A 42,755-nucleotide genomic window follows, 5' to 3' on the forward strand; every position below is an offset into this window, starting at 1 on the left:
TCCGATTCCATCCCGAACTCGGTTGTGAAACTTCGCCGTGGCCAAGATACTTGTCGGGTTGCCGACCGGGACAATAGCTCGATGCCAGGATTATTCTTTCCTACCCCTCAATCTCACCAGATTGGGGGGTTTGGTTTTATCTAAGCTATGGTCTGAATTAACACAAAAGGTTGCACGATTAGTGTATTAAAAAGGTTATCGGGATGGGAATTCCAATCGCTTAATTGCTCCTGTGTCGGTTTTTCCAGTAGTTTTTCCCCGATCCAATTCTGCACTTGAGCAACCTGATCACCAGCGATCGCTTCTGCCACTTCGATTAAATTGAGGGAATCGGAAACCAGGATCAGCGCATCCCTTTGAGCATGGGGGATCAAGTCACTCCACTCCACTTCGGCTAATTCCTCTAATAACTGATCGTGAATACTACCCATACTGTCAATCCTTGCGAAAAAGCTCGCTCAATAACGAATTAGCTCCTCTTTCTAGCATACAGGCAAAGGGACAGCCGATTTCCTTCCATCTATAGTAATTGTAGCGGTTCTCACACCCGTGTGTGACAGTTAAACCTTTGCTGATTAAGCTTTTCAACATCGATAATGTACCTCTTACGAACAGGAAACGCTATATCACTGTTTACTGATCACTGAAAAAGCTGACGGCTGACGGCTCAGATGTGTAATTAATTGTGCTTAGAACCTTATGACCGAAACGATTTGCGCCCCTGGGAAAGGCAGTGCTTCTCCTTCTCTGCTGCCCCAAGAGAGTCCTTCCACAGAGTCAATGCCACTGGCGGCTTGACACCTCTCCTGAACGGTTACAAAATTACTACCGGACTTGACAATTAAATAATTAAATTTTGTTTAACTAAGTATTTTTACTTAGGGTAAGCCGCTAGAATAAAAATGGGAGCGGTAAAAATAAAAAACAGTAAGCAGTCTTTATTGAGTTTAGGTAAAGTAGACCCAGAGGAGGGATAGGGTAATCGCATAAAAAGACCTCTTGACAGATACAGCTTGGCCTCGACCATTGACCATGCAAACGTTTCAGACTTTTGCTTTGTAACGAAACAGTCATAAACCTGACGTAAGCAATACTAAAGCAAATAGGTTCTTCGGTTTGTGTTATGCAATGGAGGGGGGTTATAAAGGATAAAACCCTTACATAGAAAGACATTGCTTCGATTTTTGCCAATTGTTTTCTATCTAGAACGAGCTAATCAATTGAGTCTTTTGCCAGATAAGGATTTAGTCGATTTATGCCCCCCTATCGAACCATACCAAGTAACGAAGAACCAGCAAATATTCAATCAAAAGCCAAAACCCTGTATCAGCAAGACTTTTTGCCATTCTCAATTGTCAGGTTATGTTGAAGTGCGTGCGATTGCTTTGTAATTAGTTTTATGTTAAAAGAACTTCAGAAATCAGTTGTAGAGGAAAAAATGCTTGATCTGTCTGTAGAGTCAAAATCTCAAGGCGAAGGCGAAATTTTTCAGGACATTTCTACTTTTGTAGATATTTTGAACCATAGAGCATTGCAGCAAGCCGAGCAAACAGCTTATATCTTTTTGGCTAATGGAGAAACAGAAACCGCCAGACTGACTTATCAGCAATTAGAGCAAAAAGCAAAAGCTTTGGCGGCTCAACTTCAGTTACAAATGTTTCCGGGAGAAAGAGCTTTATTGCTCTATCCATCGGAGGAAGAATTTATCATTGCTTTCTTTGCCTGTTTATATGCGGGTGTTATTGCCGTTCCCGTTTATCCTCCCCGACGTAATCAAAAGCTCTCTCGACTACAAGCAATAACTAAAGATGCTCAAGCCAAACTGGCCTTAACTACTACATCCTTATTAAGTACTATTGAGGAAAAATTTTCGAGTGACCCTGAGTTAGTAACAGTACCTTGCCTAGCTACTAATAACATCCCGGATAAGCAAGCAGAAAACTGGCAAAAACCGAATCTTTCTTTAGAGGACATAGCTTTCCTACAATATACTTCTGGTTCCACAGGTATGCCTAAGGGAGTTATGGTTAGTCATAAAAATTTACTTCATAATGAAAAACTGATTGCTTCTGCCTTTGGACATACAAGCGAAACTATTGGTGTAGGATGGTTGCCACTATTCCATGATATGGGACTAATTGGTAACGTATTACAACCAGTATACGTCGGATTTCCTTGTGTGATTATGCCTCCAGAAGCATTTATCCAAAAACCGCTCCGATGGTTACAGGCTATTTCTCGCTACAACGCTACCAGTAGTGGCGGTCCTAATTTTGCTTACGAATTATGTGCTGATAAAATTAAACCTCAAGAGCGAGAAAATCTGGATTTAAGTTGTTGGGATGTAGCTTTTACTGGGGCCGAACCTGTTCGAGCGGCTACCTTAGAAAAATTTGCTAATACTTTCGCTGATTATGGTTTTAAGAGAGAGGCATTTTATCCTTGTTATGGGATGGCTGAAACTACTCTATTTGTATCGGGGGGAATTAAAAGCCAATCTCCTGTGATTGCAGCAGTTGATAAATTAGCTCTTTTAGAAAATAGTGCCGTTACTATTAACTCTCAACACCCGAATGCTCAATTATTAGTTGGTTGTGGTCACGCTTGGTTATCAGAAAAAATTGTAATTGTGAATCCTGAATCTTTAACTGAATGTCGAGATGGGGAAATAGGAGAAATTTGGGTATCTAGTGATAGTGTAGCTCAGGGTTATTGGAATCGAACCGAACAGACAGCAGAAACTTTCAAAGCTTATTTAGCTGATACCCAGGTTGGGCCATTTCTGCGGACAGGAGATTTAGGATTTTTACTGGCTGGTGAGTTATTTATCACAGGAAGACTCAAGGATTTAATTATTGTTCAGGGACGTAATCATTATCCTCAAGATATTGAATCCACCGTCGAAAAAAGTCACCCGGGATTGCGGCAAGGGTGTGGAGCAGTATTTTCAGTGGAAATTGCTGGTCAAGAAAGGCTAGTAGTTGTTCAAGAAGTCGAACGAAGCTATCTGCGTAAATTAGACTCACCAGCGGTAATTGAGCAAATTATTCGCTCTGTTGCCGAAGAACATCAACTAGATGTTTATGCTGTGGTACTGCTGAAAACAGCAAGTATTCCCAAGACATCTAGTGGCAAGATTCAACGTCAAGCTTGCCGAGCTAGTTTTCTAGCAGGAACTCTTAATGTGATTGGGGATTGGAGTAAAAATCCTGAACATAAGAATGGATTTAAGCAGCTTAAATCAGATATTAACTCTCTGCTAAAACAAGTCAAAAGTTATCAGGTTGTTGAAGAATTCTCTGAGGTCAGTCAGAATCAAATTGTGTCCGATACTCAAGAAGCAATTGAAGAGTGGCTAATTAAAAAAGTTGCAGAGAGCTTGCAAATAGCACCAGAAAAAATAGATATTCAACAAGACTTAGCAAGTTATGGACTGAGTTCTTTAGCGGCAGTAAGTCTTTCGGGAGAGCTTGAGCAATGGCTCGGGAAAAGTGTATCTCCTATGCTGGTTTATGAATATCCTAGCATTCATGCAGTTGCTCACTATTTAGCCCTAAATGGATTAAGTTCTGAAGCTCTAGCTACAACTTCATCCACAGTCGCTCAAAAAACCTCATCACAACCTCAAAATGAGCCGATCGCTATTATCGGTATTGGCTGTCGTTTTCCTCAAGCTAAATCTCCAGACGCATTCTGGCAACTATTACGCCAAGGAGGGGATGCAATAACAGAATTATCTTCTCAAAGATGGAATCATCAAGAACTGGGCAATTTAAACCCCATAAATGGTGGATTTTTAGATAATGTTTATGATTTTGATCCTCAATTTTTTGGCATCTCACCTCGGGAAGCAGTGGAAATGGATCCCCAGCAAAGACTTCTCTTAGAAGTTAGTTGGGAAGCTCTCGAAAATGCTTGTATTGCCCCCGAAACTTTAGCAGGGAGTCAAACAGGTGTATTTGTTGGCATCAGTAGTGATGATCATGCTCGCTTGTTATCTAAAGATAATGAGTCTATAGGCACTTACTATGGCACGGGTAACGCTTTTTGTGTGGCGGCTAATCGTTTATCTTATTTTCTAGATTTCCATGGGCCTAGTTTAGCTATAGATACGGCCTGTTCTTCCTCGTTAGTTGCTGTCCACGAAGCTTGTAAGAGCTTAACAGATGGGGAATGTCATCTCGCATTAGCAGCTGGGGTAAATTTGCTGCTATCTCCCCAATTAACTATTAATTTCTCAAAAGCAGGGATGTTAGCCGCTGATGGTCGCTGTAAAACCTTTGATGAAAGTGCTAATGGCTATGTAAGGGGCGAAGGTTGTGGGGTGGTTATCCTCAAACGCCTAGAGAAGGCTATTCAAGATGGCGATCGCATTTATGCAATTATTCGCGGTTCAGCAGTTAATCAAGATGGTCACAGTAATGGACTAACTGCACCCAATAAACAAGCTCAACAAGCTGTTATTAAAAAAGCCTTAGCCAAAGCTCAGGTAAGCGCCAAAGATATTAGCTACGTGGAAGCTCATGGTACAGGTACATCTTTAGGGGATCCGATTGAGCTTAATGCTCTCAAAGAAGTATTAATGGAGGAGCGTCAATTAGATCAGCCCTGTTGGATCGGCTCTGTAAAAACTAATATTGGTCATCTCGAAGCAGCCGCAGGAATTGCCGCACTGATTAAAGTTTGCCTCGCTTTACAAAATCGTGAAATTCCTCCTCACCTTCATTTGCAAAAACTCAATCCTTATATTTCTCTAGAAGGAACTTCCTTATCTATTCCTACTCAATTACAGCCTTGGAAAAAGGGTAAAAAAGGGCGATTAGCTGGGGTATCTTCTTTTGGTTTTGGTGGCACTAATGCTCATGTTATTTTAGAAGAATTTGTTCCAGAAACCTTGGAGCAAGAGCAAAATAAACCATCTCTTGCTATCTTGACTATTACCGCTAAAACTAAGTCATCTTTGCGAGAATTAGTATCAAGTTATCACAATTATCTTCAAGCAAATCCGCAAATCAACTTACAAGACTTTTGCTTTAGTGCTGATGTGGGGCGCTCGCATTTTCATCATTGTTTAGCTATTCAAACTGAGTCTTTAACTCAATTACAATCCCAGTTAGAGGCTATTATTGAGGGCAAAGAAGCTGGGGGAATTTTGACCGGTGAACTATCGCACCAGAAGCACCAGAAAATTGCGTTTCTTTTTACAGGTCAGGGGTCACAATATATCAATATGGCCCGGGAACTTTATGAGACTCAACCTACTTTCCGTAGAACCCTTGAACACTGTCAAGAGATTCTTAGTATCTATTTAGACAAACCTTTGCTATCTATTCTCTATCCTCAAGAGGGAGAGAACTCACCCATAGATGAAACAGCTTACACCCAACCCGCCTTATTTGCCATAGAATACGCACTCGCTCAATTATGGAAATCTTGGGGTATTGAACCTAGTGCAGTTATGGGTCATAGTGTAGGAGAATATGTGGCCGCTTGCATTGCCGGGGTGTTCAGTCTTGAAGATGGGTTAAAACTCATCGCTTATCGAGGTCGTTTAATGCAAGCATTACCTTCTAACGGTAAAATGGTAGCAGTTACTGCCGACGAAGAAACTGTCAGACGTGCCATTATTTCTTATGAAAAACAGGTTTCTATCGCTGCTATTAATGGGCCATCTAGCATTGTTATTTCTGGGGACAGTCAAACCGTTGATGCAGTAGTCGCTAATTTAGATACCGAATGGGTGAAGACAAAAACCTTACAAGTGTCTCATGCTTTTCACTCACCTTTGATGGAGCCAATATTGGCCGAGTTTGCCAAAATTGCCCGAGAAATCACCTACTCAAAACCAAATATTAGCTTAATTTCTAATGTCACTGGTAAAATAGCGACAGCCGAAATAGCTACGCCTTCTTATTGGGTGAATCATATTCGCCAGACCGTAGAGTTTGCCGCAGGAATGAATACACTAGCGAGCCACGGTTATGAGGTTTATCTAGAAATTGGTCCCCAACCCATTTTAATAGGAATGGGAAGTCATTGTATTCCAGAAGGCAAGGGAGTATGGTTGCCAAGTTTGCGATCTAGAAAATCAGATTGGCAACAAATGTTACAAAGTTTGGCAGAATTATATGTTAGAGGAACACCTGTAAATTGGACTGGATTTTCAAAAGATTATTCCTATCATCGTTTGAGTCTGCCAACTTATAAATTTAGCCGACAATTGTATTGCCATGGCAGTATATTGTCCGACTGCTCCACTACAAGAGTTGAGTCAACCAATGGTAAAGGACATATTTCTCACAACAATCCTCAGGGTACTCAGCAATTTGAGTTATACTCTAGCAATGGCAATGGACATCTTCATCCTTTAATAGGAAAACGGTTACATTTGCCACTAAAACCAATTATCTTTGAATCTCAAATCAGTCAAGATTGTCCCAATTATATTCAACACCATCAGATTCAAGCAACCACTATTTTCCCTGCTACTGCTTACTTAGAAATGGCTCTTGTCGCCGGGATCAATGTTTTTAAATCCGACTCAATCAGCCTAGAAGATGTGAAGATTGAGCATCCCTTATTTTTCGAGGGTAATCAAGTCAAAGACATCGAGTTAATTCTGACTCCTCAAGATTCCCAGACTTATACCTTTGAAATCTTTAGTCTTAATCCTGTTGGCGATTCTTGGACACTTCATACTTTGGGTAAAATTATCAAAGTAACAGATATTACTCAACCCAGTCCAGTCAACTTAGAAAACTTATCAATTGATTCTCTTGAATCCGTAAATGTTGAAGATTATTATCAACAATTACAACAACGAGGAATGGACTACGGAGCAAGTTTTCAAGCCATTACAGACCTGTGGCAGTATGAAGGAATGGCTCTCGGACAGATTCAGTTACCAGAACCCTTAGTTAATGAAGCTTGTAACTACAAATTACATCCCGTTTTACTGGATGCTAGTTTACAAGTATTAGGGGCGGCTTTATCAAGAGAAGACTCTGGCGATGCTTACCTACCTGTGGGTTTAAAGCAATATCAAGTCTATGGTTCTGTACCCCTTCATCTATGGAGTAGAGTTAAGTTAAATCAAGACTCTTCTGAGCCTTCCCAAACCATCACCGCAGATGTGGACTTATTTGATGACAGTGGGGTACTGCTTGCCGAAATTCAAGGATTATCAGTTAAGCGTATTAGTTCTCAAAAACTGGGGCAAGTTGTGCAAAAAGAGGAGACAGAAAACTGGTTATATGAAATAGTCTGGCGACCACAAAACCGTGATTTGAACTTACCTTTAACCGGAGCAGAAAATCTTGGCACTTGGTTACTGTTTACCAAGGGTGATGGAATGGGTTCATCTTTAGCTAATCAACTAACACAATTAGGTGAATACTGTATTCTCGTTTCTGTTGGCTCTCACTATCAAAAGCTAAACCCAGAAAGTTATACAGTTAATCCTCTTGTTACTGATGATTTTACCAAACTTTTCCAAGAGAGCTTAGAAAATAAACCTCCCTTAAAAGGAATAGTTCATTTATGGAGTTGTGAGAATAATTCATCTACAGATTTATCTCTAGAGGCCTTACAAAAGGCGCAAGAAATAGGCTGTGGTAGTGTCTTGTCTCTAGTTCAAGCTTTAACTCAAAAACGAGGTACAAATTTACCCCGTCTGTGGTTAGTTACTCAAGGTGCACAAACTTTAGAACCCTCAGACACATCCTTAGCTATTGAACAAGCGCCTTTATGGGGACTTGGCCGAACGATCGCCCTAGAACATCCAGAATTACAATGTGTATGTGTGGATCTAGAAGCATCACCCAATGCTAACCAATCCCTACTTGTAGCGGAAATATTAGCTCCTGACAGCGAAAATCAGGTGATTTATCGTCAAGAAATCCGTCATGTTTCTCGACTGGTGCGACATAGTGCCCACAGCACAAGTCAACAAGAGAAAATACGCCCTGATAGCAGCTATCTAATTACTGGGGGTTTAGGAGCATTAGGATTAAAAATAGCTGATTGGATGGTTTCTCAAGGTGCTAAATATTTAGTTCTCACTGGACGAAGTGAACCAAATACAGAAGCTATCACATTGATTGAACAATGGAAACAGGCAGGAACTGAGGTAGTTATCATCAAGGCTGATGTTTCTAAACAAGAGGATGTTCAAAAATTATTCCAGAAAATGACAGTATCCTTACCCGTTATGCGTGGAATTGTTCATGCAGCAGGAGTGTTAGATGATGGACTCTTATCACAACTAGATTGGCCACGTTTTACCCGTGTTATGGCTCCCAAAATAACAGGAACATGGAATCTACATTGTTTTAGTTGGGATCTACCTTTAGATTTCTTTGTCTGTTTCTCGTCCATAGCCTCATTAATGGGTTCACCGGGTCAAGGTAACTATGCCGCAGCTAATGCGTTCATGGATGCTCTAGCTCACTATCGCCGGAGTTTAGGACTACCCGGACTAAGTATTAACTGGGGTCCATGGTCTGGAGTGGGTATGGCAGCCAATTTAGACAATCGCTTTTTTGCTCAAGGCATTAATCCCATCAGAATTGAGCAAGGGTTACAGATATTCGGTGAATTAATTCAAGAAAATATAGCTCAAATTGGGGTTTTATCCGTTGATTGGCCACAATTTATAGCATCTTATCCCTTTAATATTCCTCTATTGACTCAAATTGCCCAAGATGTAGGAGGATATGATGGATTATCAGCTACTCAGTCGCCAATTCTGTCTCAGTGGCAAGAGTCTTCCAGTGATTCGAGGATTTTGCTTTTACTTGCTTACATTCAAGGTTTAGTTGCTAAGAGTATAGGGACAGATGCTGCTCAAATTCATCTAGATCAGCCCCTAAAAACAATTGGTTTTGACTCCCTAATGACTGTTGAAATGAAAACTAAGCTAAGTGTTGATTTGGGAGTTGATATTCCTCTAACTAAATTTCCTGAAGATGTTACTGTTACCACTCTAGCCATTTTCGTGAATGAACAATTAATAGAGAAAGTCTCCATTTCTCCTGACCCTGTAATCAATCAAGTTGATGAAGAGCAAATTTCTGAGGAGTTGTTAGCTCAACTAAACCAGTTAACGGATCAGGAACTTGATGTTCTTTTAAGTTCTATATCATCTAATTAAGGAGATTCGAAAATGACTAATACTAGCCAAACTCTAGCTAATCTTTCCTCTCAGCAAAAACTTCAACTCATTGAAAAATTGCGACAACAAAAGGAAAAAGCTAATTCAGCCCCAGTTACTTTAGTTGATTTTTCTAACTTTGATCAACAGCCAGCTTACCAGCAAATGAAGCAGCAATTGATGCAACTTGAAGCAATTGGTTTACAAAACCCTTACTTCAAAATTCATCAAGGAGTAGCTCGCAATATTACTCAAATTGGTGAGCAAGAATTGATTAATTATTCAACCTATAACTATCTGGGAATGTCAGGAGATCCCAAGGTTTCTCAAGCAGCCAAAGATGCTATTGATCGTTATGGAACTTCTGTTTCAGCTAGTCGTGTAGCATCAGGGGAAAAACCCATCCACCGAGAATTAGAACAGGAAATTGCTAATTTACTGGGAGTAGAAGATGCGATCGTTTATGTGGGAGGACACTCTACTAATGTTATTACTATTAGTCATCTTTTCGGACGCAATGATCTGATTGTTTATGACGCACTGAGTCACAATAGCGTTGTTCAGGGTTGTCTTTATTCAGGAGCAAATTTGTTCTCTTTTGCTCACAATGATGGGCAAGCTCTCGAACAAATTCTTAAAGACAAACGTTCCAGCTATGAAAAAGCTTTGATTATCATTGAAGGAGTCTATAGCATGGATGGTGATATTGCCAACTTACCTAAGTTTATTGAACTTAAGAAACGTTATAAGACGGCTTTAATGATTGATGAAGCTCACTCTATTGGTGTACTTGGAAAGTCAGGACATGGTATTGGAGAATATTTCGGAGTTAACCCTACAGATGTAGATTTATGGATGGGAACTTTAAGTAAATCTTTCGCTAGTTGTGGTGGATATATTGCCGGCAACCATGCTTTGATTGAGTATCTCAAATATACTGCTCCCGGTTTTGTCTATAGTGTTGGCATTTCCCCGCCTAATGCCGCTGCTGCCTTAGCTGCCATTCGATTATTAAATGTAGAACCTGAGCGTGTAGAACGTTTGCATCAACGGGCAAAACTGTTTCTCCAGTTAGCCAAAGAAAGGGGACTTAATACAGGATTAAGCGATGATTCTGCTGTTATTCCCGTGATTGTTGGCAATTCTTTGCAATGTATTCAACTGTCTCAAGCTCTTTTTTCGAGAGGTATTAATGTTCAACCGGTAATTTATCCGGCTGTCTCTGAACAAACAGCAAGATTACGTTTTTTCATTAGTTGTACCCATAGCGAAGAGCAAATTCGTTTTACGGTTGAAACGGTTGCTGATGAATTAAAAAAAATTCACAACAGTTTATAGGTTGTGATTTCTGCTTAATCTAAATATCTTAGTTTTCTCAATTCAGAGGTAAAAAAATGACTGCGCTTTTAAAAATGCCAAGACTTTTCTATCAAGTTGCTAAAGTCAAACTTAGCCAAGTTAAATCTAATCAGACTGCTGATTATGACAAGGCAGCTATTTCTTACGATGATTACTACTCTCAATATCTTGGTAGTAGTGCTTTAGAACTATGGAAAAAATTACCTGTTAAAGAAGGACAATGTATTCTTGATTTAGCTTGTGGAACAGGGTTTTTTACGAGCAAATTAGCTACAAAAGTTGGTCAAGAAGGTAAAATTACGGCGGTTGATCTTTCTACTGGAATGCTTCAAAAAAATAAAGAGAAAGCATTGAATAAGAATCTCACTAACATTGATTTTATTCAATCAGATGCTCTGGCATTTTTAGCCAATCTGTCTAGTGGATCTTTTGATGGTTTAGTTTGTGGATGGGGAATTTGTTACATGAATCATTCTAAGTTGAGTAAAGAGATAGAAAGAGTATTAAAACCGGGAGGTTTTTTAGGAATCATTGAAAATCGGGCTTGTTCTCTCAAAGACGTTTCCGATCTTTTTACCCAAGTTTTGATGGATTATCCCCAAGCTATGACCAAGAATATCGATCTTCATCTTCCTAAGGATAAAGATTACTTGATTAAGGCTTTTTGTAAGAATAATCTTGAGCAACAAGAGGCATGGAATGGAGAAGTTATAATTCCTTGTACTAATGGAGAGCAAGTAGCTGATTATATGTTGAAATCTGGAGCATCAGCCGGTTTTATCAATGCGTTACGACCGGATTTAGTATCTGAAGTTTTTCAGACTTTTATTCAGTATGCTGAACAGCGATTTGAGTCTCAAAATCCTGTTTTAGTCAAACATGATTTCTGTGCCTTATTAGCTCTCAAGAATTAAATCAACCTAGCCAGATAGATATAGCATCAATATCTGGCTTTTTTTAGCTTTTTGCCCAGGAGATTTTAACTTATGATAAGTTGGTATTATCTGATCATTGCTATTTTATTTGAAACAGCAGGGACAACCTGCATGAAATTATCGAATGGATTCACTAATCTTCTACCATCTGCCCTAATTTTAGTCTGTTATGTTGCCAGTTTGTCTATCTTTACAGTCGCCCTGAGAGGTATTAATTTGAATATTGCTTATGCTGTGTGGTCAGGACTGGGAACGGCTCTAGTTGCAGTGTTAGGATTTTTGATCTTTAAAGAAAATCTAAGTCCTCTAAAAATTGTGTCAATTATTTGGATTATTATCGGAGTAGTTGGTTTAAACCTTAATATGAAACTTCATTAAACATTAATTAAGGGATGTATGTAAAATGGGAAAAAACAATGATAACTATCCTCTAAATAAACAGGTATTACCTAAACAATACTCTAATTTTTTGTACGGACTACGAGGTCTAGCTGCTTTATTTGTCTTAGTAAGCCATATATGGTATCAAATTTGGCCAGCAGATGCAGAACCTTTAGGGTATTATGAACGTCCAACAGGATTAATATTGTTTCTAACCAGTTGGCTGTACTATGGACATTTTGCTGTTGTTATTTTTATTCTCCTTTCTGGATTTTGCCTAATGTTACCTGTTATTCAAGGAGATGGAACTTTGCCGGGAGGAACGGTGGAATTTCTCAAAAAGCGTTCCCACAGGATTTTACCACCTTATTATTTTGCCCTTTTATTTTCTCTATTCCTGATCGATATTTTTATCGGGACAAAAACCGGCTCTCAATGGGATATTAGTATTCCCGTGACTCGATTAGGAGTAATTGCCGATTTGTTAATGCTTCAAGATTTTATTGCCCCTGTCCAAGTTAATTATGTGTTTTGGTCTTTAGCTGTAATTTGGCAACTTTATCTTTGTTTTCCCCTAATTATCCTTAGTTGGCAACGCTTGGGAAGTTTGGGAACAACAATTGCTGTAGGTTTTTTATCCTACACAATTATCTTACTTCTTGAGGCGGCTCATGTCGAAGATGTGCCTCCCCAATATATCGGTTTATTTTTCGATTTTACTTTAGGAGTCTTAGCTGCAACTCTTGTGTTTTCTCAAGACAGTTTATGGATCAAAATACGTGAGTATTTTCCTAGTCAAATTATCGCCGTAATTTGTGGATTATTAATTATCGGCTTGTGTTATTTGTGGGGATTTGATAAAGTTGAACAAAACTTAGCATTTTTGGATAACTTATGTGCGTTTGCTACTCTATCTATACTGGTTGCAGGAGCAAGTCTGAAACCAAATTTTATCAAAGATATACTCTGTTTCAAACCTCTTGTTTTTGCGGGAACTTTTTCCTATAGTCTGTATTTAATTCATGCCCCTCTTTTACAACTGATTTGGCAGTATTTTCTCCATCCATTAGGATTGGATAAGGCTTCAGAATTTTTCGGGCTATTGGTAATTGCTCCACCCCTGATTATTGGGTTTTCCTTAATCTTTTTTCGGTTCTTTGAACGTCCTTTTTTAAATCGTCGCTCACGGTCAGTGAATAACGACAAAAGAAATAGCTATGAAACTTAATTTATGCTCAAAATCTTTTCCTTCTTGGCACTGGATTTTAGCTATCGCTGTTATTACTACGACTATCACCAGTGTGGGTATAGTTTATCAAGTTTTGCCTCTCAGATGGAATAATTCACATCCCTCTGAATCAAAAGCAACAATACTCCCTATTACAAAAGTAGCTGCTTTGGGAAGATTAGAACCCGAAAGTGAGGTTATCCGTCTTGATGTTCCTTTGCCTTTAAATGGCGATCGTGTAGAACAATTATTAGTTAAAGAAGGGTCGAAAGTATCAGTTGGACAAATAATAGCAATTTTAGATTCCCGTAACCGCTTACAATCAGTAGTTAAACAAAATCAAGAACAGTTAAAAGTAGCTCAAGCACGTTTATCTCAAGTTAAAGCAGGGGCAAAGGTTGGAGAGATTAATGCTCAAAAAGCGACGGTAGAAAAGGCTAAAGCTGATTTAGAGGGACAAACTAGGGAACAAAAGGCAACTATAGCCAAATTACAAGCACAGTTACAGGGAGAAACAGCCACACAAAAGGCGACAATTTCTCGGTTAGAAGCAGAACTAGAAAATGCTAAAACTGAATGTCAACGTTATCAAACGTTATATCAAGATGGAGTCGTATCTAGTTCTGATTATGATAGTAAATGTCTCAATCAAAAAACCCTGCAAGAGAGTCTAAAAGAAGCTCAAGCTAATCTTCAACGTATTCTCGCTACTTATCAAGAACAAATCGCCGAAGCTCAAGCTAGCTTAGAGCGTACTAAAGCAACAGGAATACAGCAAATTCAACAAGCAGAAGCTACCCTTAATCAAGTGGCTGAAGTTCGTCCAGTTGATATACAAATTGCTCAAGCGGAAGTTGATAACGCTTTGGCTAATTTACAACAAGCAGAAACCAACTTAAATCAAGTTTATATCAAGAGTCCTATTAACGGACAAATTCTCAAAATTCACGCGCGAGTTGGTGAAAAAGTTGGTGATTCTGGATTAGTAGAACTGGCAGAAAATAATAACATGGTAGCCGTAGCAGAGGTGTATCAAACTGATATTGATAAAGTGAAACTGGGACAACAAGCTGTCATTACTAGCCAAGCTTTTTCGGGTAAATTAAAGGGTACTGTCTCACAAATTGGTTTACAGGTCGATAGGCAAAATGTCTTTAGTAGTCAGCCGGGAGAAAATATGGATCGCCGAGTTATAGAAGTCAAAATCCGCCTCAATTCCCAAGATAGTAAGCGAGTAGCTGGCTTAACTAATTTGCAAGTACAAGTAGAAATAAAAGTAAAAAATCCCAATTCTTAACCCCTTAATCTTAAGTCAATATATGCTCAAACAACTGTTCCGTAAAACTCCCTTAGCATGGCATCAGCTAATGAAGAAAAAAATTCGTCTTTTCGTCGCAATAGCAGGAATTGCCTTTGCTGATATTCTGATGTTTTTCCAACTAGGAATGTTAGATGCTTTGTTTGATGGATCCGCAAAATCTTATCAACTTTTACAAGGGGATCTAGTCTTAGTTAACTCTCAGTTTCAAACCCTATACATAGTTAAACAATTTCCCAGAGAGCGATTATTTCAAACCCTCGCCTATGAACAAGTTGAATCAGTGTTGCCTATCTATATGGGTTTTGCTCAATGGCGTAATCCTCAAACTGAGATTAATCGTACTATTTTAGTTTGGGGCATTGATCCAGTTAACCCACCTTTATCCTTAGTAGAACTTGAGGAAAATCAAACAAAATTAAAACTACTTAATCGGGTATTATTTGACCAAAGTTCTCGACCAGAATACGGACCAATTACTGATTTATTCAAACAGCAAGAAAATCTAGAAATCCAAGTTAATGATAAAACTGTAGAGGTAGTTGGTTTATTTAATATAGGAGCTTCCTTTGTAACTGACGGGAATGTCATTACCAGTGATTCAACTTTTCTTAACCTTTTTCCTGATAATAAACCTGAGCAAATATCTATGGGTCTTATTAAATTAAAACCGGGAGTAAATGTTCAAGAAATTCAAGCAAAAATTACAGCAAATTTACCCAAAGATGTAAAACTACTTACTCCATCTCAATTGGCACAAAATGAAATTCATTATTGGAGCGCTCAAGGAATCGGCTTCATTTTTAGTTTAGGGGTGATAGTAGGATTTATTGTTGGTATTGTGATTGTTTATCAAATTCTTTATTCTGATGTGTCAGATCATCTACCAGAATACGCTACTATGAAAGCTATGGGTTACAGCGATCGCTACTTACTTGGTGTCTTAATGCAAGCTGCCTTATTATTAGCTATTTTGGGTTATATCTCCGGCTTTTTCCTGTCTTTAGGACTCTATCAAGTTGGTTCAAGTGCTACTCAATTACCAATTATGATGAAACTTGGACGCGCTGTAATGGTATTAATATTGACAATTACTATGTGTGCTGTTTCTGGCGCGATCGCCATGAATAAACTGCGTTCTGCTGACCCAGCGGATATTTTTTAGTTTCGAGGATAGTTACAACTATGGAAATGCTGCAAATTGAATCTGTAACTTCATTAGAACCTGTTATATCTATCAATTCTCTTAACCACTATTTTGGCGAAGGAAAACTGCGTAAACAGGTATTATTTGATATTACTCTTAATATTAATCTAGGAGAAATTGTCATCTTAACAGGTCCTTCCGGCTCCGGCAAAACTACCCTACTAACTCTGATGGGGGGGTTACGTTCCGCTCAAGAAGGGAGTCTCAAAATTTTGGGACAACAAATATATGGAGCAAGCAAAAACCAATTAACCCAGCTTCGTAAACAACTTGGCTATATTTTTCAAGCACATAATTTAATGAGTTTTCTGACTGCTAAACAAAATGTTCGCTTATCTCTGGAACTTCATGAAGAATTTCTTCAGGAAGATTTAGACATCAAAGCACAAGCGATCTTAGAAACAGTTGGCTTAGGAAACCGAGTCGATTATTACCCAGAAAATTTGTCTGGGGGACAGAAACAACGAGTGGCGATCGCTCGCGCCCTCGTCAGTCATCCCAAATTAGTCCTCGCTGATGAACCGACCGCGGCCTTAGATAAACAATCCGGGCGCAATGTGGTGGAAATCATGCAGAAATTGGCAAAAGAACAAGGTTGCACGATTTTACTTGTCACCCACGATAACCGGATTTTCGACATCGCCGATCGCATTGTCAATATGGAGGATGGTCGTTTAGGGGATTAACTGCCCAAAAATTACTTGCCAAAAATCGGCCTTTCATGTTAGACTAAAGTAATGTCATCTTGGAGAGGTGGCAGAGTGGTCGAATGCGGCAGATTGCTAATCTGTTGTACGAATCGTAAGACCGTACCGAGGGTTCGAATCCCTCCCTCTCCGTATTTTTTGGGTAGGTTCGATGACTGCTCGCCAGGATTATTTCTGCTCCGTATATGGTCCGGTTGCCTCTTGGCGTTTCGGCAGCTCTCTGGGCATTGATCCGATTGGTTTAGTTTCCACCTGTTCCTTTAACTGTGCCTACTGTCAGTTAGGAGAAATTGAGCAAAAAACCGAGCAACGAAGAATTTTTATCACCAGCGAACAAATTAGCAGGGATTTAAGTGCCTTTGCCCCCTGGGACGTGGATATAGTCACTCTCAGTGGTAGCGGGGAACCCACCCTCGCCCTCAATTTAGGGGAAATACTGGCCACCGTCAAGGAAATAACCGAGCGGCCGGTGGCGGTCTTAACCAATAGTACCCTCTTGGGAGATGCCCGAGTGCGTCAAGACTTGAGCAAAGCTGATATCGTCGCCGCTAAAATCGATGCTGTTTCCGAGGCCCAATGGCGACGGGTTAACCGTCCGGTCTCCGGTCTGGATTGGCAGGAGCTTTGGTGGGGATTAAGACAATTTCGCCAAGAATGGTCGGGAAAACTAGCAATTCAAACCATGCTACTGGCCTCTTGGTCGCCCCAAGAGCAAGACCAGTATATCGATTTGATGCAACAGCTACAACCGGATGAAATTCAACTTAACACCCCGACCCGTCCCCGGGCCAGACAAAGACAATTAGAAACCCGCGGTAATAATCCCCTCACCGCTGCCGACGGAATGCAAATTCTCAAACCCGTAAACGCTGAAATATTGGCAATTTGGGCGCAAAAAATCGCCACGGCCACGGGAATTACCGTGCGCTGTGTGCCGCTTACCGCCACAGGTCTCTAAGGCTTCGGCCGGGGTTTTTCTTCTTTCGGCTTCACATTAAAATAAGCCTCCATTACCTGACGTACCATAGGTGCGGCCACTTTACCACCACCACCGCCGGAATGTTCCGCAAAGGCGACCACGACAATTTCGGGCTTGTCGAAGGGTGCGAAAGCTCCAAACCAAGCGTGGGACTTGCCTGGAGGTGCTTCTGCCGTGCCGCTTTTGCCCGCTACAGGCGGTAAAGCGGGGTCCGATAGGGCCCGCCCCGTTCCTTCCGCTACCACGGCTCTCAGGGACTTTCTCAGGGTGTCTAGGGTGCTAGGTTTCATGTTCAAAGACTTGCGCCATTCCTTAACATCCCGGGCATCCTGTAAAAGGTGCGGTTTCACCAAAAAACCACCGTTAGCGGGGACAGCAAACATCACAGCTACCTGTAGGGGAGTTGCGAGGGTAAATCCTTGACCGATCGACATATTAATCGTATCCCCTACAGACCAATCCCAGTTTTTAAAATTACGCAGTTTCCAATCGCGATCGGCAATTAACCCCGGAGTTTCTTCCGCTAATTCTATCCCGGTTTTCTGACCGAAACCGTAGCGCCGAGCCATGGCAATTAAAGCCGGTCCCCCCACCCCGCGACCTATTTGACCATGAAAAGTGTTACTACTCATGGCCATGGCCCGGACAAAACCGATCGGACCAAAACCGGCGTGATTCCATTCCCCAAAAGCTGTCCCCCCCACATAAAGGGCAGCAAAGGTATTTAAGACCGTATTGGGGGGAAATTTACCCGATTCCATGCCAGCAGTGGCAGTGACGACTTTAAAGGTGGAAGCGGGGGGGAATCCTTGCAGAGCGCGGTTAACAAACGGGTTGCCCTCCGCTTGTAGTTTTTTCCAAGTGGCGGTGGTAATTGGGGCTGAGAAAACATTGGGATCAAAACTAGGATAACTGACCATGGCCCGCACGGAACCATCCCGGGGATCGATCGCCACGATCGCACCTTTGCGTTTTCCTAAAGCGGCCTCGGCGGCTTTTTGGAGTTTTAAATCTAGTGTCAGGGTGACATCTTGCCCCGGTTTAGCAATTTTTTGGCCGAGAATTTGGATTACTTGTCCCGATCCGTTGACCTCTAACTGCATTCCTCCCCATTCTCCCCGCAATTTTGACTCGTAGGCGGCTTCCACACCCATTTTACCGAGGACATCTCCCAATCGGTAGCCCTGGGGTCTTTTGGCTTGATATTCCTCCGGGGTTAGTTCCCCCGTATAACCGAGAATATGCGCCCCGACTTTACCATTGGGATAGTAGCGCACTGATTCCACGTCCACTTCAATGCCGGTTAATTCGTCTTTGTATTCCTCTAGGGCGATAATTTGAGCCGGAGTTAAACCCCTAGCGATGCGGATCAGGGTGGAGGGGTTTTCGTCCGCTTCGTTAATGCGTTTTTCTAGGTCGCTTTTGGGAATGCCTAAAATACTGGCTAAACGGTCAAGATTGAGTTTTTGAGCGGGATTACGCTGGGATTTGGGCCAAATATAGGCCGCATGGGTTAAGCGGGCCGTAGCCAAAACTTTGCCATTGCGATCGAATAAGTTGCCCCGGACTGGGGGTTTGGGAAGAATGCGAATCCGGTTATTTTCTGCCCTTTCTCGGTTAATTTGTCCTTGCTGCAGTTGTAAATAGGCCAATCGTGAGCCGACTCCTCCTAGCAGGACAAGGCTAATTAAGCCCATAATTAGCCATGACTGACGCTGACGACCGACTAGACGCTCTTTATCTTTGATTTTATTCTGTAATTTATTCGGCGCTGGCCGCGTCGGCGAGGTGAGCGTTTTTTTCCGTTTCAGTTTGACTTTGGTTTTTGATAGGAGTCCGCTATTACGCATTTGCTTAAAGTTAAAAATTTAAAAGTTATTAGGGCAGTTATCAGTTATCAGTCATCAGTTATCAGTTATCAGATTTGAGTTCTAAGTGAGCAGTATGTATTAAGTGAGCAGTATTAAATAGTAGTTTGCCACTGTCTTTTCACTGTTTACTGCTTACTGAAAAGGACGCAATACTAGGTGATTTAGCTCCTCTGTTTACTAAAGTTCAGGGTATCCGCAATATATCTTAACAAAATCGGAGTAAATACTGGGAGTGGAAGGAACCACTCCAGACACAGAGGACACAAAGATTGAGCGCTTCTATAGTAAGTTAAAGAGAGCCTGGAAACTGGCGCATACATATAGTTAAAAGTTTGTCAAGTATTTCTTAACCCAATTTAACATTATCCCTGTTCAAAATGTAATCACACTGCGGATAGAATCCCCTTGGCGCATCAGGTCAAAAGCCTCGTTAATCCTTGCCAGAGGTAGAACGTGGGTGATTAAATCATCAATGTTAATCTTGCCCTCCATGTACCAATCGACTATTTTTGGTACATCTGTACGTCCTCTCGCTCCACCAAAAGCCGTACCTTTCCAGACGCGTCCGGTGACTAATTGAAAAGGACGGGTACTAATTTCTTGGCCGGCCCCAGCTACACCGATAATAGTGGCAACACCCCAACCCTTATGGCAACATTCCAAAGCTTGACGCATAATCTGGACATTGCCGATACACTCAAAACTATAATCGGCCCCACCTTTAGTTAAATCCACCAGATAGGCCACTAAATCCCCCTCGATTTCTTGGGGATTAACAAAATGAGTCATCCCGAATTTGGTCGCTAAAGCTTGTTTCTGGGGATTGATATCGACCCCGACAATCATATCGGCCCCCACCAAACGGGCCCCTTGAATAACATTTAAACCGATACCTCCCAGACCAAAAACCACCACTTTTGCCCCCGGTTCCACTTTAGCGGTATTAATCACCGCACCGATACCTGTAGTGACTCCGCAGCCGATATAACAGACTTTTTCAAAGGGAGCATCGGGGCGAATCTTGGCCAGGGAAATCTCCGGCAGTACGGTATAGTTAGCAAAAGTCGAGGTTCCCATGTAGTGATAAAGAGGCTGACCATCGAGGGAAAAACGACTGGTTCCATCTGGCATTACTCCCCGACCTTGGGTAAGACGAATCGCTTGACAGAGATTGGTTTTAAAGCTGAGACAGTACTCGCACTGACGACATTCGGGAATGTATAGGGGAATAACATGATCCCCCACTTTTAGGCTAGTGACACCTTTTCCCACTTCTACCACGATTCCAGCCCCCTCATGACCTAAAATTGAGGGAAATAAGCCTTCAGGATCGGCCCCAGAGAGAGTATAGGCATCGGTGTGACAAACTCCCGTGGCTTTGATTTCTACTAACACTTCCCCCGCTTGCGGTGCTGCTAATTTTACCGTTTCAATAGTTAGGGGTTTTCCTGCTTCTAGGGCAACTGCCGCTCGAACATCCATAGGCTCAAAGCAATAGGTTTTTTCCAGTATAATACCGTTAAACTGCTGAAGAGTTGTAATAGAACAATTCTCAACTTATCTCTATGCCAGTCCTCACCATCCGCGAAGAAGGAATTAACGATGGTGGCTTTACTGCTACTCTCAATTTTGATAGCGGTAACAGCTACCCAATTACGGTTACTGACCCCTTTACTAACCAAGAAGAAAAAGACCTAGAATGGTACTTTGAGGAATGGTTAGTATTTCCGACGCTAGAGACGGATAAAGCGCAAAAAGCCGCCAACAGTGTCCAAAACTATGGCGAAAACCTATTTAAACAGGTTTTCCAGAGTAATTTAAATGCTTATGGGGAATATCGAGACTTGCGAAAGCAGTTAAGTCAACTGCAAATTATCATCGAAAGTCAGTCGCCAGAATTTCAAGCTTTACATTGGGAAGCGCTGAAAGATCCTGATTTACCGCGTCCCTTTTCTATAGATTGTATCATCTCCCGCCAGCGTCGAGGGGCTACAGTTGTCCCGGTGCAAATGGCCACTTATCCTACTATCAATCTTCTGGTGGTGATTGCGCGTCCTAATGAGGAATCTGATGTTAACTATCGCACGATTTCCCGTCCTTTAGTAGAACTGGTAAATAGTAGTGAAATACCGGTAAAAATTGATATTTTGCGTCCCGGAACTTATGAATCACTAACCAGACATCTGGATGAGAAGGGAGAAGGATACTATCATGTTATTCATTTCGATGTTCATGGCGGATTAATGGAATATGAACAGTACCAAAGACAGGTTCACGGGGATTCTTGGCGCTATCAAAGGGGATGGGGACTGGAGGATTTAGCAGAATATGAGGGAGTAAAAGCTTTTCTGTTTCTGGAAGGAGAAGAAAAAGGTCAAGCGACTCCGGTAGAAGCGACGGAATTAGCGAATTTACTCACTGGGAAAAATATCCCTATTTGTATTCTCAATGCTTGTCAGTCAGCAAAGCAAATTCCCCAGGAATCAGAAGACTATCGGGAAACCAGTTTAGGGAGTCGTTTGATGACTGCGGGAATGCAAGCAGTGGTGGCGATGGGATATTCGGTGACGGTTTCTGCAGCTAAGTTGATGATGAAACCAATTTATCAGCAATTATTGAACGGAAAAGACCTAACGGAAGCGATGCGAAAGGGACGGTTAGAGTTATTCAATAATAAGCAACGCCGCGCCTATTATAATACGATAATAGATTTAGAAGATTGGTTATTACCGGTGATTTATTGTCGCGGTAAAATTAATCTCAATTTGCGTCCATTTACTCCAGAAGAGGAAGAAAAATACTGGGAACATATCGGCAATCAATATGTCTTTCCTTTACCAGAATACGGCTTTGTCGGCAGGGATTTAGAAATTCTCAAAATGGAAAAGGCGCTGCTGAAACATAATATCCTTTTACTCAAAGGAATGGGAGGGACAGGAAAAACTACTTTACTCAATTATCTACGAGAATGGTGGCAGAAAACCAACTGGGCGACCCATATTTTCTATTTTGGTTATGATAGAAAAGCTTGGACGTTAGAACAGATTGTCCATGAAATTGGTCAGGTAATTTATAATCGTTTTGAACAGGCGAGTTTCCAAGCGATGAACCTGAAAGCGCGGGTAAAGAAACTAGAGCAAAAACTCCGCAGTGAGGCGTATATTCTCATTTTAGATAATCTGGAGTCGGTGACGGGACAACCGTTAGCAATTCAGAATACTTTACCGGAGAATGAGAGGGAAGAAATCGCCGAATTTCTCAAGAATTTGGTCGGGGGAAAAACGAAGGTAATTTTGGGTTCTCGCAGTGAGGAAACTTGGCTGCAACGCAGGACTTTTAAGGAGAATATCTATCACTTACAAGGATTAGACCAAGAGTCGAGAACTGAATTAGCGGAGAGAATCTTAGAACGTCAGGCGAAGGGTCGGAAAAATGCGATTAAAAAGGATGATTATTTTAAACGCTTGATGAAGTTGTTGGCGGGATATCCGTTGGCGATGGAAGTGGTATTAGCGAATCTGAAGCGACAGTCACCGGAGGAGATTTGGCAAGGGTTACAGTTGGCGGAATTAGTTAATGTGGGGGATAAGGATAAGACTAATAATATCATCAAGTGTGTGGAATATTCCCACAGTAATTTGTCGGAGGAGGCGCAGAAGTTGTTACTCTGTTTAGCGCCTTTTAGTGGGGTTATTTTCAGGGGTGTTATTCGTCAATATAGCCAACGACTACAGCAATTAGAACCTTTACAAGGCTATCAATTTGACCAATTTGATGCAGCGATTGAAGAAGCGATTCATTGGGGTTTGCTTTCGCCGATGAGTGAAGAATTGCCGAGTTTTTTGACTATCCAGCCCATTTTTCCCTACTTCCTGAAGACGAAGTTAAAGGAATTAGCACCAGAGACACAAGCAGCAATTTGGGAGGGTTTTAAGAATCATTACCGAGACTTGGCAGGTTATTATGGTAACTTACTAAATTCCAAAAATCCGCAAGAGAAGCAGTGGGGGATATTGTTCTGTCGCTGGGAGTATGAAAATCTGTTCAATGCGTTGCAGATTTGTTTGGAGAAGCAGGAAAGTTTTGGATTTTTTACTTGCTTAGATAATTACTATAAAGTCACTTCTGATTCAGTAACTAGAGCAAAATTCATGGAGAGTTTGTGCCAATCGATAGAAAAATATCCTCCTGAATTTTTGCAAACTGAGTTTGGTTATGAAATGGGATTTGCATTTCATAGGTATGGAAGTGGACTGCTAGACATAAAACAATATAACTTAGCCAAGAATTACTATGAAAAAGCTTTGCAAGCATATCAATCACTAAGTCAAATAGAAGAAAGGACAAAACAATCTTACATATCTACAACCCTGCACCAGTTGGGATATTTAGCGCAACAATTGAGGGAATGGGAGCAGGCGCGGCTCTACTACCAGCAGGCTCTCAAGATTTATATTGAATATGGGGATCGCTTTTCCCAAGCCAGACCCCTGCACAATTTGGGAGCCGTAGCGGCAGAATTGAGGGAATGGGAGCAGGCGCGGCTCTACTACCAGCAATCCCTTGAGATCTTCATTGAATATGGGGATCGCTATGAGCAAGCCGGCACCCTGCACCAGTTGGGAATAGTAGCGCAAGAATTGGGGGAATGGGAGCAAGCCCGAAGCTACTACCAGCAATCCCTTGAGATCTTCATTGAATATGGGGATCGCTATGAGCAAGCCAAAACCCTGCACAATTTGGGAGGTGTAGCGGCAGAATTGAGGGAATGGGAGCAAGCCCGAAGCTACTACCAGCAAGCTATTGAGATCAAGATTGAATATGGGGATCGCTATGAGCAAGCCGGAACCCTGCACCAGTTGGGAAGGGTAGCGGAAGGAGTTGGGGAATGGGAGCAAGCCCGAAGCTACTACCAGCAAGCTATTGAGATCTTCATTGAATATGGCGATCGTTTCTCCCAAGCCAGCACCCTGCACCAGTTGGGAATCGTAGCGGAAGAATTGAGGGAATGGGAGCAAGCCCGAAGCTACTACCTGCAAGCTATTGAGATCAAGATTGAATATGGGGATCGCTACTCCCAAGCCGGAACCCTGCACCAGTTGGGAATGGTAGCGGAAGGAGTTGGGGAATTGAGCCAAGCCAAAAGTTATTACCTGCAAGCCTTACAAATTTGGGCAGAATTTAAGGATGGTTACGGGGTACAAACCTTTTCTTTGCCTTGTCTTGTTGCTCTTTATCGGCAAACGCAAGATGAGGGGATTCTTGTCGGTATTGCTTCTGTTTTCGGGGTTGGGGTTGAGGAGGTGCGGGGTTTGCTGGAGGGTTAGAATGGGTTTTGGGCGTAGGCTGCGTGTTTGCGGCTATCAATTCAGTTAACGTAAGTAGCTGGTTATAATTAAATTAAAAATGGATTTTAGGTTCGATCCCCCCTGCCCCCCTTGATAAGGGGGGAATAACGAACCTAGTTTGTTGTTGCGCTCCCTTCGCTAAATTCTCTCCCCTTTCCTTGTAGGAGAAAGGCCAGGGGAGAGGTCAATAATTAAGAACCCAATGCGATCACACTATCTGGTAAAGATCAAGTATAATAATAAATATAAAGACCAAATTATTCATCTACCGTTAACTTAATGAAAGCCAAATGAACTTATTAAAACAATCGGACATTCAAGAAAATCCCACAACACTTTACGAACAAGATCTTCAGTTGTGGATTGAGCAAACTATTCATCAATTACAGAATCGACAGTTTGAACAACTGGATATAGAAAACTTAATTGAGGAGTTAAAAGATTTGGGTAAGTCAGAGAAACGCGCCTTAGAGAGCAACTTAATGGTCTTGTTGATTCACTTACTCAAATTAAAGATACAGCATGATGCTCCTGAGACAATGAAAGCAAGTTGGTATAATTCAGTAGATGAGCATCGTCAGCGCGTTCAAGATGATTTACTTAAGACTCCCTCTCTTAAATCTTATCTCTTAATCTCCATCACACAAGCCTATTCCAGCGCTCGTAAAGTCGCCATCAAACAGGGTAAACGCGCTCAATTTGGTATTCGTATTCCCCAAGAAAGTGAGTATCCCCTCGCTTGTCCTTTCACACCTGAACAGATTCTAAATGAGGACTTTTACGGGTAAAAACGAAAGTAAACATTATCAATAATAAAACCATGAAACCAGAATAAGTACCTAAGCAAAATTAATTACACATATCTAACCACCTCTTGCCTCTTGCCTATCTTCACTAGGAAATTAATTTTGCACGACTACTTATCAACCATGAAAACAGGTGATATTGTTTTAATGATTAAATTATCATTGAACCCTAACGCACCATCTTCATAAAATTGGTTTGTTACGCTACAAACTACTACTAAATATAGATATAACCCAAGCCAAAGACACGAAGCAAATCTCGGCATCCTTCTTCAAAATTATCATTAAAATTAATAATTTGGAAGCTAGGTAAGACCCAAGAAAGTTTTGTATATTCACAAGGTTGATAGAGAATTGGCAAAATTTTATCTTCAAAACGCTGATCCTGTAAAGTAAAAATTAGTTCTCGCTTTACCCACATAGAATCGACCGCATCAGGAGAGAGAACGATAATAAACCAATAACATCGCCTCAAAGCTTTCCCAATTTCATCATGCCATTGCTGTGCGCCTAAAATATTAGTTTCACTATACCAAACGGGAACTCCATGACGGCGTAATTCATTGGCCAAATGAGAGACAAACTCTCGATTTTTGCTAGAATGGGAAAGAAAAGCTTCTTGGGGAATCATCTCATACCTATAGTTAAAATTAGACAAAGCATAGCTTGGGATGAGACAAGCCAAATCTAAAAGTGGTGTATCTCATGAGTCAGTCCGTCGGAGCTTGTCGTATTTTTAAGTGCCTGTGTAATTTCTTTCAATTCTTGATTGTCTTGTTCAAGATTAGGGACGAAAATCATTGGAAATTTTTTGAGAATCCAAGGAATATGTTCTAGGTTTGAATTATCTGAGGAAGAGACAATAACAGGAATGATACGACCTTGATACTTTTCTTCTCCAATTGCATAACTAATATCAGAAACAACATTAAAAGGCTTCAGTGATTCTGGTGTTAATAAGACTATCATTGCTTCAGATTCTTGTAAGGCTTTACCTATGTTATTAGCCCAGTTTTCCCCGGGTAACATTTCAGCAGCATCCCAAACTTGAAAGCCATCTTCTTTGAGAGAATCAGCAACTCTCTTAGCTAACTTAGCCTCAGTAAAGGCATGACTAATAAAAACTTTCATATTCTTTCTAGCTTCCTCGATATTTAAATTAATTCAACTGATTTATTCATAATCTGCTGACAATTTACTAAGAGTATAGCGTTTTTAGTCGCTAGAGAAACTCATTTACTCCTCGACTTCATCAGGAATAGATTCAGCTAACTTAAGCATAGCGCCTAAATCGACTGTTTCTTCAGCGAAATTTCCTGTGCGGGCTTCTGCGAGTCCCCGTTTGAGCGACTCGCGGACCCTAGGATTCTGAAAAGCCCATAGTTCTCCCCCCAGAATCGCCACCATGGGAACCAAAAGAAGCTCCCCGCTTGCATTCATCAGTATTCGATAGTGACGGTTGCTACATTCAGTCCCAAGGCTAATCCGTCCCCAAGCATCAGCCTGAATATCTTCTTTAATGAGCGAAAAATTCTGATACTCCATCACGTCTCCTCCTCTCTTCATATACTTATTCTAGATAAGTTACCCAATTTGGGCAATAGGGTTATGTCCATTTAGCTCCTCACTATCTAAAGAAAACAGGTTAAACTTGTTCGGGCTGGAGCCTTGACAACAAACCCAGTTTGTAGTTGCACTCTCTTCGCTAAATTCTCTCCCCTTTCCTTGTAGGATAGGGTTCAGGGGAGAGGTCAATAATTAAGAACCCAATGTGATCGCACTATTCGGCAACGATCAAGTATAATTAAGATAACAATTTTACTTAAAAAATAAAGTTAAGTTTGAATCTTCAATTAGGGTAACTCATGCAACTCGAAGACTATTTTAATTTTCTTGCTCCTAACGATATTCGGCTAAAAGGAACCCGCGTCGGTATTGAAACCATTTTACACGATTTCATTTACCAAGCCAAAACTCCCGAAGAAATTGCTAATACTTATCCATCTTTAACCCTCGAACAGGTATATGCGACGATTCTTTATTATCTTCATGAAAAAGAAAAAGTGAGCCAATATATCGCCGACTGGCTAGAATGGGGGCGAAAAATGCGAGAAGAACAGCAAAAAAATCCTCCGCCTGTGGTTGAACGACTGAGAAAATTGAAAGCTGAAATAACAGCCAAGCAGAAAGCTAATGACACTGAAATATTTAATTGATGAAAATGTTAATTCGGTGTATCCTCAACAATTGCGTCGCCGAGAACCAGAAATCATTATTCGAGTAGTTGGTGAACCAGATACACCAAAATTAGGTACATTAGATCCAGAAATTTTGATTTGGTGTGAGGTAATGGGTTTTATTTTAGTGACAAATAATCGTGCCTCTATGCCCGTTCATTTAATAGCTCACTTCAGGCAAAATCGTCATGTTCCTGGAATTTTTATTCTCAATCAAGATTTAAGTGTTGGTGATAATTTGTTAGAATTAATTGTAATTGCTAAAGGCTCTTTTGACAATGAATATGAAAACCAAATTATTCATTTACCGTTAACTTAATCAAAGCCAAATGAACTTATTAAAACAATCGGACATTCAAGAAAATCCCACAACACTTTACGAACAAGATCTTCAGTTGTGGATTGAGCAAACTATTCATCAATTACAGAATCGACAGTTTGAACAACTGGATATAGAAAACTTAATTGAGGAGTTAAAAGATTTGGGTAAGTCAGAGAAACGCGCCTTAGAGAGCAACTTAATGGTCCTGTTGATTCACTTACTCAAATTAAAGATACAGCATGATGCTCCTGAGACAATGAAAGCAAGTTGGTATAACTCAGTAGATGAGCATCGTCAGCGCGTTCAAGATGATTTACTTAAGATTCCCTCTCTTAAATCTTATCTCTTAATCTCCATCACACAAGCCTATTCCAGCGCTCGTAAAGTCGCCATCAAACAGGGTAAACGCGCTCAATTTGGTATTCGTATTCCCCAAGAAAGTGAGTATCCCCTCGCTTGTCCTTTCACACCTGAACAGATTCTAAATGAGGACTTTTACGGGTAAAAACGAAAGTAAACATTATCGATAATAAAACCATGAAACCAGAATATGACCTTGCCAACATTAAAAATCGCCCGAATGACCTAACCCTCCTTCCCTGGGAAATAAGGGGGGAATAAAGTTTTTAACACCTAACTACTTACATCTAAATAAATCTCTTGGATAAATCATAGCAAAGTGAACCTTTCATGTACTCTAAATTAAGGAGAAGACGATGGCTAATCTGGATGATGTAGGAAGAGGGAAAGCAGCTGATAAAAACCTGAACGATGCTAACCGAAGCGATGTGCAGGTAAACAAAACAAGACCATATCCTTAACTGTTCTCTCTGATTTAGAGCAGTTAACCCCGTCAGTAACGGATATTTTGCTGGGTTAAAAATTTAGGTAAATTCAATTAAAAATAGCAAATTACCATTAACGTAAGTGTTAATTAAGGAGGTAAATATGGTTCAAATTTTACAAGCAAAAGAATTCACTCTCAGAGATTTAATTAATCATTTTCAACTAGAGTTTATAGAAGATAAGCATTTTTTTGGTGAATGGCAGCAAGACCTAGAAGCAATCTCTGAACAAGAAAAAGAATTGTTAGATAAAATCAAAACAGGTTATTTTAACTTATTGAATTATCCTCCCTTTTTGGAAACTTCGGTGAGGATGACGGTTTTAGACCCATTATTATTTATTGGTAACTTTTATCTATTTCCTTTTCATATTAAAGCAGAAGAGTCTGTTGAAATTATTACAAAAGAGCAAGATTTAATAATTAAAGGAAGGTTAGATACTTTAATTCTAAAAGAGCAATTATGGGTAATGATTATTGAATCAAAACGGGTTATTTATTCCGTTGAAGCAGGTTTACCGCAATTATTAGCTTATTTAATGGCCAATCCTCATCCCAACCGTCCTAATTATGGAATGTTGACCAATGGTTCCGAGTTTTTATTTGTTAAATTATTATGGGACGGTAAACCTTTATACGGAACCTCTCGTTTATTTGCCATGAGAAATCCGGGGGATTTATATGAGGTTCTCAAAATCCTTAAACATCTCTGTCAACTAATTTGAGTATCAAGATAATCAGTACCTACAAAATCATTACTCTCCTATTTCCCTCTGTTGTATAATTTGCTCTGAAAGGAACAAATCAGAGGCATAAATAAAAATTATCAGGATTTTTTCGGCTTTTCTTGACTATTTCAGCCTTATTTGTCCTAACAAGCTCAAGAATACGAGATTTTTTCTCTAGAATTGCCCAGCCTGAGAGGGGAATGATAAAGTTAGATAAGAAAATTAAAGATGGTGTGATTAAAGTGAAATTTGCTGCTAGTACCTATTTTTCCCTGCTGCGTCATTGTGCCGTTCCTTTGTTGTCGATCGCCACTTTTACGCCAATTCTCTTAACTTATTTAGCCAAGGAAAAACCAGAAACCCCGCAACCGCAGGCAAATCTAGAGACTGCTGCCTTTCCTTCCCCTATTATCCCATCTCCGATCGCACCCTTAACCGCGCCATCGCCGAAACTAGAGCCCTCTCCCCAATCTTCCCCCTTGGCGCCGAAAAAATTAGCACCATCGGCCCATACTGCCCCTAATACTGCCCCTAATACTGCCCCCGCTGCTGCGGTTAAACCAGTGACTAGACAACCCTTAGTGGTTCCCGCTAATTATACGCCGCCGGTGCTAGAAATTCGCGTGGCGATCAAAAGGGATGTGGCCAGTGTTTTGATTGGAGTTAACGGACCTGCGGTGATCACCGATCGCCAAGGTCGTGGTTTAAAAACGATTGCCACTAACGAGGGTTTACCGGTCATTGCCAGTGCCAAGGGCTTAAAAATGGGCGATTTATCGCTGCCAGAGGTGATTTTTGTGCAGCCCACCAGTGCCGATGGTTTAGTTTATGTGGATGATAGTTGGTATCGGGGCAAAATCCTCCTTGTCGCCCAAGGCGAGCGCTTGTTAGTGGTCAATCAGGTTAATTTAGAGGCCTATCTCTATAGTGTGGTGGGTAGTGAAATGCACTCCACCGCGCCAATGCACGCTTTAAAGGCACAAGCGATCGCCGCTCGTTCCTACGCCCTAGTACATATAATCCGCCCCGCTAATGCTTGGTTTCATCTGGGCAATAGCCAACGCTGGCAGGTATATAAAGGCATTCGCTCGGAGTATCAATCGACTCACCAAGCGGTTAATGCCACTGCCGGGCAGATTCTCAGCTATAAAGGGGGTGTAGTCGAGTCTCTTTATGCTGCCACCGATGAAATTGTCGCTTGGGCCCACGGTGGTCGCGGCATGAGTCAAACTGGGGCTTATAAATTAGCGGAAAAAGGCCTAGATTATCAACAAATTCTCGGTAATTATTATCCCGGAGTTGGTTTAGCCCGTCTAGTTCTACAAAATTAGATTGATAGGCTTTCTCGATCGCTGGTGCTAGGCTGTTGACTATAGCAGGGAGAAATAGTTGAGCATTTGTACTAAAATTCCCAACAGCTTGCCGACCTGTTTCTTCTAGTTGATAACTGATCACTGATAACTGATCACTGAAATGCCGACCATAGCAGATTTCTAGTAACCGTATTACAATAAACTTTCAAAATGCTATAGCAGTAAATCTCTCTATGAATAGCCCCTTTCTCGACTACCTCAACGGTCCCAAGCATCCCGTCCTCGTCTTTGATGGGGCGATGGGAACTTCCCTACAAAGCCAAAATCTGACGGCCGAGGACTTTGGTGGGGCAGAATACGAAGGTTGTAACGAGTATCTTGTCCATACTAAACCTAGCGCCGTAGCCAAAGTCCACGAAGCCTTTTTAGCCGTGGGTGCGGATGTGATTGAAACCGACACCTTTGGGGGAACCTCGATAGTTTTAGCCGAGTACGATTTAGCCGATCAAGCCTATTATCTCAACAAAACCGCCGCCGAACTGGCCAAGGCTTGCGCTAATAAATACTCTACCCCCGAAAAACCCCGTTTTGTGGCGGGTTCCATGGGGCCGGGGACAAAACTGCCCACTTTGGGTCATATTGACTTTGATACGCTCAAAAATGCCTATGTGGAACAGGTAGAGGGTCTGTACGATGGCGGGGCAGATTTATTATTAGTAGAAACCTGTCAGGATGTCCTGCAAATTAAAGCGGCTTTAAATGCTATTGAAGAAGTATTTCAGCAAAAAGGTCAACGATTGCCCCTCATGGTTTCAGTGACGATGGAAACCATGGGAACGATGTTAGTAGGAACGGAAATTAACGCCGTTGTCTCTATTTTACAACCCTATAAAATCGATATTTTGGGACTTAACTGCGCCACCGGTCCCGATTTGATGAAACCCCATATTAAATATCTCTCGGAAAATTCCCCTTTTATTGTTTCTTGTATTCCTAACGCTGGTTTACCGGAAAATGTCGGCGGTCAAGCGCATTATCGCCTCACTCCCGTAGAATTAAAAATGGCTTTAATGCACTTTATCGAAGATTTGGGAGTACAAATTATCGGCGGTTGTTGTGGTACTCGTCCCGACCATATCCAAGCTTTAGCGGAACTAAGTCAGGGGTTAACTCCGAAATCTCGTCATTATCATTATGAACCCTCCGCCGCTTCTATTTATAGTACCCAACCCTATATTCAAGATAATTCTTTCCTTATTGTCGGGGAAAAATTAAACGCCAGTGGTTCTAAAAAATGTCGGGAACTTCTCAATGCTGAAGACTGGGATAGTTTAGTATCGATGGCGAAAGCGCAGGTAAAAGAAGGGGCGCATATTCTCGATGTCAACGTCGATTATGTGGGCCGGGATGGGGTGCGCGATATGCACCAATTAGCCTCTCGTTTAGTTAATAATGTCACCCTACCTTTAATGTTAGATTCCACCGAATGGGAAAAAATGGAAGCGGGGTTAAAAGTAGCGGGGGGTAAATGTATCCTCAACTCTACTAACTACGAAGACGGGGAACCGCGTTTTTATCAAGTCTTGGATTTAGCGAAAAAATACGGCGCAGGGGTAGTAATTGGAACCATTGATGAAGAAGGAATGGGACGCACTGCCGAGAAAAAATTCCAGATAGCTAAACGGGCCTATTATGCGGCGATAGAATACGGAATTCCTCCCTACGAAATCTTTTTTGATCCTCTAGCTTTACCGATTTCTACCGGTATCGAAGAAGACCGAGAAAATGGCAAGGCTACCATCGAAGCAATGGGACGAATTCGCCAAGAATTGCCAGAATGTCACATTCTTTTAGGTGTGTCTAATATCTCCTTTGGCTTGAATCCGGCAGCGCGTCAGGTATTAAATTCCGTCTTCCTCAACGAAGCGATGCAGGTGGGGATGGATGGGGCAATCGTCAGCGCTAATAAAATTCTTCCTCTGGCAAAAATTGAACCAGAATATCAGCAAGTTTGTCGGGATTTAATCTATGATAATCGTCGTTTTGATGGCGATATATGTGTTTATGATCCCCTGACCAAATTAACCGAATTATTTGCGGGGAAAACTACTAAAAAAGACCCCTCTAGTAATGCTAATTTACCCGTGGAGGAACGCTTAAAACAGCATATTATTGATGGGGAAAGATTGGGACTGGAAGAGGCTTTAAAGCAAGCTTTACAGGACTATCCACCCCTAGATATTATTAATATTTTCCTCCTGGATGGGATGAAGGTAGTGGGTGAGTTATTTGGTTCAGGACAAATGCAGTTACCTTTTGTTCTCCAATCTGCCCAAACTATGAAAGCAGCTGTTGCTTTTTTAGAACCCTTTATGGAGAAAAAAGAGGGGGATAATAATGCCAAAGGGACTTTTATTATCGCAACAGTTAAAGGGGATGTTCACGATATTGGTAAAAATTTAGTTGATATTATCTTGACAAATAACGGCTATAAGGTGATTAATTTGGGCATTAAACAACCCGTAGAAAATATCATCGAAGCCTACAAAGAACATAAAGCCGATTGTATCGCTATGAGCGGTTTATTGGTGAAATCAACGGCTTTTATGAAGGAAAATCTAGAGGTTTTTAACGAAAAAGGAATCACCGTTCCTGTTATCCTTGGCGGGGCAGCTTTAACTCCCAAATTTGTCCATGATGACTGTCAAAAAACCTACAAGGGACAGGTTATCTATGGTAAAGATGCCTTCTCTGACCTGCATTTTATGGATAAATTAATGCCCGCTAAAGCTGGGGGTCAATGGGATGATAGTAAAGGCTTTTTAGCGGAGTGTGCCGAGACAGAAAAAACCCCGGTTGTCGCAGAAGAATTAGAGGTTAATCCCGATACTATTTTTACCGATGGCACCCTGGACAAAGAATTAGTTATTGATACCCGTCGTTCGGAAGCGGTGGCAGTTAATATTCCCCGACCAACACCGCCCTTCTGGGGTACTAAAATATTAACAGCAGCAGAAATTCCCATCGAGGAGGTTTTCTGGTATTTAGACCTACAAGCTTTATTTGTCGGTCAATGGCAATTCCGCAAACCCAAAAGCCAATCGAAGCAGGAATACGACCAGTTTTTACAGGAAAAAGTTCATCCAATTCTGGCAGCATGGAAAGAGAAAATTGTCAAGGAAAATTTACTAAACCCCACATTAATTTATGGTTATTTTCCCTGTCAATCTTCCGGTAATTCCCTGTTAATTTACGATCCCGAATCGATACAAGCGGGCGAAAAACCCGAAAATCTGCAACCGATCGCCATTTTTGAGTTTCCTCGCCAGAAATCCGCTCGTCGTCTCTGTATTGCTGACTTTTTCGCCCCGCAGGAATCCGGTATGATCGACGTTTTCCCGATGCAAGCGGTGACAGTGGGGGAAATCGCCACGGAATACGCTAAATCTCTCTTTGATGCCAACCAATACACCGAATACCTCTATTATCACGGCATGGCTGTCCAAACCGCCGAAGCCATGGCCGAATGGACCCACACCCGCATCCGTCGCGAGTTAGGTTTCGCAGAGTTCGATCCCGATAATATCCGCGATATACTGCAACAGCGTTACCAGGGTTCTCGCTATAGTTTCGGCTATCCCGCTTGTCCCAATATTCAGGATCAATACAAGCAACTAGCTCTGTTAGGATGCGATCGCATTGGGATGTCTATGGACGAAAGCGAACAATTGTACCCAGAACAATCCACCACCGCCATTATCACCTATCACCCCACCGCTAAATACTTTAGTACCTAATCAGTTATCAGTGATCAGTTATCAGTTATCAGGTGTGAGTTTTTATCGGTAAAACCCCACACCCCACACCCCACACCCCACACCCCACACCCCACACCCCACACCCCACACCCCACACCCCACACCCAGGAAAAACTTTTTGCCGCAAACCCCAATTAGGGCAGCCATTCCAGTAAAATTCCTAGGGAGCTATCTTTACGGGCGCGGGAATTTTGGGCTTGAATATCGGCGGCTAAACGTAAATTAGAGGTAATCGCATAACCAACCGAAAGAGTAGTCAATCCCACCTCGTTAGCACCCCCCGGTGAGATAAAACTCTGACTGACGGTGATATCTGCTGCCCCCGTGCGAGAAAGGGCTAATTTGAGCTTTAATCCTAAGTTAAGCCCATCGGTGCTGTAATTTCCTGTCTGAATGTAACGATAGCCCACCATGGGAGCCAGATTGACATAATCACCCAAAGGGAGGAGATAGTATTGTAAATTGGCTCCTATTGCCGTCCTTTTGCCGTTAAAAGCCGTCTGATAATCGCCGCTTAGGGTTAAACTGGTTTGACCGAAAAACACATCTTCTACCCCCAAAATCACGCCACTGGAATTATCGCTAGAAGGAAACTCTGCATATCCTAAACGGATACGAGTGCGAAAACTAGGATCGCGGCGAATATCTTCGGCGATATCGGGTATTTTTTCTAACCAACGCTCTAAAACCGGGCTTTCTTGCCGAATTTTCGGGTCTAGGTCTAACTCCGTTTCTGCCCACACCGGACCAATCGCCCCCCATAATAAACCAAGAGCGATCGCATTTATAGAACAGCAAGAGAGCTTAAACATGATCTGCATTATACCCAAGGAGGCAGGAGGCAAGAGGCAAGAGGCAAGAGAAAGAATCTGGCAATAAAGCTTTTAGCTTAACAAATTACTGGTTACTGTTTACTGATCACTGAAAAGCCGGCACTCCCCCAAAGGTTACAATAAAAATAAAGATTCAGATTCCCCGTTATTCTTGAGAGGACGGGGGGCAGTAGGAGCAGCAATAGTGGTTAGAATATTAAAACTTTCGCAATTAAGTAGCGCAGAACGGGCAAAACTTCAGAAAAGAGCCGAGTTAGATATTGATAACGCCCTCAAAGTCGCTCAAACGGTGATAGAAACCATCCGCGAACGGGGGGATGCCGGCGTTGTGGACTATGTGCGGCGTTTTGACTACGAAGGTGCGACGGTAGAAAATATCAAAGTCAGCGAGGCAGAATTTGAGCGGGCTTTTCAGTTAATTGAACCGGAAGTAAAAACTGCCATTGAACAGGCTTTCCGGAATATTCAAGAGGTACATCGTCGCCAAATGCCAGAAGAAACACTACTGGCAGAAATTGAAACCGGTGTCTTTGCCGGCGAAAAAATCTCTCCTATCCCCAATGTGGGTTTATACGTTCCCCGGGGCCGCGGTGCTTTTCCCTCGATGATGTTAATGTTAGCCATCCCGGCAATGGTGGCAGGAGTGGAAAGAGTTGTCGTTTGCACTCCCCCCGATAAACAGGGCAACGTGGAACCCGTTTCTCTGGTGGCGGCGCAGATGGCTGGAGTCAGAGAAATTTATAAATTAGGGGGCGTACAAGCGATCGCCGCTTTGGCTTTGGGAACAAAAAATATCAAAAGGGTTGACAAAATTACCGGTCCGTGCAGCGTCTATGGGGCGGCGGCCAAACGGTTACTGTTCGGTACTGTGGATGTGGGTTTGCCGGCCGGTCCAAGTGAGTCGATAGTTTTGGCCGATGAGTCCACCGATGCCCGTTTAGCGGCCTTGGATTTATTAATTGAAGCGGAACACGGGGCGGATTCGGCGGCTTTATTAGTCACCCACTGTGAAGATTTAGCGATCGCTGCTAGTGAATATGCACAGGAATACCTGCAAAAACTCCCGGATTGGCGACGGGAATTCTGTGAGGCGGGTTTAGCCGCCTATGGGGGCATAATTTTAACCGATAGTTTGCAGCAATCCCTCGATTTTGTCAATGAGTACGCCCCGGAACATCTAGAGGTTTTAGTTAGTAATCCTTTTGCCATTCTGGGCAAGATTAAAAATGCTGGCGAAATTCTCCTGGGAAATCATACTCCTTCCTCTATGGCTACCTACGCCATCGGAGTCAATGCTGTGCTGCCGACGGGAAGTTTTGCCCGTTCCTATTCGGCGGTTTCGGTTTATGATTTTCTCAAGCGCTCTACTTTGGCTTATGTCACCCCTGAAGGCTTTGAAAAGTTAAAAGAAACCACGAAAACTTTAGCCGAGTACGAAGGTTTTCCCGCCCATAAATTAGCAATTCAACACAGGGAAATTTTACTCTAAATACAGGGAATAGGAAACGGGGAATAACTTAGATATGTAGGCAAGCTTATTTTTTAAATTCAGAACGTAGGTTGGGTTGAAGCATGAAACCCAACGCCCGCATGGGTTACGCTACCGCTAACCCATCCTACAAATAATTGTGCCTCCCTACTTAAAACACCTGAAGAAATTGCCAAAACTTACTCATCTTTGAGCTTAGAACAAGTTTATGCAATAATTTTGTACTATTTGCATGAGCAAGAAAAAATAACCAATTATTTAACCGAATTGTCTAAGGTGTAATCAGCAAGACTGAGGGAAAGTAAGTTCGGTAGCGGTTGACATCTCTCGTTAGTAGGGGCATGGCAGTGACAGCAGCGTGAGCGCCGATGTAGAAATCCGGTAAGGGAGAACGTCGCTCACCTCCACGACGAGGATATTCCAAAAAGCTTTGTCCTGCTAAAAAAGCTGCAGCATAGGGTAAAGAATCTCGGCAAAAGAAGTCTTCTGGTAGGGCTGCTTCTACCTCCTCGGGTTGATTAAACCCGATTGAGATTTCTGCATAAATAATTGGGTTAATCACTAAATTTCCTTGCTCCGCATAGTTTGTGAGCATTTGAGCCGACCACTCAAACCATTGCGGGTCTTCGGTTACAACATCAAGAATGACGTTGCTATCCACCAGAATGTCGGTCATGAGTCACGGGTCGCTTGCATGATGTCGTTGGTTGTTAGACGGCTAGTTGCTTTGCCACGGATAGCGGCAATCAGTTGCTTTCCCCGGCTTAGGGTTCTAGGCTTGCGAATTTGCAAGATATCCCCAATCACTTCCAGCTGGATTTCTGTACCGGGTAACAACCCAAGCTTTTCTTGAATATCAGGGGGAATAGTGATTTGTCCGTTAGGGCTAATTTTCATGGTGTTTTTCTGCATATACTAACAAATAATCGGAAGAGTCAGTGCCACTGGCTGCTTGACCCCCCCCAAACGTTTACCTGGGAATAACTCTGATTTATTATCCTGTATCCTATTTGGTACTATGATAAGAGCAGAGAATCAGGCAAGCATTTTATGAAAAAAGTAATTGTTATTTTAATTCTGTCTTTTCTGAGCGAACAAATATCAATAAAATCACCAATTTCTGGCAATCAAACCCTCAATAATTTAGCCGTAGCTAACAACAATAATCGTCCCACTCCCCAGAAAAAACCTAGTCCTTCTCCACAGTTTCGGTGCGATGGTAGAACTCACTGTTCCCAGATGACCTCCTGTGCAGAAGCGACTTTTTTCTTGAGAAATTGCCCCAATGTCAAAATGGATGGAGACGCTGATGGAGTTCCCTGTGAAAGTCAATGGTGTGGAAAAAAATCCTCAGAAAAATGTTGGGAAAGTTCTCAAAATAACTAATTTTGGTTCCTCACCCCAATTCTCTCACTTAAAGAATCGGGGTAGAAACAATTAAGAAGCAGTAATCACGGGAGAATTAAGATATTGATAATTCCAGTCCGATTGTTGCCAAACGCGACCATCAAGGGCAATTTGTTCGATTAAACTAGCTAATCGTAAAGCTTTTAAAGCTTGTTCCCCACCGACAGAAGGTTGGTCCCCACCGCGCACACAATGAACAAAATGTTCTAATTCCGCGTGTAGAGGTTCAATATTGCTGGTATAAACTTTTTCAATTAAACCATCTTGACGGTAGAGAACTTGACCGTAATCGGTGCTATAGTTAGCGGTGGTTTGCCGGTGAATGAGGATTTCATTGTTGAGAAAATCCGCTTCCGTGAGAGAATTTTTACAGTGGGCCGCTAAACGGCGAATCTTGCGATGAGTCACCTTACTAGCGGTTAAATTAGCCACTACTCCATTACTAAAACCAAGGGTTGCAGTGACATAATCGAGATAACCGGAATCAGTGGCAGCGCGACTACCACTAGCGGTTAATTTCACCACGGGAGCGGCGACTAATTCTAAAATTAAATCTATATCGTGGATCATTAAATCTAACACCACCGACACATCATTAGCGCGTTGGGAATAGGGACTCATGCGATGGGATTCAATCGCTAAAATTTCCTCGGTTTTCAAGACCTTCGATAACTCTTGGAAAGCGGGATTAAAACGCTCGATATGACCCACTTGCAGAATACAATCGTGATCGGCTGCCGCATTGACTAAAGATTCCGCTTCACTAATACTAGCGGCGATCGGTTTCTCGATCAAGGTATGTACTCCCCCTTGCAGACAGTCCATCCCGACTCGATGGTGTAACCGCGTGGGGACAGCGATACAAACCGCATCTACCCTAGGTAAGAGATCTAAATAATTTTCAAAAAAACGGACTCGGTATTTACTGGCAGTTTCCAGTCCCTTTTCGACGTTGACATCGGCCACCCCGACGAATTCCACGTCTTTTAATAAACTCAGGATGCGACTATGGTGTTGTCCCATGTTACCGACCCCGATAACCCCGACTTTAATCGGTTTGAGTTGATTTCTGTTACCCGGAAAGTTTGCTGGTTGATTGGACATGAATTTTAGACTCCTGTGTTCACACTCCCCACACCACTTGATTAGATTAATCAAGCTGATTTTGTCGATTAATTACCAAGATGGTATCATGGTTATCCAGATTCTGACACGATGTCGGTGTCAATGGGGGTTCTGAGAAGATTTTCTGATTCCATCTGCGGGTTTTTACTCCTAAATGCTTATCAAAAAATCATCCCTGAGTAGCGAGGACTACATATGGACAATTCAACGGATTTTAACTCCTTACGGGGATTAAGTGTTTTTTTGCTAGGAATGATGGGGGCCGGCAAATCCACCCTGGGAGAGTTGCTTTCCCGACGGTTACAATATCGTTTTTTTGATACAGATATATTAATAGAAAGGGTCGCAGGAAAGAAAATCAGGGAAATTTTTGCCGACGAGGGAGAAGCGACTTTTCGGGAGTTAGAAACCCAAGTTTTAGCCGAATTATCCTCTCTGACTAAAACTGTGATTGCCACCGGGGGAGGGATGGTTTTAAAACCGATGAATTGGAGTTATCTTCGTCACGGTTTAATGATTTGGTTAGATGTTCCCCTAGAAATCTTGGTTAAACGTTTAAAACAAGATACCTCTCGTCCCCTGCTGGAGTCCACTGATTTAGAAAGTAAACTGGAATTATTATTAGAACAAAGACGAGGACTTTATGCAGAAGCAGATCTTCGGATTGTTGTTTCTGACCTAGATACACCTGCTCATATCGTTGAGAAAATTTTAACAGCAATACCGACGGTGATTAAAGATTTTCATCCAGAAAGGGATCATAACTAATGATAGCAGCTTCAATTTTTGATTTACCTGAACTAATTCCCGACCGAGAAATTCTGGAAATTTTGGCCCAAAGTCAGGCTATTCGTCTGGAAAGAATTATTTCCACTGGTCAAACCACTCCCCGGGGTCAATGGTACGATCAATCTGAGTTTGAATGGGTGATTTTATTACAGGGATTCGCTGAGATTAGTTATGAAGATGGCAGCCAAGTTAATCTGCAAGCGGGGGATTATCTGCTGATTCCTCCTCACCAAAAACATCGCGTCGAATTTACTAGCAATAATCCCCCTTGTATTTGGTTAGCTATCCATTATCGCTAGTAAAATATAGTTTCTAACTATTGCCAGCGATCGAATAAATCGGTTAAAACTAGATTAGAAAACAAAAAACCTTCGGGGTCGCTTAATCTGACCCTGCTATCCCCCTCAATTATTACTAAATTACGCTGTTTATGCGGCTCTAAGACCTCTAAAATTGCTTTTTTGATTTCCGAACCAAAATTAGCTTCAATGGCAGGTAAACTCACCCCTGACCCTAACCTTAACCCTAGCATTAAGGTTTCGAGAAGATCATCAATCAAACTATTTTTCTCCACGTCAATCTGACAGCCTTCTTTTACCCAAGCGAAATAGTCGCGACTTTTGCGCGGACGGGTAAAACGTTGTTGATGAAGATAACTAGCAGCCCCCATACCAAAACCGTAATAGGGACGATTTTCCCAGTAAACTCGATTATGTCGGCATTGATAACCCGGTTTGGCATAGTTAGAAATCTCGTAATGTTGATAACCGGCTAAAGTTAGTTTTTCACCGGCTAAAACATACATTTTTGCGGTGGTTTCATCATCGGGTAAGGGTGTTTTCCCCGGTTGATACTGTTTACCGAAAGGAGTAACCGCTTCTAAGACCAAATCGTAACAGGAAAGATGGGCCGGTTGCAGTTCGATCGCTTTTTCTAGGGAATTTTCCCAATCTGTCAGGGTTTGTTGTGGCAATCCCGAAATCAAATCCAAACTATAGTTAACTATTCCCAATCCCTGAATTAATTCCACTGCCTGATAGATATCCTTAACAGTATGCGATCGACCAGAAACCTGTAATAATGGTTCTTGAAAAGCCTGTACTCCTAAACTAACCCGATTGACTCCCGCGCTAAGATAACCCTGTAATTGTTCTAAACTAAAGGTAGCCGGATCGATCTCCATAGAAATCTCTATATCGGCGGCAAAATCAAACTTTTTGGCTAAAGTATCCAGAATTGCTCCTAATAATTCCACAGGTAACAGGGAAGGAGTCCCCCCCCCAAAAAAAATTGTTTCTAGGGGTTTCCCCGTCCCCTGACTAAGGCTAATTTCTTCTTGTAATATTTCCACATACTCCACCACAGGGGGAAAAGTCGCCGGATTGGTGCGATTACCAAGGACAAAAATCGGGAAATCACAGTAAAAACAGCGCCGACGACAGAAGGGAATATGAATATAAACCGAGGTTACGGGGTCAAAATAGGGCATTACAGCAGTTATCAGTGAACAGTAATCAGTAATCAGTGAACTCATAAGCTGTTCGTAATTTAAATTGCTTGTTGAGACGAGGCAAGAGGCACTCTTGCAAAAGGCAACAGTAAAGGGATTGGGGGAGATTCGGCTAATCTAAGAATAAGCGATTTAAATACGTCTTAGCTTACAGCCCTTCCCGTCAAGGTGAGGTACAGACTAACCCTTGCTAATCAAGTATTTTAGATGCAAGAACGAACCTCATCTATCTGAGAAACGCTGTAACTCGTATCTGATCACTACTCGCAGCTAGAAATACGCTAGACCCTATCATACTTTGTGCTTTTTGTCAAAAAAACTTTTTTTTTGCAATAAAACTACACAAAAAAAAGATCATCGTTGTGGGTGAAATTGACTCATTTACCTGTCTTAATTAGGATGACCTTCTAGGTGTGGTAAGGGTTTCAACCGTTGCTGCCCAAAAAAGTACAAAGCAACCCATTATGAAATTCTATCAAATCGCTGTAACTCTCATAACATCGTTGTTAAATAAAAATCTTTCTCAATTAATTCTTAAGAATTTGTAAATATTGCGGAATGTTAATTTAAATATTCTCAAGTTTTTGGAGTCAATGAATAATTTTTGCTTATCTTTGTCCAACATTGGGTTAGGAGTCAGGAGTCAGGAGATAGGGTGATAGGGATTTAGGGGTTTAGGGAAATTTCAGCCAAATGCTCTCCACTACCCCACTACCCCACTACCCAATTCATGATTCCCACTCTCGCCAACCCCTATTTTCCGTCTAAACTTTTGTATAGGGATAGTCTGGGAAAGTATTGTAAAGTTTTGTCAAAAATATACGCAAATAACAGCAAACGACTGCTACTGTGGTTAGTGCAAGTTTACCTTACAGTTCAAATGAAACTATCAGATTATGCCAAGAAAAAGGGGATCAGTTATGACACTGCTTGGAGGATGTGGAATCGAGGGCAGTTACAAGGAGAACGTCTTCCCACAGGAACAATTATTATTTTTGAAGATGACCGTTCAGTGCGTGAAAATAAAGTTGCTATTTATGCAAGAGTTTC

32 protein-coding genes, 1 tRNA gene and 1 pseudogene are annotated in these 42,755 nt (G+C 41.7%); 23 read left to right on the forward strand and 11 right to left on the reverse strand.

All coding sequences use genetic code 11. The annotated features are described in order from the left end of the window. Window positions 1-140: 140 nt before the first annotated feature. On the reverse strand, window positions 141-431 hold the full coding sequence (locus H6G48_RS08095) for a DUF2288 domain-containing protein (protein WP_190720825.1): 291 nt from the start codon (window positions 429-431) through the stop codon (window positions 141-143). 1,007 nt (window positions 432-1,438) lie between these two features. On the opposite strand from H6G48_RS08095, the gene H6G48_RS08100 reads away from it, so the two are divergent. The 10 genes from H6G48_RS08100 to H6G48_RS08145 all read left to right on the forward strand — a co-directional run bounded on the left by H6G48_RS08100 (window position 1,439) and on the right by H6G48_RS08145 (window position 17,244). Beyond that, on the forward strand, window positions 1,439-9,151 hold the full coding sequence (locus H6G48_RS08100; protein ID WP_242034576.1) for a type I polyketide synthase: 7,713 nt from the start codon (window positions 1,439-1,441) through the stop codon (window positions 9,149-9,151). 12 nt (window positions 9,152-9,163) lie between these two features. Further along, window positions 9,164-10,489: an aminotransferase class I/II-fold pyridoxal phosphate-dependent enzyme gene (locus H6G48_RS08105; RefSeq protein ID WP_190720832.1), complete on the forward strand. Its 1,326-nt coding sequence runs from the start codon at window positions 9,164-9,166 to the stop codon at window positions 10,487-10,489. Between the two features lie 56 nt (window positions 10,490-10,545). Beyond that, the gene (locus H6G48_RS08110) at window positions 10,546-11,424 is read left to right on the forward strand and encodes a class I SAM-dependent methyltransferase (RefSeq protein ID WP_190720836.1); all 879 of its coding nucleotides are present in this window, start codon (window positions 10,546-10,548) and stop codon (window positions 11,422-11,424) included. A 72-nt stretch (window positions 11,425-11,496) separates the two neighbouring features. Beyond that, window positions 11,497-11,823 carry a DMT family transporter gene (locus H6G48_RS08115; protein ID WP_002798831.1) on the forward strand — a complete coding sequence of 109 codons (327 nt, stop codon included), beginning with the start codon at window positions 11,497-11,499 and terminating at the stop codon, window positions 11,821-11,823. Between the two features lie 25 nt (window positions 11,824-11,848). Further along, window positions 11,849-13,054 (forward strand): acyltransferase family protein, encoded by a 1,206-nt coding sequence (locus H6G48_RS08120; protein ID WP_190720839.1) that lies wholly within the window; start codon window positions 11,849-11,851, stop codon window positions 13,052-13,054. Then, entirely contained in the window at window positions 13,044-14,351 is a 1,308-nt protein-coding gene (locus H6G48_RS08125) for an ABC exporter membrane fusion protein (RefSeq protein ID WP_190720841.1), read from the forward strand. Before H6G48_RS08120 ends, H6G48_RS08125 begins: the two co-directional genes overlap by 11 nt. A 22-nt stretch (window positions 14,352-14,373) precedes the next feature. After that, window positions 14,374-15,537 (forward strand): ABC transporter permease DevC, encoded by a 1,164-nt coding sequence (devC, locus tag H6G48_RS08130; RefSeq protein ID WP_190720844.1) that lies wholly within the window; start codon window positions 14,374-14,376, stop codon window positions 15,535-15,537. Between the two features lie 20 nt (window positions 15,538-15,557). Then, entirely contained in the window at window positions 15,558-16,265 is a 708-nt protein-coding gene (locus tag H6G48_RS08135) for a DevA family ABC transporter ATP-binding protein (protein ID WP_069473818.1), read from the forward strand. A gap of 61 nt (window positions 16,266-16,326) precedes the next feature. Further along, window positions 16,327-16,418, forward strand: a tRNA-Ser gene (locus H6G48_RS08140). A 19-nt stretch (window positions 16,419-16,437) separates the two neighbouring features. Beyond that, window positions 16,438-17,244, forward strand: coding sequence for a radical SAM protein (locus H6G48_RS08145; protein WP_190720847.1), 807 nt, complete (start codon window positions 16,438-16,440; stop codon window positions 17,242-17,244). On the opposite strand, the gene mrdA is transcribed toward H6G48_RS08145, so the two are convergent. Together mrdA and H6G48_RS08155 are read right to left on the reverse strand one after the other, a co-directional pair. Next, window positions 17,241-19,115, reverse strand: coding sequence for a penicillin-binding protein 2 (gene mrdA, locus H6G48_RS08150; RefSeq protein ID WP_190720849.1), 1,875 nt, complete (start codon window positions 19,113-19,115; stop codon window positions 17,241-17,243). The two genes, H6G48_RS08145 and mrdA, sit on opposite strands and share 4 nt — an antisense overlap. Window positions 19,116-19,508: 393 nt before the next feature. Continuing rightward, window positions 19,509-20,618, reverse strand: coding sequence for an S-(hydroxymethyl)glutathione dehydrogenase/class III alcohol dehydrogenase (locus tag H6G48_RS08155; protein WP_147069306.1), 1,110 nt, complete (start codon window positions 20,616-20,618; stop codon window positions 19,509-19,511). 83 nt (window positions 20,619-20,701) lie between these two features. Between H6G48_RS08155 and H6G48_RS08160 the strand changes: the two genes are divergently transcribed. Next, window positions 20,702-24,463 (forward strand): tetratricopeptide repeat protein, encoded by a 3,762-nt coding sequence (locus H6G48_RS08160; protein ID WP_190720853.1) that lies wholly within the window; start codon window positions 20,702-20,704, stop codon window positions 24,461-24,463. A 311-nt stretch (window positions 24,464-24,774) separates the two neighbouring features. Continuing rightward, a complete protein-coding gene (locus tag H6G48_RS08165) occupies window positions 24,775-25,272 on the forward strand; it encodes a DUF29 domain-containing protein (RefSeq protein ID WP_002798842.1) in 498 nt (165 codons plus the stop codon). Between the two features lie 235 nt (window positions 25,273-25,507). Here the strand turns inward: H6G48_RS08165 and H6G48_RS08170 are convergent, their stop codons facing one another. From H6G48_RS08170 to H6G48_RS08180, 3 genes are all read right to left on the reverse strand, one after another. Continuing rightward, entirely contained in the window at window positions 25,508-25,921 is a 414-nt protein-coding gene (locus H6G48_RS08170; protein ID WP_190720856.1) for a toll/interleukin-1 receptor domain-containing protein, read from the reverse strand. A 56-nt stretch (window positions 25,922-25,977) separates the two neighbouring features. Continuing rightward, on the reverse strand, window positions 25,978-26,421 hold the full coding sequence (locus H6G48_RS08175; protein WP_002735722.1) for a toll/interleukin-1 receptor domain-containing protein: 444 nt from the start codon (window positions 26,419-26,421) through the stop codon (window positions 25,978-25,980). Between the two features lie 105 nt (window positions 26,422-26,526). Next, a complete protein-coding gene (locus tag H6G48_RS08180; RefSeq protein WP_190720859.1) occupies window positions 26,527-26,835 on the reverse strand; it encodes a hypothetical protein in 309 nt (102 codons plus the stop codon). A gap of 320 nt (window positions 26,836-27,155) precedes the next feature. On the opposite strand from H6G48_RS08180, the gene H6G48_RS08185 reads away from it, so the two are divergent. The 6 genes from H6G48_RS08185 to metH all read left to right on the forward strand — a co-directional run bounded on the left by H6G48_RS08185 (window position 27,156) and on the right by metH (window position 34,531). Further along, window positions 27,156-27,506, forward strand: a complete 351-nt coding sequence (locus H6G48_RS08185; RefSeq protein ID WP_190720862.1) for a DUF433 domain-containing protein — start codon at window positions 27,156-27,158, stop codon at window positions 27,504-27,506. After that, complete coding sequence (locus tag H6G48_RS08190; protein WP_002793699.1) at window positions 27,484-27,846, forward strand: DUF5615 family PIN-like protein; 363 nt, start codon at window positions 27,484-27,486, stop codon at window positions 27,844-27,846. Before H6G48_RS08185 ends, H6G48_RS08190 begins: the two co-directional genes overlap by 23 nt. A 10-nt stretch (window positions 27,847-27,856) precedes the next feature. Next, a complete protein-coding gene (locus H6G48_RS08195; RefSeq protein WP_002745368.1) occupies window positions 27,857-28,354 on the forward strand; it encodes a DUF29 domain-containing protein in 498 nt (165 codons plus the stop codon). Between the two features lie 443 nt (window positions 28,355-28,797). Then, window positions 28,798-29,418: a type I restriction endonuclease gene (locus H6G48_RS08200; RefSeq protein ID WP_190720867.1), complete on the forward strand. Its 621-nt coding sequence runs from the start codon at window positions 28,798-28,800 to the stop codon at window positions 29,416-29,418. Between the two features lie 203 nt (window positions 29,419-29,621). Next, window positions 29,622-30,752, forward strand: a complete 1,131-nt coding sequence (locus H6G48_RS08205) for a SpoIID/LytB domain-containing protein (RefSeq protein ID WP_190720869.1) — start codon at window positions 29,622-29,624, stop codon at window positions 30,750-30,752. A gap of 215 nt (window positions 30,753-30,967) precedes the next feature. Next, window positions 30,968-34,531 (forward strand): methionine synthase, encoded by a 3,564-nt coding sequence (gene metH, locus H6G48_RS08210; RefSeq protein WP_190720872.1) that lies wholly within the window; start codon window positions 30,968-30,970, stop codon window positions 34,529-34,531. Window positions 34,532-34,686: 155 nt separating this feature from the next. On the opposite strand, the gene H6G48_RS08215 is transcribed toward metH, so the two are convergent. Further along, window positions 34,687-35,373 carry a hypothetical protein gene (locus H6G48_RS08215; RefSeq protein ID WP_190720875.1) on the reverse strand — a complete coding sequence of 229 codons (687 nt, stop codon included), beginning with the start codon at window positions 35,371-35,373 and terminating at the stop codon, window positions 34,687-34,689. 196 nt (window positions 35,374-35,569) lie between these two features. Here H6G48_RS08215 and hisD point away from each other — a divergent pair, with 196 nt between their 5' ends. After that, window positions 35,570-36,874 (forward strand): histidinol dehydrogenase, encoded by a 1,305-nt coding sequence (gene hisD / locus H6G48_RS08220; protein ID WP_079207808.1) that lies wholly within the window; start codon window positions 35,570-35,572, stop codon window positions 36,872-36,874. Between the two features lie 271 nt (window positions 36,875-37,145). Here hisD and H6G48_RS08225 read toward each other — a convergent pair whose 3' ends face one another. Further along, the gene (locus H6G48_RS08225; protein WP_190720878.1) at window positions 37,146-37,550 is read right to left on the reverse strand and encodes a type II toxin-antitoxin system VapC family toxin; all 405 of its coding nucleotides are present in this window, start codon (window positions 37,548-37,550) and stop codon (window positions 37,146-37,148) included. Further along, window positions 37,547-37,786 carry an AbrB/MazE/SpoVT family DNA-binding domain-containing protein gene (locus tag H6G48_RS08230; RefSeq protein WP_044033983.1) on the reverse strand — a complete coding sequence of 80 codons (240 nt, stop codon included), beginning with the start codon at window positions 37,784-37,786 and terminating at the stop codon, window positions 37,547-37,549. The genes H6G48_RS08225 and H6G48_RS08230 overlap by 4 nt, the downstream gene beginning before the upstream one ends. A gap of 138 nt (window positions 37,787-37,924) precedes the next feature. Between H6G48_RS08230 and H6G48_RS08235 the strand changes: the two genes are divergently transcribed. Next, window positions 37,925-38,260 (forward strand): excalibur calcium-binding domain-containing protein, encoded by a 336-nt coding sequence (locus H6G48_RS08235; protein ID WP_190720880.1) that lies wholly within the window; start codon window positions 37,925-37,927, stop codon window positions 38,258-38,260. A 51-nt stretch (window positions 38,261-38,311) separates the two neighbouring features. Here the strand turns inward: H6G48_RS08235 and H6G48_RS08240 are convergent, their stop codons facing one another. Next, window positions 38,312-39,385: a Gfo/Idh/MocA family protein gene (locus tag H6G48_RS08240; RefSeq protein ID WP_002791832.1), complete on the reverse strand. Its 1,074-nt coding sequence runs from the start codon at window positions 39,383-39,385 to the stop codon at window positions 38,312-38,314. A gap of 216 nt (window positions 39,386-39,601) precedes the next feature. Between H6G48_RS08240 and H6G48_RS08245 the strand changes: the two genes are divergently transcribed. Next, window positions 39,602-40,174, forward strand: a complete 573-nt coding sequence (locus H6G48_RS08245; protein WP_190720882.1) for a shikimate kinase — start codon at window positions 39,602-39,604, stop codon at window positions 40,172-40,174. Further along, window positions 40,174-40,494: a cupin domain-containing protein gene (locus H6G48_RS08250; RefSeq protein ID WP_004266823.1), complete on the forward strand. Its 321-nt coding sequence runs from the start codon at window positions 40,174-40,176 to the stop codon at window positions 40,492-40,494. The genes H6G48_RS08245 and H6G48_RS08250 overlap by 1 nt, the downstream gene beginning before the upstream one ends. Window positions 40,495-40,511: 17 nt before the next feature. Here H6G48_RS08250 and hemW read toward each other — a convergent pair whose 3' ends face one another. Next, a complete protein-coding gene (gene hemW / locus H6G48_RS08255; RefSeq protein WP_190720885.1) occupies window positions 40,512-41,684 on the reverse strand; it encodes a radical SAM family heme chaperone HemW in 1,173 nt (390 codons plus the stop codon). 901 nt (window positions 41,685-42,585) lie between these two features. Here hemW and H6G48_RS26195 point away from each other — a divergent pair. Continuing rightward, window positions 42,586-42,755 (forward strand): annotated as a pseudogene (locus H6G48_RS26195) (IS607 family transposase); the annotation flags it as partial.

It is taken from the genome of Microcystis flos-aquae FACHB-1344, from assembly GCF_014698375.1.
Classification (GTDB): Bacteria; Cyanobacteriota; Cyanobacteriia; order Cyanobacteriales; family Microcystaceae; genus Microcystis; species Microcystis aeruginosa.

Excerpts from the sequence above, each read along its gene's own strand:
- H6G48_RS08095 (WP_190720825.1), bottom strand. The coding sequence starts at position 431 with ATGGGTAGTATTCACGATCAGTTATTAGAGGAATTAGCCGAAGTGGAG.
- H6G48_RS08100 (WP_242034576.1), top strand. The coding sequence starts at position 1,439 with ATGCTTGATCTGTCTGTAGAGTCAAAATCTCAAGGCGAAGGCGAAATT.
- H6G48_RS08105 (WP_190720832.1), top strand. The coding sequence starts at position 9,164 with ATGACTAATACTAGCCAAACTCTAGCTAATCTTTCCTCTCAGCAAAAA.
- H6G48_RS08110 (WP_190720836.1), top strand. The coding sequence starts at position 10,546 with ATGACTGCGCTTTTAAAAATGCCAAGACTTTTCTATCAAGTTGCTAAA.
- H6G48_RS08115 (WP_002798831.1), top strand. The coding sequence starts at position 11,497 with ATGATAAGTTGGTATTATCTGATCATTGCTATTTTATTTGAAACAGCA.
- H6G48_RS08120 (WP_190720839.1), top strand. The coding sequence starts at position 11,849 with ATGGGAAAAAACAATGATAACTATCCTCTAAATAAACAGGTATTACCT.
- H6G48_RS08125 (WP_190720841.1), top strand. The coding sequence starts at position 13,044 with ATGAAACTTAATTTATGCTCAAAATCTTTTCCTTCTTGGCACTGGATT.
- devC (WP_190720844.1), top strand. The coding sequence starts at position 14,374 with ATGCTCAAACAACTGTTCCGTAAAACTCCCTTAGCATGGCATCAGCTA.
- H6G48_RS08135 (WP_069473818.1), top strand. The coding sequence starts at position 15,558 with ATGGAAATGCTGCAAATTGAATCTGTAACTTCATTAGAACCTGTTATA.
- H6G48_RS08145 (WP_190720847.1), top strand. The coding sequence starts at position 16,438 with ATGACTGCTCGCCAGGATTATTTCTGCTCCGTATATGGTCCGGTTGCC.
- mrdA (WP_190720849.1), bottom strand. The coding sequence starts at position 19,115 with ATGCGTAATAGCGGACTCCTATCAAAAACCAAAGTCAAACTGAAACGG.
- H6G48_RS08155 (WP_147069306.1), bottom strand. The coding sequence starts at position 20,618 with ATGGATGTTCGAGCGGCAGTTGCCCTAGAAGCAGGAAAACCCCTAACT.
- H6G48_RS08160 (WP_190720853.1), top strand. The coding sequence starts at position 20,702 with ATGCCAGTCCTCACCATCCGCGAAGAAGGAATTAACGATGGTGGCTTT.
- H6G48_RS08165 (WP_002798842.1), top strand. The coding sequence starts at position 24,775 with ATGAACTTATTAAAACAATCGGACATTCAAGAAAATCCCACAACACTT.
- H6G48_RS08170 (WP_190720856.1), bottom strand. The coding sequence starts at position 25,921 with ATGATTCCCCAAGAAGCTTTTCTTTCCCATTCTAGCAAAAATCGAGAG.
- H6G48_RS08175 (WP_002735722.1), bottom strand. The coding sequence starts at position 26,421 with ATGAAAGTTTTTATTAGTCATGCCTTTACTGAGGCTAAGTTAGCTAAG.
- H6G48_RS08180 (WP_190720859.1), bottom strand. The coding sequence starts at position 26,835 with ATGGAGTATCAGAATTTTTCGCTCATTAAAGAAGATATTCAGGCTGAT.
- H6G48_RS08185 (WP_190720862.1), top strand. The coding sequence starts at position 27,156 with ATGCAACTCGAAGACTATTTTAATTTTCTTGCTCCTAACGATATTCGG.
- H6G48_RS08190 (WP_002793699.1), top strand. The coding sequence starts at position 27,484 with ATGACACTGAAATATTTAATTGATGAAAATGTTAATTCGGTGTATCCT.
- H6G48_RS08195 (WP_002745368.1), top strand. The coding sequence starts at position 27,857 with ATGAACTTATTAAAACAATCGGACATTCAAGAAAATCCCACAACACTT.
- H6G48_RS08200 (WP_190720867.1), top strand. The coding sequence starts at position 28,798 with ATGGTTCAAATTTTACAAGCAAAAGAATTCACTCTCAGAGATTTAATT.
- H6G48_RS08205 (WP_190720869.1), top strand. The coding sequence starts at position 29,622 with ATGATAAAGTTAGATAAGAAAATTAAAGATGGTGTGATTAAAGTGAAA.
- metH (WP_190720872.1), top strand. The coding sequence starts at position 30,968 with ATGAATAGCCCCTTTCTCGACTACCTCAACGGTCCCAAGCATCCCGTC.
- H6G48_RS08215 (WP_190720875.1), bottom strand. The coding sequence starts at position 35,373 with ATGCAGATCATGTTTAAGCTCTCTTGCTGTTCTATAAATGCGATCGCT.
- H6G48_RS08225 (WP_190720878.1), bottom strand. The coding sequence starts at position 37,550 with ATGACCGACATTCTGGTGGATAGCAACGTCATTCTTGATGTTGTAACC.
- H6G48_RS08230 (WP_044033983.1), bottom strand. The coding sequence starts at position 37,786 with ATGCAGAAAAACACCATGAAAATTAGCCCTAACGGACAAATCACTATT.
- H6G48_RS08235 (WP_190720880.1), top strand. The coding sequence starts at position 37,925 with ATGAAAAAAGTAATTGTTATTTTAATTCTGTCTTTTCTGAGCGAACAA.
- H6G48_RS08240 (WP_002791832.1), bottom strand. The coding sequence starts at position 39,385 with ATGTCCAATCAACCAGCAAACTTTCCGGGTAACAGAAATCAACTCAAA.
- H6G48_RS08245 (WP_190720882.1), top strand. The coding sequence starts at position 39,602 with ATGGACAATTCAACGGATTTTAACTCCTTACGGGGATTAAGTGTTTTT.
- H6G48_RS08250 (WP_004266823.1), top strand. The coding sequence starts at position 40,174 with ATGATAGCAGCTTCAATTTTTGATTTACCTGAACTAATTCCCGACCGA.
- hemW (WP_190720885.1), bottom strand. The coding sequence starts at position 41,684 with ATGCCCTATTTTGACCCCGTAACCTCGGTTTATATTCATATTCCCTTC.